The following is a 56,804-nucleotide window of genomic DNA, read 5'->3' as shown; positions in this document are numbered from 1 at the left end:
GCAGCAGCTAAAAATGTTGAAGGTAAAGCTCAAGAAGCATTAGGAAATGTCACTGGAGATCCAGAAGATAAAGCGAAAGGTAAAGCAAAGCAAGCTGAAAGCGAAGTCCGTCACGGGATTGAAGACGTGAAAGATGGCGTCAAGAAGAACATTGACTAAGTAATTCAGAATTTTTTTGCAGAAACTTTAGGGATATGAATGGGATGGATTCCCTTTTTGCAAAAAAATATGAAGTTTTGAAGGTTCAATGCCATACATCTTTCTTCTACTCTTAGCAAGCGTTGAAAGATAGAAGGCTCGCTTGATTGGTATAACTTTTGTAGAGACGTAATTTCTTACGTCTCTACATTAAAAAATGAATGGGTAAATATCGAGGAATAATCTCTGTAAATTCCGATTTAATAATTTAATAATAAATAAACGCAAGCAATTTAGTTTAAATATACAACTTATTTTATCTTGTTTTATTTATTGTTTAAAGTGCTTTTTTATGAGGTAAAAAAATGATTCTTCTTCAGCAAAGTCGCCAAATATTGGCGACTTTTGTCTTAATTGGAGTATTGATAATAACTATCGCCTGTGGTAGTGGTACGGTGTCATAAATTGACCGCTCAACTACCCCCTCAGCAATTGGCCGAAATGTAACTTATGCAGAGTTAGAGCGAGGCAATACCCCAGGAGGACAAACCTTTGGTAACTGGGTTGTGCAAACATCTCAAGGATTAGTTCAGGACGCTTATGTTCGTGATAATAATAAACTAGGTTTTGTTGTTTCCCCTAAAGTTCGTCCTAACGAAGTGCGACCATTAGCAAAATCTCTAGCTCAAGGTTTTCATAATAAGTTCCCCAATCAGAACTTAAAGGTTTTGATTTATGCGTCTGATAAGAAATTGATTTTGACTACTGAATATGACACTCAGACTAATCAAGTTAAATACAGCTAATTGTTGTATTTATAATGAAAACTTGATGAGAGTTTGATGAATGGGGATTTGAAATTATGGTTTGGAAATACTAGCAATAAAAAGAATTTGACGAAAAAAAGCTGATAATGTGAAGTGGCAAGCAGCGAAGAGTATAAACGTCAAATAATGAAAGATTTGGCTCAGAGGGATGTTGAATCTCTGGATGATACTAAAGCCGAATCAACGGCGGAATATCAGAATTTTGATGATTTCGCGCAACGGACAACACCAGGTCAACGTCGGCTGTTATTTGGTCGATCTTTACATCCAGATCGGATTCCTACCAGCCAAATGGAGCCAGAATTACAACAGGCGATCGCACAAATTAAACCTAATGAACGGGATGATGTAGCAAGGGCATTTTTTAAACACTTGAAGGAAAGAAAACTAGACGAGAAGCATCTAGAGCAACAGTTGGGGCTTTCTACACACAATCCCAACCGCATGACTGCTGATGATGTGAGCAAACTAGCGTCTTTCACCTATCATAACCACCCCGATATTTTCCACCAAGTGTTGGCAGAGCAACCAGGGATTATCAAGTTTCTCAGTAATCCTGTAGTGGCAGGTATTATCGGAGTTGCAGCGGCTAAGTGGTTGGGTAGTTGCAAGTAACTTCTGAATTTTAAGTTGGGAAAATTAAGTAATAAATTAGGCGGGTATTACCCACCTTTTTTTTGCATATCAGAGGAGATTACAGCAGTTTTCATGTATTAGGGACTGACAAAAAATAAATTATCCAAAATTATTTGCACATTTGTAGGGGCGCAAGGCCTTGCGCCCCTATGATGGGATGTTTTTTTAACTGGAAGTCTCTTAAACCACATCTGTCATAGGGGCACAGCATTGCTCATTAGTGTCAACTTAAACAAAAAGTCAGCATAAGATGTAATCTAAAAACATCTGGATTGATGTTCTTAGTGATAGATCATGAGTAGAAAACGTCCAGCGCAAAAAGGAAACACAACAGACGTAGCTGCGGCAACTTTGCTCAATCTCAAAATCACTCCAAATCTCAAAAAAATGTAGTAATATACCACAGGCATTAACTATCTTCAGCTACATCTGATTGTTAGCGCTCTTAAATTCACAATCCATGAGAATATACCGTGAGCCTAACTATTTATTTCCTCCGTCATGGACAGACAGAATGTAGTCGCAATAATTCCTTTTGCGGTTCCATAGACTCACAACTTACCCCAGAAGGCTTGGAGATGGCAAAGGCTTTTGCAGAGGCATATAGTTCTATGGATTGGACAGCAATATTTTGTAGTCCAATGCGGCGAACTGTATTGACAGCACGAGCCTTATCTGAAGCAATAGGGATGGAACCACAACTCAGAGATGGTTTGAAGGAAATTAATTATGGCAAGTGGGAAGGAAAAACGCCAGAAGTAATTAGCCGTGAATATCACGATGATTATATTCGCTGGTCAGCCGATCCAGCTTGGTATGCGCCAAATGGTGGAGAAATGGCAGTTACAATTGCTTCTCGCGCCATACAGGTAATTGAAGAAATCAAGAGTCTTTACAGTAGTGGGAATGTGTTAGTGGTTTCCCACAAGGCAACTATCAGAATTATTCTGTGTAGTTTATTGGGGATTGATGTGGGACGCTTCCGTTTTCGTTTGGGATGCCCTGTTGCTTCGGTCAGTATTGTAGAATTTACTTCACATGGGCCGCTGTTGAAGGCTTTGGCAGACCGGACTCATTTGGATGAGCGGTTGCGAAATTTACCGGGGACATGAGGGGAGACGCGATTAATCGCATCTGTACAGGAGTTAGGAGTTATTATTTTTACCTTGTTCTGCTTCGCTATCTGGCTCAGTGTATTTGCAGAAAACATTTATCCCGATTTTTAAAATATATAATACGGCAATTGTTGCGATCGCACCATCAATCGGTATTCCATGTGCTGCAGCAACAATCACCAGTGAACCAATAACACTATTAAACAAAGAAGCACTACCAGGGTTTTTGGTATATTCGGTGATTTTGCCCCTTAAACCATCATCACCGCAAATTTCAGCGCGGATTTCATCGAGAGTTAGCTGTAACAGAGATTTACCCTTGCCATAATCTGTTTTGCCGAACTTCTCTTGCCAAAGTGCATCAAAACTCGCTTCCAAATCACCGTTGTGTTGTTGCAGAGTAGTCAGTGCTGGTTGCGTTGCAGTATCGTATCGTCTTGGAGAAGTTGCTGAATTTCTTGGATTTCGGCTGGGGTTAATTGGGGATTCATGCTAGATTCTCATTACCGGATAATTGGGATGCTCAGGATTGGGTACAAGTCGCTGATTTTTACAATCCACTAATAAATCGAGGGTTTCCAGTACTGTTTGCCCAATCAGTAAAGTATTTCTTGTAACTAATGTAGCTTCAGTAGTTTCGCGCCCTTCTAATTCTATAATTACAGGTTCCGTCACACCGATAGATTCCTCCATACCGTTAGCATATTGAGCAATCCGCTGACCCCGAATCCTCAAACCCAACTGCTCTACAATTAATATTGGTAAAACTGTACGTACAACCCCAGTATCTACAAGTGCTTCTGTTTCACATACCCGAAGCATATTGGGATTAAGCATTCTTCGACTTATAAGCGCTTCGTCTATGGCATTTGTAAGTTTAACTTTGATGCGAACTGCACCTATAGAATCATTGCTAGTACGATTATAACGATTGAGATTTACCATAATTTCTATCTCCTGAAAAATTTCCTATGGAGAATTTGTTAATTCTTGAATCAACTGTTCAGGTGTCAGAATTCTGGGAGTAGCAACTGGAAAATCACTAGGGTTGCGAGTAATGATAGCATCTAAGTGATTGAGTACCGCAGTGCTGTATTGAATAGCGTCTTCAAAATCTCTAAAGTTAAGGTTTAGTGCCATGTTAATTGTGGTACTGTCTACGGTGGCAACACGGCAGAAGTTGACCAATTGCCTTAAATAAGTAAGTGTCCACTCTCGACCTCTTGCCCTCCGGATGATGTAATACAAATCGCTAAAAGTTGAGGCGGAAATATAACCTTCTACCTGTCCTTGCTCAACTAGCACCAACACTTGTTCGCTTGCTTCTAGGAAAGGTTCACGTTCAAGGGCATCATCTACAATGATGTTGCTGTCTAACAAGATTTTCACAGATTATGTTTCTCCTTTAAAGCTTCCCATCGGGCTTGGTCTGGGTCAAAATCTGGTGGTGTGGGTGGAGCATTTTCAAATAAACCTTCAAATGCTTTGACTTTAGACTTTCTTCTCGGCTTTTCTGGCTGTGACTCAGTGGTGGTTTCTGTAGCACTTTCCAAGGATGGAATTGCCTGCAAAATAATGACTTCCACTTTGCCAGGAGGAACATTCAGAGGTTCGTCAATGATTAAATGACCTGATTCATCAATTGTGGCATTGAGCTTGTAGGCTTGCATACTTCTGCTCCTTTTTGTTTCTAGGATAGAATACTGCTGCTGTAAATGTTGCGTAGGTTTAGCCCGTCGTAGACATCGCACTTCTGAATAACCACCTTGTCGTGACCCAAATGATCGTTTTGGTGATGAAAATGATCATTTTTGTGGCAAACGCTTATGCGATCGCTAACAATACTTAAACAAAACTTATTTGAAAAGCTGCGAGATCCCCGACTTCTTCAAAAAGTCAGGGTTCTGAATCAACCTAGTTCATCCCGCGCTGCCCAAATTGCCTCGCGTACCTCTCCCGCGCACTCTTCACCCGTCGCCTCGCGCCAAATAACTTGAAACTGTCTTTCGCCTACCTGCTGGAGCATCCGGGCTAACGCATTGATATAATAACCAATCGAATCTTGATAATGTTGTAAGCCAATGGCTAAACCACGAATGAAAATTGGCAAAGCCTGAGCGTAATTTTCTTGAGCTTCTAAAACCCTTCCCCACTTACCCAATGTTTGTGAAGCGTTAGACCAATCTTGAAAATTGCTATAAATTTCATAAGCTACTTGATAGCATTCAGCAGCATTTTGAAAGTCTTGCTTTGCTTGATATACATTACCTAAATTGTTATATGAATTGCCAGCCTGATGAGGATTATTCAAGCTACTATAAATATTGATAGCTTTTTCGTAATAAGCGATTTCATCGTCAAATTCTTGTTGCAAATATGAAACAATACCAATTTGGTTGCAACGCCGCCAGCAAAGGACGGGCAATGGTTTTAAAATTTACGTCTTGTTCGTCATAAGGGCGGGCAATGACTAATAGAATATTTAGTTGGTCATCGGGCATTGGTGGCAATGGTGCTTTTACCCCCTGAGTGCTGAGACTGCGATACATCCCCGCTAGTGAAGGTGCAAGAAATTGATAGTCGCGGGAATACAGCAATTCCCAAGGTAAATTCAGCACCTTGGCGTTATCGGAAATAATGCCCAGTTCACATTTATCGAGTCCGTCTCGTGTGGCTTCTTGAAAAAACTCTCTTCCTTTCTCTGTGCTGCGAAATACTAGCTCAAATAAATGTTGTCCCCACTGCTGTAATTTTTGTTCGATTTTTGCAGCGTTGTCGGGAAAAATACCGTAAGGAAACTTCAGATAATCTTCTAAATACCAGCGCAACTCAGCCGCGTTTTCCTGATCGAAGGGTTGCTGAAATGAAACTTCTGGCGCAAGGCGAGGACTCTCATATCCGCGTTGCCAGGAAAGTTGGATTGTTTCGTCGTGATGTGTTATTCGCAACCAATTTGTTACCATTGCTGCTGTGCTGGTTACTGGGTAATTTGATGTTAGCTTATTTGGGGAATTCACCCAGAAACGCCCAGAGGGAGATTGAGTTTTAATTCAGTACAGATACAGGGATAATGTACTCAAATTATCAGCGATTTATTTTATGCAGCCAGTTATAGAGACTATTTCTTTACGTCAAATGGCTTCGGGCGATCGCCTATACTTACAACTATACAAATTTATCGGCGCTCAACCTGGTAAAAAGGTATACATTCAATCTAATCTGCACGGTGCAGAAATTGCTGGTAATGCCGTTATTCACCAGCTAATTGAGTTTTTATTAACAATAAATGATCCAGATTTAGCTGGAGAAATTTGGCTGGTTCCCGTTTGTAATCCAATGGGGACAAATGAACGCGCTCACCATTTTTCTCCTGGACGATATTGCATTTACGAAGCCAAAGACTGGAATCGGATATTTTGGGACTACGAAAAAGAAGCTGATGATTTAGTAGCTTTTACTAAATCTCAACTTCATATTGATCTAGAGGTCGTTCGACAAAATTATCTAACTATAATTAAGCAACAATTTGCGAAAAATTTAGAAAAAATTAATTCTCCTAGTGGTGTGCCCTACACTGAGGTTTTTAGCTACAAACTACAAAATCTAAGTTTAGATGCAGACTACCTAATTGACTTACATAGTTCTACAGATCAAGCTTTAGAGTACCTTTATTACTTCCGAAATCGAGAAGACAGTGCGAAATACTTCGGGCTTGATTTCGGAATCTTACTTGATAAATACGATGGTGATGCTTTTGATGAAGCTTTTATCAAACCTTGGTTAGCATTGGAAGCTTGTTTTAAAGAGTTGGGTAGAGAAATTAAGTTTGATGTGGAAGCTTGGACACTTGAATTAGGAACAGGAATGCAAATGAACCCTGATTCAGTCGCCAAAGGTGTACGGGGTCTGAAAAACTATTTAGCACAAAAAGGTGTACTGCAAATTCCTGATTCATTGGATGACACAAAAACCCATGAAATGACTTTTGTATCTAGCAGCAACCGGAAAAAATATTATGCGATCGCAGGTGGCATGATTCAATCCAGAATAAAATTAGGTAGTTCAGTAAAAGCTGGGGAAAAACTGTATCAAATTCTCAGTTTTAATAAAGAAGGTAACTTACCCAGTGTAATTGATGTCTGCGCTCAACAGGATGGATTGGTTTATGATGTCGCAACTAATCAGGCTGTGAATGAAGGGGAATTTGTATTGGGAGTTATTAGTTAGGAGACGCGATTAATCGCGTCTGTACAAGAGTTAGGAGTAGAGACGCGATTAATCGCCTCTGTACAGGAGTTATGAATTATGAGTTTTTTAACTCCTCACTCTTCACTAAATTTAGTCGCCTAAATAAATACCCATACCACGAGCGGTTTTAACTAAAGTACCATTCGGATCGACGGCGCTATATTGAGCGATCGCTTCTGTAATTGGTACACTTAATACTTGGCGATTTTGCCATGTCACCATGCGATCGTATTTACCCTCGGCAATTAAATTAACCGCCGCAACGCCAAAAACAGTTGCAACTAATCTATCTAGTGGTGAAGCAGTTCCACCCCGTTGAATGTGTCCTAAAACTGTGACTCGCGTTTCTACACCAATGTGCTCAATAATTTTATCTGCTAAATATTCGCCGATTCCACCGTATCGAGATTCACCTAAACGATTTGTAATCGTTACATTTTCCCCATCGTGGGTACGAACTGCTTCCGAAACAATAATCAAACAATAGTTTTTGCCTTTATCTTGGCGTTCTTTAATTTTGTGGCAAATATGCTCAACTGTGTAAGGGATTTCGGGAATTAAAATTACATTTGCTCCCCCCGCAATTCCCGCAGCTATTGCTATGTGTCCGGCATCACGCCCCATTACTTCCAAAATCATGACTCGGCTATGACTTGCAGCAGTAAAATGTAATCGGTCTAGTGCTTCCGTGGCAATATTGACTGCTGTATCAAAACCGATGGCATGTTCAGTAACGCCAATGTCGTTATCAATTGTTTTAGGAATGCCAACTAAATTAATCCCGCCTTGTTGGGCAAGACGGCGGAGAATTGCCAAGCTACCATCGCCACCAATCCCAATCAAAGCGTCTAAACCTAGTTGATGATAACCTGCAATAATTTCTTCGGAGCGATCGCATAAACTTCCATCCGCCATTGGAAAAGCAAAAGGGTCACCTTTATTGGTTGTCCCCAACATTGTGCCACCCGCAGTTAATAGCGAGTCAACTTGATCAATTTCCAGCTTTGTGAATTGTGGTGGACGCGCCATTAATCCTAGAGTCGCTTGACGAATTCCCAAAACCTCCCAGCCGTAGGTATTCACAGCACAATTTACTACAGCCCTAATCACAGCATTTAAGCCAGAACAATCACCTCCACTGGTAAGAATTCCTATGCGTTTGCGTTCTCCGATATCTTTTATTGACATTTTGATTCAAATATATTGAGTAGTAGATGAAACTTAAGCCAAAGTTAGTAGCAGATTAAACCGTTTCAAAAATCTTCTCTGTAAATGCCAAAGTAATTTTATGTTTGTTTTGTATCTAAAAACAAAACAAAGTTATCTCAGCTGTAAAATATTAAGTGTAGAGCCAGTAGTAGATTAAACCTCGGCAAAAACAATCCCTAAAAATGCCAGGGTAATTTTATGCTTGTTTTGTGTCTAAGAAAAAATCAAGTTATCCCAGCTGTAAAATATGAGGGTGGAGCCAAAGGTGACTAGTATTGATAATTACAACTTCTCTTTTTCAGGAGAAGTAACAATTCCCCAGGCTCCTCCTGAATTTAAGTCAGGTTTTATCGGCATTGTTGGTCGTCCTAATGTCGGTAAATCTACTCTAATGAATCAATTGGTAGGACAAAAGATTGCCATTACATCACCAGTAGCACAAACAACACGTAACCGTTTGCGTGGTATTTTAACTACACCAGAGGCGCAGTTAATATTTGTAGATACGCCAGGAATTCATAAGCCCCATCATCAATTGGGGGAAGTGTTGGTGCAAAATGCCAAAATTGCGATTGAATCGGTAGATGTAGTGCTATTTGTGGTAGATGGAGCGGTGGCATGTGGTGCAGGCGATCGCTATATTGCCGATTTGCTCAGTCGCAGCAAAACACCGGTGATTGTGGGCGCGAACAAAATCGACCAACAACCCGCTGATTCTCAGTTTCTAGATGATAGTTACGCCCAGATGGCCAAGTCCCATGAATGGGAAATCGTGAAATTTTCTGCCAAAACTAGTGCAGGATTACCGCAACTTCAAGAATTATTAATTGAACATTTAGAAATTGGGCCATTATACTATCCTCCAGACTTGGTAACTGACCAGCCAGAGCGCTTTATTATGGGGGAATTGATCCGAGAACAAATTTTATTATTGACTCGTGAAGAAGTACCCCATTCAGTAGCGATCGCTATTGATCTAGTAGAAGAAACTCCCAGTATTACCCGTGTACTTGCTACCATCAACGTCGAGCGCGATTCCCAAAAAGGCATACTCATTGGCAAAGGCGGAGCGATGCTCAAAGCGATTGGTAGTGAAGCTCGTGAACAAATCCAAAAGTTAATCGCTGGTAAAGTTTACTTAGAATTGTTTGTCAAAGTCCAGCCAAAATGGCGACAGTCGCGGATTAGTTTAGCAGAGTTAGGCTATCGCGTGGAAGAATAGAAAAGTTAGAAGTTAGGAGTTAGGAGTTAAAGACTTATGAATAACTCCTGACTCCCTGCTTTATTTATGATTGGTAGATTTTTCAGATTAGACCAATTTCTTGAGTTTGAGAACCAACATAATTGTCGGAAACCCTAAATCTAAGTTTAATAATTGAGAACGTCCTCAATTATTTATTGGAAACCTAAATACAGACGCGATTAATCGCGTCTCTACTCCTAACTCCTGTACAGACGCGATTAATCGCGTCTCTTAATTAATAAAAATGTCTTTAGATACTCGCTATCCCTTAAATTTACCGATAAATGCTCCGCCGTTGCGCGTGTTAATTGTCGAAGATGATCCGATGATGCAACTGGGATTAGAGCAATCATTAATGGCTCATCCTCAGTTGGAGATTGTTGGACAAGCAGAAGATGGTTATTTGGGAGTCCAAGCAGCACTGCAACTGAAACCTGATTTGGTGGTTATGGATATTGGATTGCCGCGATTGGATGGCATTGCAGCGACACAGCAAATTAAGGCGGCGCTGCCAGCAACTCATGTAGTGATGCTGACATCTCATCAAACGGAAACAGAAATTATTGCTGCTTTGTCTAGCGGTGCAGATGCATATTGCATCAAAGGTGCAAGTGTGGAACGATTGTTGAGTGCGATCGCAGCCGCAGTTGATGGTGCAGCCTATCTCGATCCCCAAATTGCGCGGCGAGTTATTGATAATCTCAAACCGCCCTCACCCACCACTAATACCGCCAACTTATCTGGGCGCGAGTTAGAAGTGTTGAAACTCATGGTAGACGGGTTGAGTAACCCAGAGATTGCCGCAAAACTCTATCTCAGTCCCAACACCATCAAAACTCATGTCCGGGGGATTATGAATAAATTAGCAGTAGACGATCGCGTGCAAGCAGCAGTTGTGGCACTGCGTTCTGGTTTGGTTTGATTATCTGTAAATTACAGTTATCAAAATCCCTTAGCGCTGGTGAATACCCGCATTGCCTACGAAGCCAAAAATTACGGGATTTATTTTTTTGTTAACAATATCTTTGACGAGATATATCACTACAGCCTTGAGACCACCTGATACACTTGTATCTTATGGCGATCGCTGCACCTTTAGCTTTCAAGTTCGCACAAATTTTTAATCCCATTTACAAGTAGAGGCGTACATATATATGTACGCCTCTCTAGCCGATTCATTTGTTGCCAAGATTTTTGAAAAATAGTCTACCTCAATCCATTTTAGTTAAAAGAGTTTGAGAATTCATTCGGGTCTAGATCAGCAGGAAATAATAAAATTTCCTTGCCTTCTAGCTTTGCCTTCTGGTGAAGCACAATTGCCTTCTCCAAAAAACAATATTTAATTGGAACCCACCCATCATTATAAAAGTAGACAGTTACTCGGCTCATTGCATACTCTTTCAACGGCATTGGAAGATACCAGGACGAGTTCACAATTAGAACTTTACCTGTCGAGTCCATGCTTTGAACCTCAGTTAGTAAATATATTTACTCTCACTACTTTTACTCATCCGGGTGAGTTTTAGTAACTATCATAAGTAATAAGTTAATGAGCCTTTAAGTTAGATATTTAGGTGATAAGTTCAGAAGTCAACGAGTTTTTAGTTGGGATTAAGCCTTCGTAGTTGGTAAGGAATTTTCAGGCGAAGTTTGACAGGTTGTCTTTTGACGCAACTATTCTTTTAAAATTATCGTTCCTAAATACTGGTGGAAAAATAGCATCAAAAATCTTTGAATTTTCCTTTAATTGCCTTTCCCCAGTCAACCTGGTCTACTTCGCTTACTCTTTGAAACTCTATGTTCCACTTTACCCTAGAAAAGAATTTGGGATGGCTATTATTAATTTCGGTTCTGATTGCCACACCAGTTAATGCCCACACCGAAAAGGTGTCACAAGACGTAGGCGGGATGCTGCATATTGAACCCAATGACAATCCTCAAGCTGGCAAAACCGCTCATGCTTGGATTGTCCTCACCCGTAAAGGCGGGCGACTAATCCCCCTGACACAATGTAACTGTCAGTTGGCTGTCTACCCTCAACCTCACAGCGAAACTGATACCCCATTGCTGAAGCCCAGTTTACATAGTGTATCAACCAAGCAATATAAAAACATTCCCGGAGCCGAGATCGTCTTTCCCAAAGTAGGAGCTTATGAATTGGAGTTAAGCGGTACTCCCAAATCTGGAGCTAATTTCAAGCCCTTTGTGTTGTCTTACACCGTCACTGTCGGCTCATAAAAGCTGAACTGGTAAGATGTCATGCCGTAGCAAGATCCCGTAGGGTTCAGAAATCGCTGTGCGATCGCCTCCATTGCGGTAGCGATCGTATAACTTAGTTTTATCAAGAAATCTTTTGTGTCCTTGGAAACCGTCTGTAAAAGTTTGAATACTGTCGTCTCGCCTCTGTTCTTGAGATTCTGAATCATTGTTCACAAGTATCAAAGACTCGTTCACGGAGTTCAAAAACTCGTTCACGGAGTTCAAAGACTCGTTCACGGAGTTCAAAGACTCATTCACGGAGTTCAAAGACTGGTTCACGGAGTTCAAAGACTCATTCACGGAGTTCAAAGACTGGTTCACGGAGTTCAAAGACTCGTTCACGGAGTTCAAAGACTGGTTCACGGAGTTCAAAGACTCATTCACGAGTATCAAAGACTCATTCACGGAGTTCAAACACTCGTTAAAATTTACTTAGCGATCGCGCTTCTGATTCAGTTTGCATATAAACTACCATTGAATCTAATTGCCTTATCCCCCTATTCACAAGAATATATTCCACAGTTCGCCCCATACCCCCACTGCTAGACATAATCACCTCAACATCCGGAGAATAAATGGGCACAGGGGCAGAGGAGAATAATTAATAACCAATGCCCAATGCCCAACTCGCAACACTCATAAATTAAAATCCTGCCAAACGATCTGAAGGTATCAAACTCAGGGATGATGAGTAATTAGCAATTAAATTGACAAAATCACACTATAAAGAGTGATATTAAGCGATAGATAGCGCTTGTATAAGGACTAACGGTCATGATTAAATCTTGGATGGTGATTGGGGGTGTGGCTTTCTTGGTTGCCTTAGCAGCTAACGTGATTACGCCTAGCGATCGCCAATGGTTCAAGCGCTTACAACGACCGAGATGGCTAACTTTTGAGGGTGCAATTCCAATTATTTGGACTGTAATATTTATTTGCGGTGCTTGGTCAGCTTATATTATCTGGGAAAAAGACCCAGGAAGCACCTCAACCTGGTTAATCATGGGTTTATACTTGCTTTTAGAAATTGTGACCATTGCCTATACGCCCGTAATGTTTAAGCTTCGCAGTCTGAAAGTGGGTACAGTTCTTGGTGGCACAGGTTTTATCATTTGTGTTTTATTGATACTTGCAGCCTTAAGTATTTCTGGTTGGGCAGCACTATTACTAGTTCCTTATTTGCTCTGGAGTCCCATTGGTACTTATACTACTTGGCAGATGGTCAGTCTCAATCCTCAAGATGCCTAAGAATCGTACCAGCGAATGATTTAAGCTACGCCCTAAATTGTCAAACTTGCAGTGTATGACTTGACAAAATACACAAAACTTGAGTGCATTATGATTCCATCTTGGATAATAATTGGGGCTGTAACTTTTCTCGTTGGCCTTGGTAGTTTCTTAATCACGCCACGTGATGTCAAATGGTTTGCACAGTTACGTCGCCCTCGCTGGCTAGTTTTTGAGCCGCTGATTCCGTTTATCTGGACTGTGATTTTTGTTTGCGGTGCAGCTTCAGCTTATATTGTCTGGGAAAAAAGCCCAGGAAGCCTAATTACTTGGCTACTAATGGCTTTGTACGTCCTGGTGGAAATTATCACCGTCGCCTACATACCTGTAATGCTGAGGTTTCGCAGTCTCAAAATTGGGGAAATTCTTGGGCTAATAGGTTTAGTTTCAGCCGTTATCCTTGCAATCTGCGTTTTGCCAATTTCTGGACTAGCGGCGCTATTACTCCTTCCTTATCTAGTTTGGACTCCCATTGGTACTTACACCACCGACGAGTTAAAGGAGCAAAATCCTCAAGATGCATAGCAGTGGGGGAAGTTTGCCTAACTTTAACAAGGGGATTTTGCCCCAAGTTAAGTCCCAAGTTTTGTTAATTGAGATGGTAGGTGGATTTACACGCCTGCTGTACTAGCACGCCACGGCGTAAATAGAGCAACCATTTAAAATCCCTAAAAAGCCCATTCCATAATACTTTTGACTTTTGACTTTTGACTTTTGACTTCCGCCTTGCGGTACTAGCCTGCTGTGATTGCATTCGTTTCATTTTGAATGCGTGAAGCAATTCACACATCTATGCAAGCCGCCCATAACGTGCAGTAACAGGATTAACCGGATTGGATTGATTATTCAGCCAAGCCCACATTTGATCGCCAACAGAAAAATGCCACCACTCTCTAGGATTGCGTTGAAAGCCAGCTTTTAACATTACATCTTGCAACAACTGACGGTGAGCATGATACTGTTGTGCTTCTGAGTGGTCGCTATTGGCATAATAATCTGGATGCGATCGCTCGGACATTTCATCAATCGGCGAACCCATATTCACTATTTGCCCTGCATCATCTACTAGCGTCACATCCACCACCGCACCAGTACTGTGAGGAGGGGGAGTTTTTTCATCCAAACTCGGTACAGCCCAAATTTCATAAACCGCTTCCCAAATCTCTTGGCGTTGGTTTGGCGATAACTCCACCTCAGTCAGTCCCCTCTCCCTAACTGCTTGCGCGAAGCTGTAATCTACCATAAACTGCTGGACTGCGATCGGGCGATAGGCATCAAAGATTTGGATACGCCAGTTAGGATACAGCAGATTAAGATAATTTTGGGCTTGGATCAAATTTTCAATAACGCTTTGACGGAGATAATAGGGGGAGCGATCGCCATAAGGCGCACCTAACTTTTCATAAGGATGGGGAAATTCCACCGGAAACAATTCTAAAGGAATCGCCATTAGCGGTTCACCACACTCAAAAATCGGGATTTGATGATAGGGCCTCATCTAGTTAGCCACGCAGGACTTACGGATTTTAACGCAAGCATAGCATTCTTAAGACTTACGCAGAAGAGATCCCCCAACTGCCTTAAAAAGGTGGCTTTCAAGTTCCCCCCTTTTTAAGGGGAGCAAGTACAGTTTTGCGTAAAAGCGTAGCGTTTTTAATGCAGAGGAACGCATTGGCATTGTGAGGGGACGCATTAACATTGCAGCCGCCGCATTGACATTGTGAAGGGACGCATTGGCATTGTGAGAAGACACATTAACATTGTAAGGGGACGCATTAACATTGTGGCCGCCGTATTGGCATTGTGAGGTATTGCCAAATGCCAAATTTAATTCTCGCTACCTGTGGCATGGGCGATAAAATCATTCTGCCTTGCAATGTGCATTAAGCTAAACCACATCTAGTTTGCATAATCTGAAATTGTACATTTCTTGTGGCATGGGCGACACGAGCGTCCAATATATGCATTCTTAAATGTGGAACAGCTTAGTAAAAATTTAGGCAATTGCCAAATCATAATGTAAAACTAAGATTTCATCTGCTCTCAAAGTCGCCATTGCATATTCACAGCCTTGAGTATCAGCAAACTCGACTAAATAATGATATTCTTCTTGTTGCTCATAAACTTCTACAATTGTTCCAACTTGCCCACTGGGTAAGCTTTCGATAGAAGTATAAGGGACTTCCACTAGTTGTAATCTCTCAATGGGAATAGACTTGAGTGTAGCAATAGTATCCAAAAGTTTAACTTTTTTCATTTAACTTCAGAAATGCAGTAATCAAACGTGGATAGGGATTATTAGCGGTAGTTTCCCAGATTGTCCGCAGCCTGATTCCGTCTGTATCAGGTATTATCCAATCTACCTTAAACTGTTGACCAAATTGTGTAGTACTTTGCTGAACAACTTCACCTGCAACTGCTGCTATTTGAATAAGTTCTCGCAAAACATCGGCGTTTTCTAGCGTGATTCCTAGAATTGATGCGAAAACTCTGGCTTTATGTTTCCCACTCGGATGTTCTGAATTTAGACAATAACCTATGAGCTTTTGCATAGAAATCTCTGCTTGCTCACCGTTGGGTAATTTCATCGTCTATGAATATGCCCTAAAAGACTTCAAATTTAGGACTTACGCAAAATATCTCTCAAACTCTTATTTTTCCGTGTCCTCTGCGCCTCTGTGGTTCGTTATTCCGTAATTCTTGCGTAAGTCCTAAAATTTTATCATTGACAGTTCGTTTTTTCAAAAATGCTTAATCAAAACCAAACGCCCTTATTAGACGCCTTAAAAGCCAATGCAGCAAGACCTCATGCGCCTTTTTACACCCCAGGACATAAACAAGGTAAGGGAATTTCTCAACCCTTGGTTGATTTATTTGGCAAAGCTGTCTTTCGCGCCGATTTAACCGAATTAGCAGATTTAGATAATCTCTTTGCACCCCAAGGTGTTATTCAAGAAGCACAACAACTAGCGGCTGAGACATTTGGCGCTTCGCAAACATGGTTTCTTGTCAATGGTTCTACTTGTGGGATTGAAGCGGCAATTCTCGCTACCTGTGGCACAGGTGATAAAATCATTCTGCCTCGCAATGTACATTCTTCTGCGATCGCTGGTTTAATTCTCTCCGGTGCAATACCAATTTTTCTCAATCCTGAGTATGATCCAGTTTTAGATATTGCCCACAGCATCACGCCCAATGCTGTACAATTTGCACTCCAACAACATCCAGACGCCAAAGCAGTGTTGACAGTTTACCCAACATATTACGGCGTTTGCGGAGATTTGAATGCGATCGCCAATATTACCCATCAATACAATATCCCTCTACTTGTAGATGAAGCACACGGTGCCCACTTTGCCTTTCATCCAGAATTACCCACTCCAGCCTTAGCCGCAGGTGCCGATTTAACTGTACAATCCATCCACAAAGTACTCGGTGCGATGACACAGGCATCGATGCTGCACGTTCAAGGTAATAGGATAGATTGCGATCGTATCAGTAAAGCTTTGCAACTCCTCCAGTCTTCCAGTCCTAGTTATTTACTTTTAGCTTCTTTAGATGCAGCACGTCAGCAAATGGCACTCTACGGAAAAATGCTGATGTCTCGCACTTTGCAACTTGCTGATGAAGCTAGAACAAAAATCAGTCAAATTCCTGGATTATCTATCTTAGAGATTCCTAGCCCTGCTTATAAAGGGGGATTTGTGGCTTTAGATAAAACGCGACTAACTATCACTGTTTCTGGTTTAGGCTTAACCGGATTTGAGGCAGATGAAATTCTCGATGAAAAATTTGCTGTCACTGCTGAATTCGCCTCACTGCAACACCTTACTTTAATCATTAGTTTGGGCAACACCCCAGCCGATATTGAGCAATTAGTGCAAGGTTTTACCACTATTGCCAAAGAATATCGCCGAACCAACTTGACCCTTAAAAGCCATCTTTGGCAGGATTTTGTTAGTACACTAAGTCCGGCATTACATTTCTCTCCCCGTGAAGCTTTTTTTGCTGTCAGTGAAATACTACCTTTGATACAGACAAGCGATCGCATCTGTGCAGAAATCATCTGTCCCTATCCTCCAGGAATTCCTGTGTTAATGCCGGGAGAAATAATCACTAAACTTGTCCTTGATTACCTACAACAAATCCAGGCAATGGGGGGATTTATCAGTGGTTCTGCTGATACTAGCCTCAAAACTTTGAAAGTTGTGAAATAACGTCCTAACTCATAATTACTGAGTTGTTGTTGATAAAAAATTAATTGATATAGTCAACAGTAAATGTGCGGCTAAATGGCTAATTAAGGTAAAAATATACACTAATTACACTCAGGATAAAAATTCAATGAAAATAGCTAGCAGACTAATGCCATCTTTAATTTATACCCATAGGATGATGTTGATAAATCATAAATCAGAACATGAAATTAAAAACTTATTATATTTGGGGAGTAGTAGCAGCTCCAATTTTAGTCACACTAGCGCTGGGTTTCTCGGCAAGAGCGAATGCAGTTGAGTTAGGCGCTGCCTCTGATTACAATGTATTTGTCTTAGGAGATATCTCTCAACAATATACAGATATTGAAGGAAAACTTGCTGCTGGCGGTAACGTGAATTTTGTCGGCGGACTTGGAAGCAAACTTTCTGGCAATAGCGGCAACGTAGTAGTAGCTGGACAAAACTTAACTCTGAGCAACGGTCAAGTCTACCACGGTAATGCTGTCTACGGAGGTACCGCCAATGTGGCCAGTAATGTGGGATTTCCACAGGGAACTCTCAGCAAGGGTAAACCCATCGACTTCAATGAAGCAGGGAAAGAATTGCGAGGGCTATCTCAATATTTGGCAACCTTAACTCCTACTGGTAAAACAACAGTTCAATCTTGGGGTGGTATTAACCTTAGTGGCAGTGGTACTGCCTTCAATGTTTTTAATCTTGCAGGATCATCTGTCTCCAAGGCAAACTCTTTTGGAATCAGTGGGGATGCAAATTCGACTGTTGTAGTCAATATCAGCGGTAAGGATGTGTCGCTGCAAAACTTTGGGTTCAATATCGCTGGCACAGATAAACAAAAGGTAATCTACAACTTCTATGAAGCGACAAACATAACTGCTAGTGGGATTAGCATACTAGGTAGTATTCTTGCTCCTTTGGCTAATTTCAATTTCAATAATGGTCAAGTTAACGGCAACGTGGTGGTAGCTTCTTTGACAGGAAATGGGGAGTCTCACAACTATCTGTTTAATGGCGATCTGCCGGATGTCCCAACTAAGTACTACACTCCGCCTAAGCCTCCCACCTCTACTCAGGTTCCAGAGCCGGCAAATCTTCTAGGTTTAGGATTATTTGCTGTAGTATTTGGTTTATTTCGCCACAAACGCAATCAAGTAACTTGCCCAGAATAATCATAAATTTTTGGCAGCATGGCGCGAACTTGTTTACAGATTTTCGCTCATGCGCTCTTTCCTTGCTCCCTACCTTCTACAATAAAGATAGACTTTATTGAGATTTGTATAGTTGGGGAAAAGCTGTCATGGCTCCCGCCGTTTTAATTCAAAATCTGCAAAAACGTTACGGTACAGTGGTTGCCGTCCAAGATGTTTCCTTTCAGGTAGAATCAGGAGAAATCTTTGGTTTACTTGGCCCCAACGGTGCTGGGAAAACTACTACCTTGCGTGCTTTGTGTACACTCACCACACCGGATGCTGGTAAAATCGAAGTATCTGGCATCTCTGTGTTAGATAATCCAAGAGTGGCAAGACAACGACTAGGCTATGTTGCTCAGGAAGTTGCTATAGATAAGGTGCTGACTGGAAAAGAACTGCTGCAATTGCAAGCAGCACTTTATCACCTTCCAGGCGCGATCGCCAAACAGCGCATTGAGATGGTATTAGATTTACTCGGTTTGCAAGAATACGCTAATAAAAAAACAGGAACCTACTCTGGCGGTTTACGCAAGCGCCTAGACTTGGCTGCTGGATTGCTCCATGCACCCGATGTTTTGGTGTTGGATGAGCCAACTGTGGGACTTGACATAGAAACTCGTTTTGTGGTGTGGGATTTTCTCCGAAAATTACGCGCCTCTGGGACAACGGTAGTAATTACCAGCCATTATCTAGAAGAGATTGATGCCCTAGCCGATCGCGTAGCAATTATAGATCGGGGCGTTGTGATAGCCGGTGGGACACCTTCACAATTAAAAGATCAAGTCGGGGGCGATCGCATCACCTTGCGAATCCGCGAGTTTTCCCCCATTCAGGAAGCCGAAAAAGCTAAAAACCTGCTGCAACCTTTGCCATTTGTGCAAGAAGTGATCATCAACAGCGCTCAAGGTAATTCCCTCAACTTGGTGGTGACACCTCAGAATGATGTTCTGATTAACATCCAGCAAGCGCTGAATACCGCAGGCTTGCCCATATTTGGCATTGCCCAATCTCGCCCCAGCCTCGATGACGTTTACCTCGCCGCTACAGGACGCACACTGATGGATGCAGAACTCGCAGCAGTTGCCACCCGCGATCCCAAGGCCGAGAAAAAGCAGAATATGAGATAGGGCATGGGGAATGGGGGAGCCACTGCGGTCTTCTCCCAAGGGGAGACGCCAAGGGCGATAGCGAAGCGGTAGCGAGTCATCGAGCGTCTGGGGTCTCCCCAAGTTGAGCAAGTGGCGTCATTGGGCATTGGACAAAACAGTTCCTCTTTTCCGAGTAAAAAAGTGAGATTCCCCACTGGGCGCTCAAAACTCCCCATTCCCTAAAATCCAAAATCGTTCGACTGAGCGACTTGTACTGAGCAAAGTCGAAGTAAGCCGAAGTCCAAAATCCAAAATCCAAAATTGCTATGAGTGTTACTCCTAAATCTGATATAAATTGGCAGCCGCTAGCATCGCCGCAAGTTGACGCTAATGCTGCACCTAACTTTTTCGGTGAATTGGTACAAGAGACGTTGGCTTTAACTCGTCGCTTGTTTATTCAGTTGCAACGCCGTCCCTCCACATTGGTTGCCGGAATTATTCAGCCAATAATGTGGTTATTGCTATTTGGTGCTTTATTCCAAAATGCTCCCAAAGGTATATTTGGCAATACAACAAATTATGGTCAATTTTTGGCTGCCGGCATAATTGTGTTTACAGCCTTTGCTGGGGCGCTGAATGCTGGTTTACCCGTAATGTTTGACCGCGAGTTCGGCTTTTTGAATCGTTTACTGGTAGCACCATTAGCATCGCGGTTTTCCATTGTCTTTGCTTCGGCAATCTTTATCATCAGCCAAAGTTTGCTGCAAGCAGCGGTGATTGTAGCGGCGGCAGCGTTTTTGGGCGCTGGACTACCAGATATAACTGGTTTAAGTGCGATCGCTCTAATTGTTTTCCTCTTAGCTTTGGGCGTGACAGCCATTTCCCTCGGCTTGGCTTTCGCCCTACCCGGACACATTGAACTGATTGCAGTGATTTTTGTCACTAACCTACCATTATTGTTTGCTAGTACTGCTTTGGCTCCTCTATCCTTCATGCCTCAGTGGTTGCAGGTTGTGGCTACTCTCAATCCTCTAAGTTATGCGATCGAACCAATTCGCTATCTTTATCTCCACAGTAGTTGGGGACTAGGTAGTGTAGTCATGCAGGCTCCTTGGGGCGATGTTACCTTTGGGGGAGCGTTGCTGGTGTTGTTTGGCTTTGCCGTAGTCGCCTTAGTGAGTATTCAGCCCCAACTGCGTCGGACTCTTGCTTAAGATAAAATAGAGAAATTTTAGGGTAAAAACCCCATGAAAAAACCATTTTTACAAATTCCTAGACTGTTTGTGGCTACTGTGGCAGGGATTAGCTTTGCTTCCTTGCTGATGGCTCAACCAAGTTCGGCTCAAATCAGCAGCCCAACTGATGCTTTTCCCAGTACTACTACAACAGACCAAAATACCGATCCTTTCTCCCGTTCAAACTCAGACAATTTCAACATGTTTGACCTGATTCATCGGGCAAATTTTGGGACTCTCAATTGGGATTCTAACCAACAGAACGAACAACTAAACTCAGCCGCAGCAGCTTTCAAAGCAAGGCAACAAAGACTAATTCGAGGTCAACAACAGCAAGCAACTCCCACTGTGCCAGCGGTTACACAACCAGTGGTTATACCACGAACAATTACACCACCATCAGGTAACTGAATTCAAATAAAGAACCCCAAGCTTTTAAAGCTTGGGGATAAGACTATTTAAAAAATCCTTAGTTATCAGGTAAAAAACTACAGCCCAAGTGCAGCTAAAATATCGCTAGCATGGTTGGTGGTATTTACATTAGCGTCAACATGGGTAATTTTGCCGCTGGGGTCAATTACGTAAGTGACGCGCTTGGCATAACCGCCGCCATCCACATCAAAAGCTTTGATAAGGGATTTGTCGGTGTCAGCCAGTAAGGGAAAATTCAAATTATATTTTTGGGTGAATGCCTGATGGGAGACTTCATCATCAGCACTGACTCCCAAGATTACAACATCTTTGCCTTGATATTGAGACTGGGCATCCCGAAAACTACAGGCTTGTTTGGTGCAGCCTGGCGTGTCATCTTTGGGGTAAAAATATAAAACGACCGTCTTGCCGGCGAAATCAGATGACGAGACTGTGTTGCCGTTTGTATCTTTGGCGGTAAATGCAGGTGCATCCGTACCAACTGCTAGAGGCATAATTAACCTTTCCTGTTTCAGATTGTTGATGCACTTGAAATTTTACATTAATTTATAATGATTAAATATAATTACTAAAAAATAGCATAACTATACTTGAGGTAACTAATTTTGGTTAAATCAGGTAGCTGATACAAGAAAAAATATATTATGAAATTAATCTTTCTTAGAAGAAAAATTTCTCCCCATACACAATGCCTGCTGTTGATTCCCAAAACCCAAATATTTTTGTCTATCCTCGAAGCACAGTAGAAAGAGCCGAGCGATCGCTAGTCTGTTCACCCTTTAATCTATCTTTATTTGAAGTGATGGCACACCAGAGCGTGTCAGTAACTGCGATCGCTCTAGAAAATGGACTCAAGCAGGGTTATACTAAGCGCCCTTTGTCAGAATTAGCATGTGATAACGCCTTGGGCTGGCTGATCCAAGTGGGTGTATTGCGGCGAGAAGTCGATGGTCAGGGGATTACAGATAGTTTTCGCCTGACTCCTTTGGGTCGCCAGTTAGTAGAACAATACCAGGGAAAAAATTGGCGGACTCCTTCATGGGGCGATCGTTTATCCGATGCTGTGATTCGTTGGTTACGGATACCCTTTTAGAATAAAAAACCAAAGAGTTAGGATTAGGGAATCAAAGGGAACAATATATACGGAAACATCACACCGATTCATGAAGTCTTTACCATAATCATCTAATTGAAATTTGTGATCGGGCTGGTAGGGAGTAAAAAAGCGAGACAGGGAGAGGAAGAGACGCTCTGACGCCAAGAAATTATCAAATTCTCTCTCCGTGTCCGCATTTCCCCATGTCTTCTTCCCTCCTAAAATTTAGCCCTGTATCTTAAAAAACTAAGTGATAGCAATTATGAAATCAATTATGGTGGTGGGGACAACATCCCATGCAGGGAAATCACTTTTAACTACAGCTATTTGTCGCATTCTGTCGCGGCGTGGCTGGCGGGTGACTCCTTTTAAAGGTCAAAATATGGCTTTAAATGCTTATGTCACTGCTAGTGGTGGAGAAATTGGCTATGCCCAAGCAGTACAAGCTTGGGCGGCGGGAGTTGTGCCTTGGGTAGAAATGAACCCAATTTTACTCAAACCTCAAGGGGATATGACTTCCCAAGTAATTATCAAAGGTAGGTCTGTGGGTAAAGTGAATGCCTCAGATTACTACGAGCAATATTTTGACCTGGGGTGGCGGACAATTGAAGAATCGCTACAGCATTTAGGAACAGAATTTGACTTGGTGGTTTGTGAAGGTGCCGGTAGCCCAGCAGAGATTAACCTTAAGCACCGAGACTTAACTAATATGCGGGTAGCAAAATATTTGAATGCGCCAACCATGTTAGTAGTTGATATTGATCGAGGTGGTGCTTTTGCCCATGTAGTAGGAACCCTAGAGTTATTGGAACCGGATGAACGCGCCTTAATTAAGGGTGTAGTAATTAACAAGTTTCGAGGACAGCGATCGCTCCTAGATCCGGGGATAAAATGGTTAGAAGAACGTACAGGTATCCCCGTTATCGGTGTTATACCCTACTTACAAGAAGTGTTTCCAGCAGAAGACTCTCTTGATTTGCTAGAACGTGAATCGCATAAAACCCAAACTGACCTCAACATTGCCGTCATCCGCTTACCCAGAATTGCCAACTTCACCGACTTTGACCCCCTGGAATCAGAAAGCACAGTTTCAGTAAAATACCTCAGTCCTAAGCAAGATTTAGGACATCCTGATGCCGTAATTCTCCCAGGAACAAAGACCACAATTGCTGATTTGCTACTGCTGCAAAAAAGCGGTATGGCAGAGGCTATCCAACACTATGCCGCCTCTGGAGGAACGGTTTTAGGTATCTGCGGCGGCTATCAAATGCTCGGTCAAATCATTGCTGATCCAGAAGGGATAGAGGGACAAGCTGGGAGGTATCAGGGGTTAAATCTTTTACCAATCAGAACTGTAATTACAGGACAAAAAATCGCCCGCCAGCGCCAAGTTAGCTCGAATTATCCGCAACAGGGCTTGCCAGTCAATGGCTTTGAAATTCACCAAGGGCGATCGCGCATTGAACAGCAAGGGATAGATCCCCAATCCTACCATGCCCTATTTGACGATATTAATTTAGGGTTAGTGGATAGTTGTCAATCGGTGTGGGGAAGTTACCTCCACGGGCTTTTTGACAATGGCCCTTGGCGACGGGCTTGGTTAAATCGGCTGCGTCAACAACGGGGTTTAAAATCTTTGCCCACCGGTGTTGCTAACTATCGGGAACAGAGAGAGCAGATTTTGGATTCTTTAGCCACTGAAGTAGAAAGCCATTTAGACTTAAGTCTGTTTTTGTCTTAAGCTAAAGTGCATACAAATCGCACATTTTTTCGTTAAAACTGTCATTGGTCATTAGTCATTTGTCTTTACAAAGGACTAATGACCAATGACAACCTTTATGAGTCAATACTAAATTAAATGCGTAACATTGATGATTGTTTGTGTTCACTTTTTACCAGATGATGTCACAGTAGATGCTGAAGTGGGAGAAGCCCTCTTAGATGTAGCAGACCGGGCTGGGGTATTTATTCCCACCGGTTGTCTCATGGGGTCTTGTCACGCTTGTACCGTCGAATTGGAGGATGGAGAGATCATCCGCGCTTGTCTCACCGCAGTACCGCCACGCGAGGAATTGACGATTAATTTGTTTAGCGATCCAACTTGGTAATGTCGCCCCTGCTATTGAGAAGGACTAATATACTATGCGGATATTAATTGTGCTATCGTAAATAGAGTAAATTATGAGTTACGTAACGCATAATATCTACCATTAGTAATTTATGTCTCCGTCAGACAAATATCCCAAATTTAAAGATAAAAGGACGGAGCGGTTTGCTTTAGGTGAGAGGGTAAAAGAGTTTCAGGCTTTTATAGTTCAAGCATATAAACGACTTGATATATTAGAAGCCGCTACTAACAAAGAATCTCTTATGAAACTACCGAGCAACCATTTTGAATCTTTAGAGGGTGATCGAAAAGGTCAATATAGCATTCGGATAAATAAGCAATGGCGAATTTGTTTCAATTGGGCAGATGAAGAATCTACACCTTTTAACATTGAAATTACAGACTATCATCCTTAAAGGAGAACAAGATGGCACGACCACCCATACATCCTGGAAAAATTCTTGCTGATGAGCTTCATGAATTGCAAATGAGCGCAAGTGAGTTAGCACGTATCCTTCATGTACCAACAAACCGTATTACTGAAATAATTAATGGTGAACGGGCAATTACTGCCGACACAGCATTACGATTAGGGCAATGGTTTGGTACTGGTGCCGAGTTGTGGATGAATTTACAAAAAAATTATGAGCTTAGACTAGCTGAACAAAAAATGGGTGAAGAAATTCAGGCAACTATTTCTCCCCGGATATTACCTGAGTTAAAACAAGTCAAGGCATAAAAAAATCGGAGATTCGATTTTTTGGATAGATACCAAAAAACTTTGACACATTGTTTTTACAGTGCTAATCGCATTTTTTCAGAAAATTAATGCCAAAGAAAATCCGGGAACTGAAGCAAATGCTTTCCCAAGCAGGTTTTACAGAACTCCCAGGAAAAGGCAGTCACACTAACTGGGTGCATCCCTTCTATAGTGGAAAAATCACGGTTTCAGGCAAAGATGGAGCAGATGCTAAACGCTACCAAGAGAAAGAAGTAAAACAGGCAATTGAGGAAGTAGAAGGGAAAAAAGAAGATGAATAAACTTAAGTACCAAATGCTTATCCAATGGTCTGAGGAAGATGATTGCTTCTTAGTAGGATTCCCTGATTTTCCAGGACAACGCTGGCGGACTCATGGGGATACTTACGAGTTGGCTGTGGCAAATGGAATTGAAGCCTTAGAGTCTCTAATTATTGCTTACGAAGCTGTAGGTGATCCACTTCCAGAACCAACAGTAAGTAGGGTGCGTTAACGCAATTTACTAGGTGGTAACTAAATATTGCACAATTTGCGCGATCGCAGGTTTTTTTAGTCTAAATAGTATTTTTATGTATTATTACTGATTCTTTTTCCCTAAATAGGTTGTAAATTCACTTGTTAGTGTATGCCTGAACTATAAAATTGCGCGATCACACTTGCTAATTCTCACTAGCCTAATAAAATTGCCAAAACCATTGATTATCTTTGATGGTTAGGGGTAAGTGAAGAGCTACAGTACACCTATAAAATTATTTGGACAATTTATCATGAGTCAACAACAGAAATTACAGAGGTTGGATCATACAAAGAAGCTAGTGAATAATTATAGTTTCCAGGTTGGCGAAACTATCAAAGGAGAAATAGTGTTTATCGAGAGAATTCCTCCCGTGTCTCCAGGAATGCCTGATAAATTTGTACAAAGCAATCCTGAACTTCCGTTTGAGGGAAGAGTTCATAAAGTTAATGATAAAGGTGAGATTGTCTCAGCTACTTTGTTAACAGAAATTAATCCTCCTTCAAATGATCCGATGGCTTACAAAAAAGGTGATATCGTTAGCCTGCATAATATGAAATCTTACTCGGTTTACCTAGTGGAATAGTCAAATTTAAAAGTGAAGTAATTCTTAGCTATTAGAGGATGTTTGAAAAGTCCTGTTGTCGGTATCAAAAGTTCTAGATCCTCCTAAATCCCCCTTAAAAAGGGGGACTTTGATTCTGGTTTCCCCCTTTTTAAGGGGGGGGTAGGGGGGATCTAAAAGTGCCTAAAGTCACAGCGAAACACTTTTCAAACAACCTCTTAAGATTAATGTGCCAAACATTATTTTGTGTATGCTAATAAATTTCTAGATAGTGAACTCGCAATACACCTTCTCCAACCCTTAAAAATCCATATTTCATCTTCAGACAGCAAGAAACTTTTAAAGTTTGTTTCCTACTGCCTGATTTTGCCATATATATCAATTAGCTTTAACATTCAGCGCGTATTCTTTAAACCTTTCCAAATCAGCTTGAATCGTTGATTCAACTATCCGCCCCAAAAATAAGTTATCCATAATTTTGCCAATAAGTCCGGGGATAGCGTAGGAAATGGTCATTTTAACAATGCTACTATTCTGGCGATCGTAAAAGCGAATCGCTCCCTGATTGGGCAAACCATCAATCGATTCCCATTGGATAATTTGGTTGGGAATAACTTTGAGAATTCGGGATTTCCAAGTAAATTCTAAACTGCCCGTCTTTAATTTCCAAAGAGATATATCTGGATTATCTGGCGGAATTTTCACCGAATCAATCCACTTCATCCACCGGGGCATTTGCTCTAAATCAGACCAGAGGCTCCATACTAAATCTATAGGAACTTCTACTTCTACCTGTACAGTATGCTCTAACCAATCTGACATTTTCTCTTCTTCCTTTGCGTCTTTTGCGGTTAGTTATTTCTTCAAACTTTCCAAAATCACTTTTGCCGCCCGCCGTCCAGAAATAGTAGCACCTTCCATGCTGTCGATGTAATCTTGCTGAGTATAACTCCCTGCAAGGAAGAAATTATCTACTGGTGTTTTTTGGTTGGGACGGTACGCATCCATCCCTGGCGCTTCTCGGTAGAGAGACTGAGCAAGTTTTACCACGCTGTACCAAGTCATATTTAGGTCACGTGACGAGGGAAACAGTTCATGCACTTGCTTAAGGACATGCTGCGCGATCGCTTCATTACTTTGGGCAATAAACGGATCTCCGGGTGTCAGCACTAGCTGCAATAATGACCCCTGTCCTGGGCGATAATAATCAGCAGGGCTAGTCAACGCCAAATCGGCAAAACAAGAAAAGTCAGCATCGGCTGTGTACAGTAAATTATCGATTCCAGCCGCATGATTTAGCTGTTTACGTTGCTCTCCATCGTTCAGTTCAGTCACCCAACCATCAAAGCGTAACTGCACTGTAGCCACTGGCACGGCATCCAGTTTGTAAATATTGTCAAATTCTGACCACTTACGCCACTCGTGGGGTAGGATGCGTTGAATTCCTGGAACATCACAGGCAAAAACGTAAGCATCAGCAGTGATAGTTTCTACTGTATCACCTTGGGCAACTACTATACCAGTGACGCGGGTTTGTTCGTCTGATGTAAACTGAATTTCCCGCACTTGCCGACGCGTGTAAACTTTGGTGCCTCTAACTTCCAGATATTCCAGAATGGGCTTGTGCAAATACTCATGGGGAGAACCTTCCAGCATTCGCAGAACTGAGGCTTCAGTTCTGGCTGCAAATAACTGGAATATCGTTAACATACAACGGGCAGACATATTTTCGCAATCAATAAATCCCAATGCGTAAGCGATGGGGTTCCACATGCGCTTGATGCTGCCATTACTCCCACCGTGACTGCGAAACCAATCGGCAAAGCTGATTTTATCTAATTTGCGGATGGTTTTCATCGCCCCGTTAAAGTCTACCAATCCGCGAACTATGGGACTAGTACCCAAAGCGATCGCATTTTGCAATTTATCCTGCAACGATAGTTGAGAAGTAGTGAAAAATGCCTTTAAGCCATTGAAAGGCGCACCTGTAAGGAAACGAAAATCCAAAGCACCAGTGCGCCCCCCTTTGTTAATAAAAGTGTGGGTATGTTCCTTGAGGCGTAAGTTTTCTAACACTCCCACTTTCTTCATCAAGTCAAATAGTTGGTAGTAGCAGCCGAAAAATACATGCAACCCCATTTCTAGATGGTTGCCTTCTGCATCAACCCAACTACCAACTTTACCACCCACAAACGGACGAGACTCGAAAATCTCTACTTCACAACCAGCATCCGCTAGATCTACCGCGGTTGCTAGCCCAGCCAGTCCCGCACCTACGATTGCAACGCGCATTCCGTCGTTCCTTTTCAGTTTCTTTACAGATTGTAACTGGGTTGGTGTCGGAATTTGCTACTTAATATCAACTCCACCACCATATCAAGGCATGGCAATATCGATACTAAAACCTCTTTGATCACTTCTGTTTAATCCCCCTAAATGACCAGACGCGAGAAAAACCGCGTCTGTATCGGCTAGACAAACCTTGTCCATCATGGCAAACTCAAAAAAGTATCATAGCTATTTTTTTGTGGTAAAGCAGTTATCTGGTAAGTCGTAAAAGCATCTTCTTACCTGTTTACATCTTTGTTATCGTCGGAGATCGGCAAACTTCTAATCAGTTCGCGAATCACATCGGTTGCAGGTCTACCTGTTTGTTGACAATATTTATCTAGTTTTTCGGCTTCCTGTGTTGCGAGATTGACTGTAATGCGTTTTACGGCCCATTTTTTATTTGTCATTGTCATGCTGCTATCTGCTGTATCTATTTAGTATTTTTGAAAGAGTCCAAGTAATGAGGGAACCGATAACATTATCAGAGTTTGTCGCCGGAAACAAGTAAGACCATTAATATTAAAAATGTTCGTTTTGTCAAAGTATTCATCATTTTCTAAAAAAATCAAAAAACTACACTTTCTTTGTTACTATTTTGACAGGATAAACAGCATATAGCTGCTTTTGAAGCTGATAATTCCACTAACAGTACAAGTAAAGCCTGACAAAGAAATTTTATAAATGAATTTGAGACATCTACTTTTGACTCAATCAAGATTTACAAAATTATTCTTCATCGAAAGCATTTGACCTTCTTTGTTAACCAAGTTTGCCAAACCTGCTTTGAGAGAACATCTGGTATGACACCAGAAAATAAAGTTGTAGAATCACGATCATGCTGAAATGCTGGCTTACAGGCGGGTTTAAATGGTCTATAGAGGTCGCAAATAATCACTTAAAAGTAAGCAGATAAGCGATCGCTTTAGAACAAACACCCATCTGCACCCATTAATGTAACCAAGAAGTTCAGAGCCACGTGAACGGTTATAAATTTTGGCTCCCCTCGATCAAGCTGATTGCTTTTCCGTGCCAATATAGTAGGCACAAAACAGGGGACAAGACTCAGTTTTCTGAGTGTAAATAGCCAAGTTTTGTGGTAAAATTTGACAGCATTATCTGTAATTTTACACAGATAATAACCTCGAAATAAATATGATGTTATTTGAGTGTTGCTGATAAGAATATTTTAGTTTCATTTCATGCTTTTACACTAACTACCCGTAGATATGCGATAAAATTTTAGATGTTTTTCTCCTCCCTCTAGCTATATAGTTTGTCTTAAACCCAACGATTTTTTTCCAATTCATAGTATTCATCTATCGGCAGATTATACAAATCATTTATCACCGATTATTGCGCTAAAGATTCCATCTTGAGCAGGTTTTTAATATCTAAAAACAAGAAAAAACTACTATCAAAAAATTTCTAAAATTCCATTATTATTTATTAGTAATTATACTTGTAAGAATAATGATATATTTCAATCTTTTTGGGTAGTCTATTTATTATAGCTATGATTTATACGCTTTAAATAAACTTTATTTAGATACTAAATGAAATCAATTTTACACTTTATAAAAAAATTACAAATAAAAATCTATTACCTGAGCTTTTGCTTAATGATATTGATATATAACAAGATCCGAAGCTCAAAAACTTGTTAAAAAAAATATTCTGATATTGAAGTGCGTCGGTTAGGTTTGATTAAACCGGACTTTGTAAATAATTCTCTAGTAATTTGTACTGATTTATACTGGCAAATCTCAAATTAAATTACTGGAAAACTATGAGAATACAGATACTTCATGAAATTTAAGTAAAGTTAACTTTTAATCATTGGTCACCTATTGGCGTTGACATATACATGAATGTGGATAGCAAAGTGCTGCGCTTTGAGAGGTACGCGGATGAATAAGGATGAAAAGTGCTGAGTTGTGAGTAAAGCCGGAGACGTTTCCGTTAGCTCGAGTTAAAAGGCTGCTGTGCAGGGCATGTACTAAAACACTAATTCAGTAATCCTGGAAGAACCTCTCCCCCAACCCCTCGATCTTGGCGTCAGCCTGCCGTTAGGCAAGCAAAGAGAGGATGTTTGGCTCCCCCAACTCTACAAGGGGCTGGGGGGTTAGGTTTTTGATTACTAAATCGATGCTCTAGGTGCAACAGTACTAAGTATTCAGTTTACTGACGACACAGTAATGCCACTTGCTCCTCAGTACTGAGTTTGATCAATATGCAAATGAAATGCACATCAACTTAATTTTTCATAGCCACAATTTGAGATTGAGGATTGCGGCAATTCGTGCAACTATTCAAATTTAAGTTGGGGCATGAGTTGGAGAGTGCCAATACCTAAATCTTTAGGTGAAAGCGATCGCGCTTCAAACAAAGCCATCATATCTCGTAATTGAGGATTGCCACGGGAAGCTCCTGTTAGTCCTTTGGCAATGATTAAGCCACAGTAGCCCAAAGTATTTTTACACCGCTGATTCCATTTTTTCCGGGCTTCTACATGAATAGGATCTTCATCTAAAAATTCACCAAATAGGAATAATTCGCCATTTTGAGTTTGCAATAAACCGAGGTCGTAACGATCGCCATCGAAGGGGTCGGCACCTGGATTAAAGCAAATTGCTGTTAGTCCACCTATTGCTTCAATCCTTTCAATTACAATTTTAGCCTTGGGCCGAGAAGTTTGAATTAAAATCACCGGTAAACCATCACCCACTTGTTTGATTTCACCAGCCTTATGGTAGCTGACCCCCTTTCGCAGGTACTCCAACATTTCCCAGGACACTACACCTAAGCTGAGGAAAGAATCTTCCGGTATCAAGTCATCTTGCAATGATTGGAAAGTGGGGGAACCTTGGTTCCCAATCTCCTGTTCTTCGACATCAAAGCCAGCCATTTCCTCTAATTCTGCTGCTAACTGCGGCATGGTAGAGACTGTAACAGCCGCTGATTTAGTTGATTCTTCCGACTGCGGCAGAGAAATGCGATAGCGACGGCTGAGGGTAGGGAAGGTTTCTCCATGAAGCTGGCGACGGTGATCGCGAATAAAGCGGCTTAGGCTTTCGATCGCAACAAAGATTACAAGTGCTTCTTCCTCATACAAAACAGACCGTAGTCCTTCTAAGGGGTGGATATTACCAAAGGTGGGGTCAATTTCTGATAATGGCAGATCCGCCAAATCACTTTCTTCGTCTTCGTCTTCATCTTCATCGGTTTCGTCAGTACTCTCAAAGGTGAGAAACAGGCAATCTTGCTTGAGGAACGCTTCTTCTAGATGATCCGTTGATTCTTCATCTTTTAAAACTGCGGCGCGAAACTGTTTTAAAGACTCTTCTGAGCGATAAAACAAAATCCCATACTCCATTCCCAGCATTCCCATGACTGAGGCGTAGAGTGTACCAATATCCCACTTATTAATCTCAATTGATAAAATTTGCTGTTCTTCCAAAAATTCCCAAGGTGCTGCTTGCCAAATTGCAAATGCTTTCTCTCGCAAGATTTGTGCATACTGTGGGGGTAAGTCGGGGGTTTGACTATCGAGGATGTCGGCGAACCCGCGAAACAGTTCGTCAATTAAAGGCAGTTCTGGTGCGTAGTCAATGGCAATATCTAAATCTTGCAGCACCCCCCGCAGGTAAAATTGGATCTCGCGGTCTTTGACTACAATTCTTTGGGGTCTGGCAGGTCTTGCCGGACTGTGGGGATGCTCCATTGCTCGCATTAAGGTACGAACTATTGCTTCTGGTCCAACATCTGAAGCTACGACGTCCATTCCTCGAACCACACCTTGGGAGTAATCTACCCAAAGAATGCATTCTCCCTTTTCTTCTGAGTGTGAGTGCTGGTTTGGTGATGACAACGGACGGCGATCGCCCTCCCATACAGAAGGAATTTGAGTTAATTTCTTCAAGCGACGACTGGTAGAGCGATTAAAGCTGGTCATAGAATAAGTTAATCAAAAGAAGCAATTTGGAAGTAAACTTTGGGGGATAGCTAGCCTCGGATTAAATTTTTATGGCTGCACCTGAAAGATAGTTGCTTCTCAGGTTGCCGCAAAACTTGAACTTCAGAAATACCGAATGTATAAATACACTGAATCTCTCAATTCTAGAATAGAAATCTTTGGCTGCTTTTGACGGAGTGTTTACAATTTGGCATCTAACGACATCTAAGCCGCTAGAATGAATACAAAAACACCAAGGCCAACCCACAGGCATTAACAAGCCGATACGGGGTAACGCTTAGACTAATTAAGGAGTTAAAAAAGCAGATGACACAAGCAATTCAGGCTCAACAACGCGGAATTCTGTTGAGCGAAGCCGCATTGCACCAGGTAAAATCCCTCCGGGACAGGCAAGGCACAGACTTGTGCTTACGGGTAGGAGTCCGTCAGGGTGGCTGTTCTGGGATGTCTTACATGATGGACTTTGAAGACACTAGCAAGATCACCCCTCAGGATGAAGTCTTTGACTATGATGGCTTCAAAATTGTCAGCGATCGCAAGAGTCTATTATATCTCTACGGCTTAATGCTCGATTACAGTAATGCCATGATTGGCGGTGGCTTCCAATTTACTAACCCCAATGCCAACCAAACTTGCGGTTGCGGCAAGTCATTTGGGGTTTAGTTAAGACCGGAGCCTGAGACTCCGAAAGCTCCGGTCAATAAGTCCATAGTCAAGAGTAGAGGTTTTTTAACTATTGACTATTGAGCCATGACTAATGACTATTAACTAATGACTATTGATTAATTTACTATGACTCAAACAGTTGAATCCCTGTTTGATACAGGTTTAGAGCGCTATAAAGCAGGAGAAGCAGTAGATTCTTTAATCCCTGTATTTAAAGAAGTGTGCGATCGCGCTCCTAAAAATAGTTCTGCTTGGATTTGTTTAGCGTGGTTATATCTACTCGATAACAAACCCAATTTGGCTTACAAAGCTGCACAGAAGGGAGTCAAGTTAAATCCACAAGACCCACAAGCTAGAGTAAATATCGCCTTAGCAATGCTGGAAACAGGACAAAAAGGTTTACGAGAACACATTGACCTAGCACAACAGCTAATTTTTGTCAACCCAGAATGGCGTGATGAAATAAAAAGCAGTATTGAAGACGGTTTAAGTAGAAAACCAGATTGGCAGAGTTTGATAAAAGTCAAAAATTGGCTGTTGGAGGAATGAGGAATGAGGAGTAAAGACGCGATTAATCGCGTCTTTACAGGAGTTAGGAGTTAAATTCAAGTCGGTAATCCTTACTTGTAATTTACCCGTCACTTAGTTAACAGTCGTAAAATTTGGGGCAATTAGACAAAAGGATAGATGAAAGATAAATTGTTGAATTGGCTAAACATGGTTTTAGTCGCAGATGTTTATTTGGTTTTATTTGGCTTTGTCTGGTTAGCGATCGCCGCGATCGGTGATTCTGTAGGAGTAAACCTGGGTTTGGATTTGTGGCATAAACTGTGGCAACCCGTTTTTAATCCAGCGATCGGCATCCTTATGGGCGGTGCCATTCTCAGCGGTATTATCAGTTGGGTTTCAAGAAAATTTCTCTCTAGTCAATAGTTCAGGGATTGGCCAAACAGGGCATTGGGGAGCCACTGCTTTGCCGGGGTTCCCCCGGTTATTCGCGTTGGCAAAGCCTCCGGTAGAGAAGCGTCTTTGAACAGGAGAAGCAAGTGGCGTCATTGGGCATTGTTAGCTCCCTAACTTCCTTGCTTCTTCCCAGTCCCCAGTACCTAATACCTGATACCCAGTCTCTTTGAACTGTGACTTTTAACTCTATGTAAGAATTTGTGTCAATGCTGATTGTAAATTCGGGTATTTGTACTCAAAGCCTGTTTCTTCGGTGCGCTTGGGTAGAACTTGCTGACCTTCTAAAACTACTATAGCTCCGTCTCCTAAAAGAGCTTCGATCGCAAAAGCAGGAACAGGTAACCAAGAAGGGCGATTCATCACTCGTCCCAAAGTTTGGCTTAAATCTGCCATTCGGACTGGGTTAGGCGCAGTGGCATTATATACACCTTCTATTTCCGGTTTAGTTAAAGCTTGCAGAATCAGGTTAACTAAATCATCTACGTGAATCCAAGAGAACCACTGCCGACCACTGCCAATGGGGCCACCAGCGAAGAGTTTGAAAGGCGGAATCATTTTACCTAAAGCACCACCATTGCCCAGAACAATCCCAAGACGCAGAATTACCAACCGTACACCAGCATCTTTTACCTTTCTCGCTTCTGTTTCCCAGGCTTGGCAGACTTGGGCGAGAAAATCGTTACCAGATAGACTTGTTTCATCAAAGGTTGCGCTTTCACTAGTGCCGTAGTAGCCAATAGCCGAAGCGTTAACTAATACTGTTGGTTTGGGGTTAGCGTTGGCTATTGCTTCAACTAATTTTTGTGTACCTAACTTCCGGCTATTGAGAATTTCTTGTTTGCATTCTGCTGTCCAGCGTCCTTCAGCAATAGGTTCTCCTGCCAAATTAACTATGCCATCACAACTAGCAATGACACTTTGCCAAGAACCAGATGCATTTGGTGTATAGGCAACGATTTCTAGATTGGGGAAAGCCTCTGATGGAAAAACCTTTTCAGCAAAGGCGGTGTTCCGAGCTAATACTACTATTTTATCACCTTTTGCGTGCAGTCGTTGTACTAAACGACTACCAACAAATCCTGTTGCTCCAGTAATTGCGACTTTCATTTTCTACCTCAGCCAAACCTTTATTGTAAAGTTTTTGATCAAACTTTCAGCTTATGGCACTTTTCTTCTCGATAGAACAGATATGACTGTATATCTGGTAATGCCTGATCTCAAAAACTTTGCTTTTGAATGACTTTCCGTTTAGATGCTTCGGTATTATAGGATGGACGGAGTGTTGCAAGGCGTGGGGCTATTATGGCTCGCTATACCTGTTCATTTATTGTTTCTGTTCCTAGTGACCATCTCCAGGCGTTACTTGTAGAACTTCTACAGGACTGTCAGTTGGATATTCAATACCACATGGGCGATTACATTATCGCTCGGGAAGTTCCCGGCAATGTTCCTTTTCCTAAATTGGTCACAGTAGAAGTACTGATTGATAAATCAAAATCTACTGAAACAGAAACCCGGATGAGTATTGTGATTAAAAATGAAGAACTACCACTCCAACTAGATAATTACTGCCGACAAATGTTTGAATTCATCAAGCAGGCGATTGAAAGTAGCCGCCATTGGCATTTGATTGAAAGTCTTGCAGGATAGCTTTAGTGAGTGATTGAATTGACACTCCCACGACTTGAAGCCGTGAGAGTGTCAGACTGTGATTGGTAGTTTAGAATTCAATCTCCCACATCCTCTAAATCCTCGGCCATACCGGGGTTTATTAGTGTAATGTCGTACTCGCTCGAATCGGTTTGTCCCAAACGCTGAGTGTTTTTTAAAAGGTAATAAATGGCACGGACTTGAGGGCCAAAAACGATCTCGTCTTCATTTCTGAGATCGTGGGCTGGTATCTTACGTCCATTAATCATCAAACCGTTGGAACTAGGCTTACCTTTGGCATCGCCATCTACAATTCGGTAATAGTAGCTATGACTATTATGCTCTCGTGGCAATCTCACTAATGTGGCATGGCGGCGGGAGACAAACTGCGACATCAAACGGATATTACATTCGCGGTCTCTACCGATAGAGTAGACGGGTTGCTCCAGAGAAAATTCTTTGCGACCTTGATCGTCTTCAATAATCAGTAGATGGTTTTCATTAGTTTCTGCTGCCATTGACAAATCGGTGGAACTGTAATTAATCAAGATTTGTTTAGTATCGTATCCTGCGATTCTCGCGCACCATAAGTCTGTGGTGCTGATCTAAATAAGCTTTGAAATTGCATAATACCTTGAAAGAGTAGAACATGGCCGTTCTACTCCAGTAGCTATGATAGCTTTGGGAAGTGTCTCAAGAGGCTTTGTGGACTGCGTAAAATCCTGACAGGGCGACTCAGTTTAACTTGAGATGGGAATAACCTAGATTTGTGCTGGGAAATTTTACGTGCAAAAGAGTATTCTACGAGTGATGAGCTAATCGCCGTAATAATATTGAGTTTGTGACGACACTAACAGAGCTAAAAGCCATTAATGCAGCAGCACCAGATGGGTTAAGGACAAAACCCAAACTAGGGAACAAAACACCGGCTGCTAAAGGAATGCCAACTGTATTATATGCAAAAGCCCAGAATAAATTTTGGCGGATTTTGTTGAAAGTGGCACGACTAAGCTGAATAGATTCGACAACATCGTTTAAGCGATCGCGCATTAGGACAATTTCAGCAGTTTCCATCGCCACATCTGTCCCGGAGTGTAAAGCAATTCCTACATCTGCTTGGGATAAAGCTGGAGCATCGTTGATTCCATCTCCTACCATTGCGACAACGGATTTTGGATTTTGGATTTTAGATTTTGGATTTGGAATTCCCCCCCTCTCTCTCTCTTGTCCTTGAAGTGCTTGTATTGCAGCTGCTTTTTTAGCTGGAGGGACACCCGCTATTACATCAGCACTAGCTAATCCTAGTTGTTTGGCTATGGCGCTAGCTGCTTCTGGACGATCGCCACTGAGCAGCATTACCCGTAAGCCCATCTGACGCAACTTGTCTACGGTAGATTGGGCATCTGGTCTAAGGGTATCAGAAACAGCAATTAACCCGGCTAAAGTTCCCCCAACTGCTACGCAAACGACTGTTTTACCATCTGTTGCCAAATCCTGTGCTACCTGTTGTGCAGTTTCGCTAATCGCAATGCCGTGCCAACTCAACCAGTCCCAGTTACCCAATAGTACAACTGTGCCCTCTACCACAGCAGACACTCCCAATCCTGGTTCAGTATGAAAGTCCACAGCCTCTGGAATAGATAACTGTTGCCGCTGTGCTTCTTGCTGAATCGCTTTTGCTAGGGGGTGGTGAGTGCCGCTTTCTACGGCTGCTGCTATTTGGATCAGGGAGTAGGGATTCCCATTGCCCATTTCTGAAATTAACAGACAATCTGTAACGATGGGATTGCCCGTGGTCAGAGTGCCAGTTTTATCAAAGACTACGGTATTTAACTGGTGTACTCTTTCCAAAACATCGCCGCCTTTGATTAACAGACCCCGTTCTGCGCCCATAGCAGTCCCGACAAGAATGGCTGTTGGTGTGGCAAGTCCCAAAGCACAGGGACAGGCGACTACCATAACTGCGATCGCTAGTTTTAAGCTGATTAATAGGGGGGAGTGGGGAGTGGGTACAGACGCGATTAATCGCGTCTGTACGGAGTGGTCAGCGTGGCTGATCATTTCCATACCACCAGACATACTGACATCAGTCCAGATGTGAGTCCCGAAAAAGTACCAAAAGAAAAATGTTAATACAGATGCTGTCAGCACACCGTAGGTAAAATAACCAGCGACTGTATCTGCTAATTTCTGTACTGGAGCTTTCCGAGTTTGGGCGGTTTCTACTAAAGCGACAATTTGAGCTAAAGTTGTATCACTTCCAGTCCGGGTTGCTTGAATAGCGATCGCTCCTGACTGGTTTAGCGTCCCTCCTGTCACCATATCTCCTGGTTGCTTGATCGCTGGCACGGCTTCCCCAGTCAGCATTGACTCATCGACCGTTGTTTGACCAACCACCACTTCACCATCGACAGGGATTTTATCACCTGGCAGCACTTGTAACCATTCACCAACCCGCACCTGTTCAGCAGGAATCTCTACACTAGAAGATCCTCCTCCTTTCTCTGGGTTGGCAATCAATCGCGCTAAGAGTGGCTGGAGTGCTAATAATTTCCTAAATGCGGCAGCAGCGCGACCTCTAGCTTGTTGCTCTAATGTCCTTCCCAAAAGAATAAAGCCCAGCATCATTACTGGTTCGTCAAAGAAGCACTCCCAACCCATTTGGGGAAAGAGCAGCGCTACTAAACTAGCAATGTAGGCTGTCAGCGTTCCTAATCCCACCAAGGTGTTCATGTTAGGCGCATTTCGCCGCCAGCCTAGCCAGCCATCTACTAAAATCGAGCGACCAGGAATTAATAGCGCTACTGTCGCCAGTCCACAATGAAACCAGATGTTATTTAGCACTGGCAGCACTGAGCTACCAAGATTACCAAAATGTCCGCTTCCCGACAATAACAGCAACATCGCAGCGATCGCCAACTGCCTAACAGAAGAGCGCATTTCTCGGCGTTGTCGTTCTGCGGGGTCTGGTAAGGTAGATATCTCGCCTGCTACTGTGCCCCTAGCTTTTCGGGGTTGAGTCGGGAATCCAACGGCTGTTAATCGCTGTGCTAGTGCATCTGCATCTACCGCACCAGTTTCTGACTCTACAACTGCTACCTCTGTGGCCAGGTTCACACAGGCACTCTTGACTCCTGGATGTTGGGTTAGCTGTCGCTCTACTGCGTTCACACACCCAGCACACTTCATGCCCCCAACATCGAGAATAATTTTCTCTAGGATTGGGTCAAATTCTGGGGCTAGCTTAGTTTTCGGGACAAGTTGCATGGCAAGTGTTTAGATTCGCTACAGAAATTCAACGCCTGACTAAAAGCGTCTCTAATTTGAGCGTAGGCGAAATATGGAACTACGACTGTATGTCAACCCTATTAAATTTATTAATTTCTCGTATCTCGCTGAGGGTCAATAACGGCTCCAGCGGAGATAAGTCACATAGATAATAGCTACCATCTGCATTGGCATGAGGACAATCAGGCTTTTCCAAAAATTGTGAATTTCCAAATTAGACATGGCGCTGAAATAGCCAAAGCCCAACAAAAAGAAGAGTATCCAGATCAGCTGTTTACGTTTGACAGTTAGCATAGCAGTAGGATTCGGAATTTTTTAGCCAAAATATCTATTTATACCTATAAATCTGTACAGAATACACAATAACTTTAATTAATAGTTACTCAAGAAAGAAGTTTACCCAAGGGAGAGTTAATAAAATAAAGATACATTTCTCTAGTCTGTAATAGGTTATACAAACGGAGAATATAGTAGGTCGTGATGTAATGTCCGACTAATTAGTTGTCATTGCATTGGCGCAGCCTTCCGGTAGGGTATGAAGTGTTCGCGGTAGCGTCTTGTAGAGTTGCAATCTCCGAACCGCAAGCGAATTGCAACTCTACAAGACGGACTCGCGTTCGTTCCACTTCGTTACACTCGCAATGACATATCGTAAGTGATTAGGTGGACATGATATGAATACCTAAGGCTCCTAACAAGATAGTGCAGATGCCACTTCTCAACCATAAATGACAACCATAATTTAAGTGTATTTATTGTTACTTATATTTCGGGATATCTCATAGTAATAAATTGTCAAATTTTAGCTAATCCAGAATATAAATAAGCACTTTAGTGTTACGGTAGACAGAATTGTAAATGTAAGAAATAACAATTTTTTTCAAATATTCACTCAAAATATATAACTTTACAGAGTAACCCAAGTGTGAAATATAAGTTTTTAGAACCAGCCCTGCTTATTCACAAAGTAGGTATTTACAAATTCTTCAGGAGACTTATTCAAATAGATCATGCCTTCAATTAAACCTACAAGTAACATAATTAAAAAGGCAACACCGTAGCTGAAAGAACCCCCGACTACTGAAATCACCAACATGATAAAGCCTTGTGGAGCGTATCCTAGAATAAATTTATGAACCCCAAATGCTCCAAGAATAATGCCACAGTAACCAGCTAGAAGTTGTTTGGTAGGGTGACTGGGGTTGATATTTGCCATATGAGTGCTACTCCTTGATAAGTCAGGTATAAAAATAAAGTCTTTATTGTAATGAAAGCAAGTAACTGTATTTGCTGAATAAATAAATTTTTAATTTTTTCAGTATAAGTAAGCCTCAAGACAAATAACCAAAATCAGCGTGCTTCTATTCCAGAGGAGACGCTAAAACGTCTTGCGGCATAGCCTGAAAATCTGGCGCTCCTTAATAACTTTTGGTGGATTTGATGATCACAAACCCTGGTGCGGCAGTTTTGCAGATTTTCAGGTAAAACATTGATCTTGAGAAGAATGAACCTCAAGAATCAGCAAAAACTGCTACACCACTTCTTACAAGTCCATCAGTATTATTTCCGGATTTTTTTCCGTAGGCGTAGCCCGTCGTAGACATCGCTTCCAGTGGGCGTGAAACACAATCGCACCAATAACTAGACCAGTTATTGGCTAAAAATCACCCGGATGAAAATAAATGCTTAACTAGATAATTTGTTGTCTATGTTAACAGCATTCTGTGATTTGCTTTTGCCATTATCTTAATTGGATTTTCAGCTAGTATTTATGCTTATAACCAATTATCACTAGTAAATTGTTCTTACCTATGGAGATAAAAGCAGATATTTTTGTTTTAAACAACAGTAACAAAATAGTATTAATTACTACCTAAAACAAATAAACTTAATAATGTACCACTATTCCAGAGGCTGTGGAGGAGCATAGGAGCGAAGAGGTTGCGCGATCGCGTGTAGACTACCCCCAACACAATTCCCAATGCGGTCAGTGGCAGAATTTCCGACAAGCTGAGGTGAGCGATCGCAAACAACAAACTACTGATCAGAATCGATCCCCACACGGGTAAGTAACGAGTTAGAGAGGGTAACAAAAAGCCGCGAAATAGGATTTCTTCAAAAAATGGAGCTGCGATCGCTGCTGTGAAAAAAAATATACCAAGTGCTACACCATCTCGGCTTTCCAACGCTAGTTGCAGCAGGGGATTACTACCACCCTGTCCTTGCCATAGCTGTTGATTGATCAAAGATACGACCACAACTATAGGTAAAGCCGCGCAATAGCCTCCCAGTCCCCACAAAAACCAGTTATCTTGAAAACGGAAGCGAAACCAAAATTCTGGTAGTGGAAAAAAGCGCTTGAGAGAGAAATACAGCACTAACAGCGCACCTGATGCTACCAGTAAGTAACTAATTAAAACAGAAAAAGCCTGAAGTCGCACATCAGTGATGGGACGCGGGATAGGGAGCAGCGATAGCACTAAAGGTACAAAAATTTGCCCCATGAAGAAAAAGCCGATGACAAAAACCTGCAAAACCGTTTCACCATCCCAAGGTGTTGACCAAAGGACATCAGCATTTTGAGCTAGTAACGAGGCTTTTCCTTTCAACAAGCGTTGAGCAAATAATAAAATCAGCAGTATTAGACCAATTAAAGCTGCCAAGGTGGGAATAGTGCCAATAACCGCTAATTTCACCACTGCTTGAGCCGCAGATTCTTGTTGTGCAGCTTTAACTGCTGATAAAGCGTCTTGTCGTTGCTGGAGTTGGTATAGCTGAACCAAAGCAGTAGAGCGAAACCAACCTTCTAAATTCTTTTGAATTGGTTGTTGAGCATTTGGGAGGAGACGGGAAGGATTGCTCCACAGTCCACTCAATACAGCGGCGGTTTCCCCAAATTCTGGATTGATATTTGAGCGTTGTTCTAATTTGCTCCAAGTTTTGAGGGCTTTATCCGTCTGTCCTTGCTGTGCTTGTAAAATTCCCAGGCGCAGGTCTAATTCAGCCAGTAATTTTTGTAATTGCTTGAGGGACTGCTGTAACTGTTGCTGTCCCTGTTTAGAGGTTTGAGTAGTGGGAGGAACGTCAGGTAGAGGTTTCGGAGGTATGGGAGTTATTTCAGGTTGAGAGCGTAATTGTGCAAGTTTGTTATTAACTTTGTCCAAATTAGCTTGAACTGATTGACGCGCCTCCTCATACTGGTTTGTGGCGCTTTCCAGGGGTTGCTCACCAAGTATCGCTTCCCGAATCGCCTGGAGATTGTCATCGTTACTATCTTCTGATTGCCAAGCTTGGGCTTGGAGAGCAATATTGGTTTGGTACAGTTCCAGGCGACTTTGGAACTGAGGTTCTTGCCAACTACCGAATAAAGCCGAAACTGCCAACAGAACTGCTATCGGCGTCAGCACAAAAATTAAAACCAATCGCTTGAGTGTCATCTATCCCCCTTTAACTTACCAGTGGAGAGCGCGTCCCCCTTGGGAATTATCGCAAGAAAAAGTCAGAGGTGGATAGATATCATCAATATTATAAGTTTGCGATATCTACGACGGGCTACACCTACGCACTCACCATGTTAAATTACAACCCATTGCACTGCTTACCCTCCGCCGAGGATCTGCCCGACTCGGACTATATACCTGTGGACAATGAATTACAAGATTTAATTCCCGGTTTACTCAAAGCCATCCTTGCTTGGTTATGGACAAGCCGTATGGATTGGTTTTTTGGAGTTGATATGGGGATATATTACGATCCTGAACTACCGCCGATTGTGCCCGATGGGTTTTTAAGTTTAGGAGTCGAGCGAGTTTTTGATGAGAACTTGCGTTTAAGTTATGTTTTGTGGTAAGAAAAGGTGATGCCAAATTATGGCATTAGAAATTGTTTTTCACAGACGACGTGGGGAATACACCAGCAAAAAGAAACTTTATGCTGAGATGGAGATTTTATATTATATTGTCTACAATCCCCAACGCCGGAGAAAACCCCCTTTAGAAGTTTATCACTTTGTCAATGGGGAATATGTATTACAGCCAGGAAATATAATTTGGTTATCAGAGATAGGTTTAGCAATTGGTTATGAACGGGGAACCTATCAGGGAATCACGCGGGATTGGTTGTATTGGTATGACAAAGAAGGAATCAGATATCTAACACCAGAAGAACGGGCTATTGCTGCCGAACAACGCGCCGACAGATTGGCACAAGAATTGCGAAGGTTGGGGATAGATCCAGATTCTTTGAGTTGATTATGTGGGGAGCGATCATTTTGATCACGCCATTACTAATAACTTATTTTGTTCTCAATATATCTAAACAAACTACTGCAATTAATCAACTGAACTACCTACTTGAGCGCACAGCAATATCATTTTGAATTGCTTGTTCATCATAAATTGTTGGGTTACCAACTCTTAATTTTCCAAAATGCCATCTACCAACATTTAAAACAAATTTTTTTGCATTAATATCTTATGGATGAATTTCTAAAATTTCTAGTGTTTTGTTATAAGCTATTTGATGAATGTTATTTCTCGGAACTAAAATTTTATCTATGCCTGTAATGAATATTGAATGAGCTGAAGGGTCAGTTGGATTTTTTTCTAGATAACTAATAAGTATTTCAAAAATAAAGTCTGGCAAGAACTTAGATACAACTATACTTTTAAATAAAATTTCATATAATACATGATTATTTTTTAATTTTACTATCTGTTCAATTAGATATGTAAAAGCAGGAAAACTTATCTGGGTAGATATATCTAATATTTTAATAAATCTTTCATATCCAAATGTATCGGTAGGATACTTGCATGAATGTTGAACCAGTAAATTAAAAACAAACTCACCAGGGGAGTAAATGGGTGTACTATTTTTTTTCACCTGTTGATCTATTAATTTGATTTTATCAAAATAATCTTTATGTTTGGATTTTTCATTAGGGTTTTTATATAAAAATTCAAGGATAGGAAGTAATTCTTGATTTTTAATTTTTTTATTCTTAAGAATACTATCTATTATTCCTACAGTAATAATGACTAATACTGCCACAAAGCCGATTCCAAATAAATTCATAAAAATAATCCTTGAGCAATCCTCAAAACTTGGGATATGAGCTTGGTTTCACCTAGCTGTATTAAAAGTAAAATAATTACTATAGTTTAATTACCATCTAAATGTAATTAGAATATTTACTTAATTTGCTTCTTCAGTACATGCTATAGCAATCCTATTTTATTTGTGAGAATTGCAAGCCACAGCTCTCCGACTTCTCAAAGAAGTCGGGGATCTAACTTTTCACGAATGGACTGCTATAGTCTTATTTTTAGATTCTAAATGACTTATCTGATTCCCAAGAAAGTAAAGTATCAAGTTTGGCTGATTCAGTTGTGGACAAGATACACTAAATTATTTCTAAAAAATGTTGCATTGCCGACCCTATTATCCTATCTTTCCCCTCACCCAAGTCCGAAATGATTTCAGCAAAGCAATTTCACCCATACTTTTACTCTGCTCAATAAATCTGCTTATCTCATTCACTGAAACTATAGGAAAGGCAATACTAAACTTACACTCGACATATTGCCCCTCTACCAACTGATAAAATTTTAAATTTTGCCCATCATATCTCCAAAGTTCAGTTACACCCAACACTGAATAAATCCCCAATTTGTTAACTGAACTGCTGGTAATGTCAATCTCAATTGCTAAGTCAGGCGGCGGATCTGTTTCTAAATTTAGCTTTCCCTTACCTCTAATAGCGGATTCGTTCTGGATATAATAACAAGTATCTGGTTCTATTCCCTGCTTTGCAATTCTTCGTTTCAATGTTGTTGAACCAGCACTTATAATTTCAATTCCTAATTCTTCAGCCAAGACTAGAATAAATCGGTCAAACTGAATTTTAGGATTTTCGTGTTCAAAAAGTGGGGTCATAATTTCTAAAACACCGCAGTCATAAGCAAACCGAGAACCTCTATCTTCACCTGTATCTCTCAGCAAGGCTTCAAAGGTTTCCCAGCTAACGTTATGTAGCACTATTCTTTGTTCAGCAGGCGTTGACTTGACAAGCATATTAAAATACTTCTTCCGTTACAATAGTAGATAAAATCCCTAATTTATCAATGAGGTACACTTTACCCTATCTTCCCTTGCACCCAAGCGCGGAAGGATTGCACCAAATCAATTTCATCCATAATTTTACTTTGCTGGATAAATCTATTCATATCAGTAACAGAGATTAAAGAAAAAGCTATACTCAAGTTAATCTCAATATACTCGCTTTCTACTAGTTGATAAAATTTTAAAACTTTACCGTCATATCTCCATAATTCTGCTACACCTAAAGCAGCATAAATATTAAACTTATTAACAGAACTGCTAGTAATATCAATTTCAACTGCTAAATCTGGTGCTGGGTCTATTCTTAAATCTAATTCTTGTTTACCTCTAATTGCTGGCTCATTTTGAATATAATAGCAAGTATCAGGTTCTATTCCCTTTGTTATTGGTTGACGTTTTAATGTTGTAGAACCAGCACTTCTAATTTTAATTTTTAATTCTACTGCTAAAACGAATATCAATCGGTCAAACTGAATTTTGGGGTTTTCATGTTCAAAAAGTGGGGTCATAATTTCTAAAACACCGCAGTCATAAGCAAAGCGAGAACCTCTATCCTCACCTGTATCTCTCAGCAAGGCTTCAAAGGTTTCCCAGCTAACGTTATAAAGGACTGTTCTCTGTTCCGCAAGAGTTGACTTGATAAGCATATTACAATACTTTTTCCGTCAGGATGTTAGATAAAATCCCGATAATTTTACCTATGTCATTAATATAATACTCACTCAAGTCAATTTCAACTACTTGCCCAATGAGCTTCAAAAACTTCCAGTTAGTTCCCGTGGTGACAGTACCATAAATTGTCTGAATGTTATTGCCCTCACGTTCATTAAACAATTTAGTTTCTAACATCTCTGCGACACACTGACATAATTCTGCATTAATATTTTATTTTTTAGCTTTTACAATTGTCACCACTGGTGCGTTAAGAATTAGTAATTATGGTGAACGGCTAATAATAAAATCGCAATTTCCATTTAGTCCTTGTGCTGAATCAACAGTAAAATCAATACCAGAAAATAAATTTATTTGATTATTTAAATATTTCCTTACAGTAATTAAAATAGGCGCAATAATCATCTCTAAACGGGATTTTTAAGTATTACTAGCAAGAGCTAAAGGTACATTTTCCAGCAATACTTCTGCAAGTAATGGTGGACACTCTACTTCATGTACAGATGCAAATATATAAATTTTATCAGAAATAGTTAAACCAAAGGTTTTCCTAACTCTGTCTAAAGTAAAGTCACTGGATGACACTTTAGTTGCTCCTGTAAAGAATTAAGATAATTAAATTGTGCCAACTATTAGCAAGATATGTTGCTGATATTTGGCACAATCAGTGTCTGAATATTTTGTAACTTTAAGCAAGGAAACCTGCAAAAAAGTCCAGAGTTTCCTTCAGTGCTTTGATGAAAATATCAATTTCCTCGCGGGTATTGTAGAAAGATAGACTTGCTCGTGCGGTTGCAGCAAGACCTAAATAACGGTGTAATGGTTGAGTGCAGTGGTGTCCAGAACGAATGGCAACGCCTTCTTGATCTAATAATGTAGATAAGTCGTTAGCGTGGACTTCCCCGGCAGTGAATGACGCAAGTGCAGCCCTACCTTCACCTTTAGCATTTGGTTTAGGGCCATAAATTCTAATTTGGGGAAATTGCTCTAATTGTTGGAACAAATAAGCTGTTAATTCTGCTTCGTAGGCGTGGATTTTATCCATGCCGATACTGCTAAGATAATCTATCGCAGCCCCAAGTGCGATCGCTTCCCCAATTGCAGGTGTACCGGCTTCAAATTTATGCGGTAATTCTGCATAGGTGGAATGGTCTAAATATACCTCTGCAATCATCTCACCACCACCAAAAAATGGTGGCATTGATTCTAGCAATTCCAATTTCCCATACAGAAATCCTATCCCAGTTGGGGCGCACATTTTATGACCGGATGCTACCAACCAATCACAATCTATCTGCTGCACATCAACGGGGAAGTGGGGGACACTTTGGCAAGCATCAACTAAGAATTTAGCACCAGATTTGTGAGCGATCGCACCAATTTCTTCTACTGGGTTAATACAACCCAAAGCATTGGAAATATGCACCACCGACACCAATTTGGTTTTCTCGGAAATCAGCTTTTTAAACTGTTCCAAATCAAACGTTTCTTCTGGTGTCAGTTCCACAAATTTCAGGACTGCACCCGTTTTTTGCGCCACCAATTGCCAAGGCACAATATTACTGTGGTGTTCCATCACCGAGAGAATAATCTCATCTCCCGGCTGCAAATTGTTCATTCCCCAGCTGTAGGCTACTAGGTTAATCGCCTCACTTGCATTGCGGGTATAAACGATTTCCTGACGTGATGCAGCATTAATGAATTTAGCAACTTTGTCTCGCGCCCCTTCATAAGCATCGGTAGCTTTAGCACTCAGGGAATGGGCACCTCGATGCACGTTAGCATTATATTGCTCGTAATAATCCCGCAGGGTATTTAATACAAACAAAGGCTTTTGCGATGTCGCAGCATTATCGAGATAAACTAAAGGTTTCTGGTTAACTTCCTGATGCAAAATCGGGAAGTCAGCACGAACTTGATCAGCAAGGGTTTTGGTAGGAGTGAAAGTCATTGGTAGATTAATCAAACAATTTGGGATTTGGGACTTCGGCTTACTTCGACTTACTTCGACTTACTTCGACTTCGCTCAGTACAAGTCGCTCAGTCGAACAATTTTAGATTTTAGATTAACTCCACAGAATTTTGGATTTTGAATCTTCAATCCAAAATTTAAAATCTAAAATTTTCTCAAGAGTCAGGCGATATGGACTTAAGATTATTAACTATGTTTAAAAGGGTTTCTCGCAGAGAGGGAATCGGTATTTTATTGATGACTTCAGCAGCGAAGGCGTTAACTAACAACTTCCGAGCATCGTTTTCATCAATTCCCCGACTTTGCAGATAGAATATTTCGTCATCTTCTAATTGGCTAACGGTAGCACCGTGAGCGCATTTGACATTATCGGCAGTAATTTCCAATTGGGGTTTGGTATCAACCCTGGCTTTCGATGATAGCAGCAAATTGCGATTCAACTGGGCTGCATTTGTCAACTGTGCTGGTTTGGGTACAAAAACTTTACCATTGAATACCGCATGAGCGCGATCGCCTACAATACATTTATGCAATTGATCGGTTGTACCGTGAGGATAATTTAGTGCGATCGCACTATGAGTATCAGACAACTGCTTACCAGAAATCATCGTCAACCCATTGAGAGTAGTTTCTGTCTGCTCACCAGTTTGCAAAATTTCTAAATTGTGCCGCGACAACTTCGCACCTAAATTTATGGCATGACAAGTATATCGACTATCACGAGCTTGTGAGACAGATGTTTTACCAATATGAAAAGCCTCTGCACTATCACGTTGGATTCGAGTATGGTTAACCTGGGCATTCTCCTCAACCCAGATTTCTGTAACTGCGTTAGTAAAGTGAACTACTTCCCCAAGTTCTATTTGATCTGGATCTTCTATGTTTGTTGGTTGATACAGATAATCTTCAATGAGCGTAACACTACTACCAGATTCAGCCACTACTAAAGAACGAGGTTGTGATAGTATCGGTGAATTACCAGGAATAGACAGAAATAGTAGATGAATTGGCGTTTCTACTACAACATTTTTTCCCACCCATACCACAGATGCATTTGTGAAAGCAGCCGTATTCAACGCAGTGAAAACTTCTTGCGTACCCTCTTCTTCGACTGAATAATAATTCTGTAGGCGAGAGCGATATTCTAAAGGAAATCCAGCTAAATCTTCCACCCATATACCTTCTGGCAAATCTGCAACAGATGACAGATCCGGCGAAAAAACTCCGTTGACAAATACCAACCTACTATCAACAGCTTCTGGTAAAGTCAGTTGTGTGATATCAAATTTTATAGACCAAAACCCTCGTGTCTCTACATTGAATTTTACTTGCCGTAGAGACGACAGATCAGTAAATCGCCATTCTTCCTCACGGGTAGTGGGGATAGTTGAGTGACGGACGAAATTAGCAGCGCGATCGCACACTTGTTGTAACCAAGCAAATGTTTCCGGCTGAGGAACTTCCTCGAAAATCAATCCCTGAAATTGATTTAACAACTCACTCAGGTAAGGATCTGCATTTACCAAGGTGTTGGAAGCCTGATTTTGAGATACTTGAATACTCATTACACACCCACCTCAGCAGCTGCAAATTCTGCTAGCACCCAATCATAACCGCCAGACTCCAATTTTAATGCCAGTTCCTTACCACCACTGGTGATAATCTGCCCTTGTGCCATCACATGCACAAAATCAGGCACAATATAATCGAGTAATCGCTGATAGTGGGTAATCAAAATTGTGGCATTTTCTGGACTTGCCAGTTGATTTACCCCATTGGCCACAATTCTGAGCGCGTCAATATCCAAACCCGAATCAGTCTCATCCAAAATTCCCAACTTTGGTTCCAGTAGCGCCATTTGCAGAATTTCATTCCGCTTCTTCTCGCCACCAGAAAACCCTTCATTCAAACTCCGACTGAGAAAACTGGGATTCATTTTCACCACATCCAGCTTTTCCTCAATCAAATCGTCAAAATCAAAAGCGTCTATTTCCTCTAAACCTTGCGCCTTGCGACGAGAATTGTACGCCACCCGCAAGAAATCCAAATTGCTCACACCCGGAATTTCTAACGGATACTGAAACGCTAAAAACACACCACTTCTGGCCCGTTCTTCCGGTTCCAATTCCAGGAGATTTTGCCCCTGAAAAATTACCTCACCGCCAGTCACCTCATAGGCTGGATGCCCAGCCAACACCTTAGAAAAGGTACTCTTCCCAGAACCATTCGGCCCCATAATCGCATGAATTTCACCCGATCGCACCTCAAGATTCACACCTTTCAAAATCGGTGTCCCATCAACATTAGCCGTCAGATCCCTTACTGACAGCACAATTTCACTATTTTCAATAATCATGTTGTCTCTCTTCTTTTTTGGTTCGTAGTCGGCGCTTTAGCGCTATATAAAATCGTTAAAGCGCCGACTACAAGCGTTAATCTTTTCAGTTCGTAGCGATTTTCCAGCACTAAAGTGCTGACTAGAAACCCTATCCAACACTGCCTTCTAACTTCAAACTCAACAACTTATCAGCTTCCACAGCAAACTCCATCGGTAGCTGATTAAAAACATCCTTACAGAAGCCGCTAATCATCATCGAAATTGCATCTTCTGAGGAAATACCCCGTTGAGCGAAGTAGAATAACTGATCTTCCCCAATCTTGGAAGTAGAAGCTTCATGCTCCACCTTCGCAGCGTTATTTTGCACCTGAATGTAGGGGAAAGTGTTCGCATGGGCATTATCCCCAATCAGCATCGAGTCGCACTGGGAATAATTTCTCGCTCCAATCGCCGTCGGGTTGACTTTCACCAAACCCCGGTAGCTATTGCTGGATTTACCTGCAGAGATTCCTTTAGAAATAATTGTACTGCGAGTATTCTTACCTACGTGAATCATCTTACTGCCAGTATCGGCTTGCTGCATATGATTTGTCAGCGCCACCGAGTAGAATTCACCTACAGAGTTATCACCCACCAACACACAGCTGGGATATTTCCAAGTAATTGCCGAACCTGTTTCTACTTGAGTCCAGGAAATCTTGGAATTTACGCCCTGACACAAACCGCGTTTGGTGACAAAGTTGTAAATACCGCCTTTACCGTTAGCATCCCCAGCGTACCAGTTTTGCACGGTGGAGTATTTAATTTCGGCGTTGTCGAGGGCGACGAGTTCCACAACGGCGGCGTGCAGCTGGTTGCTGTCATACATCGGTGCGGTGCAACCTTCGAGGTAAGAAACATAACTACCTTCTTCGGCGACAATCAAAGTCCGCTCAAATTGTCCCGTATCACCAGAGTTGATGCGGAAGTAGGTAGACAGTTCCATTGGGCATTTAACGCCTTTAGGAATGTAGACAAAGGAACCATCGCTAAATACGGCGGCGTTCAAGGCGGCAAAGTAGTTGTCAGCGATAGGAACAACGCTACCCAGATATTTTTTGATCAGTTCTGGGTGTTCTTGCAACGCTTCCGAAAACGAGCAGAAAATAACACCGTCTTCCGCTAGCTTTTCTTTAAATGTAGTGGCGACAGAAACGCTATCGAAAATTGCATCGACGGCGACATTTGCCAGTCGTTTCTGTTCAGATAGGGAAATGCCTAACTTCTCGAAGGTTTCTAAAAGAGTTGGATCAACTTCATCCAAACTGTTTAGTTTTTCTTTCTTGCGTTTCGGCGCTGAGTAGTAAATGATATCCTGATAATTAATTGGCGGATACTTGACATTTGGCCAAGTTGGTTCCGTCATTTTTTGCCACTGGCGATAAGCCCGGAGGCGAAAGTCCAGCATGAACTGCGGCTCGTTCTTCTTAGAGGAGATCAAGCGAACAACGTCCTCGTCTAGTCCACGCGGAATAGTGTCGGCTTCAATATCAGTGACAAAGCCGTACTTGTAGGGTTGGTTGACTAAGGTTTTGACAGTGGCACTCATCAGTAATAATCTCTCGTGTTCAGAACTCTTTTAAGATGGGAGACAGACTTTATCTTTAGTCGATTCCCATATCAGGTTACGGAATGGTTACACGGCTGCTAGAATAGTTGTGGACGACTAAAACAACAGCTATGTTGTTTAATGTATCTTCATTTTACGCTAAATTAACAACAACAATGTTGTCAAAGTCAAATTTTCCAAGAAATTTTTGGGACGTTAGCTGAACGTCTCGCACCAGAAGATGGCGACTACCCACCAGTCCTCAACCAAGCAAGATATCCTAGAGTATCTGCACAAACACGAAAAAGCAACGGCTTTGGAGCTAGCTGAAGTTTTAGACGTTACCCCTCAAGCGGTTCGTCGGCATCTCAAAGATTTGGAGACGGACGAGCTAGTTTTGTATTCGACGACAGTGCAGGCGGCAGGGATGGGGCGTCCGCAGCACGTTTATCAACTGAGTCATCAAGGACGCGATCGCTTGCACCGAACAATGAGCGATCGCTTTGGTGATGGCCACGGTCATTTTGCGGTTTCGCTGCTAGACACCTTAGCCGAAACGATGGGACACGACCAATTCAAATCGATTTTACAGAAACAGTGGGAGCGCAAAGCATTAGAATACCGCGATCGCGTCGGTAGCGGTTCACTACGAGAACGTGTAGCTAACTTAGTAGAGTTCAGAAAAGCAGAAGGCTTCATGGCGGAGTATCACCCTGTTGATGTGAATGACTGCTTTGAGAGCGATCGCTTTATCTTAATGGAGCATAACTGCGCTATTTCCAACGTTGCCGAGTCTTTCCCCAGCATCTGTGGTCACGAATTAGAAATGTTTGCTGCCGTCTTACCTGATTGTACCGTAGAACGCACCCACTGGATTATCAACGGCGAACATCGTTGTGGCTATTTGGTACAAGCTCGCCAGCTAAATTCTGATAAATAAACTCGCTTTTACATCTAGCTTCGGTAATGGATAATAGCTAAATAGCAACTACCCATTATCAATAATCAACTTAGTTTGAGATAGCGTTTATGGACGTATTACCACAGCAACCATCAGCACAATTTTTAACCCTGGAAGAGTCAGCAAAAGTAGACGCAGCTTTGTTGTCTTCCCCAGAAAAGTTTTTAACAAGATTGACAATTTCATCACTTAAGCTTTTGAAGTATATCGCTCAAGAGTACGGCGTTGCTATTGAAGATTTGACAGCACAGCAACTAATTTCCTGGTTTGAAAAAGATGGCAAAATTCGACGTGAGCAGGGAATTGAAGCTTCATACCTGAAATGGTGAACTGTAGTAGTGAAGTTTTCGTTTCATTGACTTTGAAAAAATAGCCAAGCAAAATATCCCGCTTCTAAGAAACATTTCTGTTGCTTAGAAGCAGGATATTATTTATTCATTGGGTTGTTTACGATATTCCAGCTACAGTTCGCCAATTACCAGAACATATAGCAGCTGTAAAAACTCTACCCAATGGCGAAGTACAGGGCAAAAACGATTTTGGCAAGTTTGGTTACGGTGGTCCGTGTCCTCCCAGTGGCATCCATCGCTACTTTTTTAAACTTTATGCCATAGATAAAAAGTTAGGTTTGGCAGCAGGTGCTAACAAAAGCCAAATTTTAGCAGCAATTGATAGTCATGTTTTAGCAACGGCAGAATTAATTGGACGCTACAAACGCCAGCCTTAAATAATAAACAAAAAGCACCTTGAAAAAGGTGCTTTTAAAGTTGATAACATTTTGTTTGTCAAACAATTCTTTAAGGATTGTAATTGTTAGCCCGAGGACTACGCGATCCAGTTACGGCTCCAATCATTGAGGCTATTAAACCCAACAAAGAACCAAACACAAACCACCACAATCCCGAACGTAAATTACCTGCCGCTTCACGAGCTTGTTGGGCACTTATGTTTGTTTGTGGTACATTAACACCACCTTGCTGTTGTACCTGGTTTATGACTGCCCCAGCGTTGGAAGCAGCAACACCAAAAGCACCAGATACTCCACTTGCTAACAGCCACGAGCTAACTGCCAAAGTTGTTGCCCAAAGAATTGCGCCGTTAAGAAGAGCTGTATTGCGGTTCATCGGTCCACAAGCACGGGCTGTAACCCAACCACCAGTAAATAAGGAAATTAGTAAAGCAATGGTTGACCCAAGCCCCGCATTACCCGCAGCGTTAGGGGCAAGTGATCTGGGTGCACCTGAACCTTCAACTGTGCCTGCCGCAACTGCACCAATTATAGCGAGTAAAATTAATTGGGTAGCTAAGGAAACCAACAATCCAGAAATAATCGGCCCCCAGCGAACAAGATCATGATATTCACTTACTCGACCTGCTACCACAGATCCAGTAGGAATAGTGTCATCACCTGTCCGATTTACGTATGACATAGCTTATGTTCTCCAGTGCTGTTTCAGCAAAGTTGCTGCTCAGGTATATTCATGTTTATGCTTAAGATTAAATAGCTAAATCATCTGTTTTTATATCTATCAATAGAAATATTTAATAAATCTATCTTTAGTGATAAAAAACAGACTGACCTCCTTAACAAATTTTAATAAAATTTCGGATTTATTTTTTATATATTAATTAATCGTTTTTTAAAGATTCCCCATATAAAATAAATAAAAAATTTTAATTTACAATACAGTTATTAGCTGCTATCGTAACCCAGCTTTTATTTTGTAGGCAATTTAACTTCATACAAAAGTTTGTAAACCTGATTAAAAGATACGAAAAAAAATAATTAGACAACCAATAAAATATTAACGCATCTTGACTGCGGTGCCTGTGGCAGTAATCAGCAATAGGACTCCTGACTGGTCAATATTGATTGTGCCAGTATCAATTTCAATCCCAATCACAGCATTTGCTCCTAAACGTTGTGCTCGTTGTTCTAATTCTTCTAGTGCCTTGCGTTGACCCTGCTCAAATAAACGCTCATAGCTACCAGTGCGTCCACCAATAATATCTCGAATACCAGCCAAAAAATCCCGCAAGAAATTGCTGCCGTAAACTACTTCTGCTGTCACAATGCCTAAATATGACTCAATAACGGCTCCTTGAATCACATCAGTGGTAGTTATAATCATAAATTAGCCTCCCAGATAGCATATAGGTTAATATTTATTATTAAAATCCTCTAATCAGTGTAAATTTATTTACACATTCATAATTAGCCTGCGTTGAGATAGGTTTGATAAACATACTCTCACACAATTTTAGACTGCGATCGCTTTCAGCAGGTACGAAGTGCCATTGCAACTGCGCTTTCACTTGTAGTATTGTCCTAAAAATGAATCAAGATTTAAAGGAGCGTTTTGCTTTTTGAATTTATCTTATCGTGTAATGACCAAAAAAGGATGTAGACAATTGATGGAGAACGACTGTTCGCAAGCAAGGTGTGCGGCTTCGCTAAAGGTAGTATAAAGAAGGAAAAATTGGATATACAGTTAGCAAGTTGTTAAGTTAAATACTCAATAGGAATTAATATTCAATAATTTATCGGATTGGCGTATCACCTATTGGCTTTTGAGAATTTACACGTATAACTACTGATAAGAAAGAGTGTAATTTTGATGTTGTCCTGAATTTATATGTAAAGTAACATCATTTCAGCATTTATACTTCGCATTTCATCTTTCAGTAAAAACTCTGTGATATAGCACTGATTATAGTGAATGAACTATGAATATCTTAATTCATACGAATAAATACAGTTTTCAAAAGTCCATATTTTTGTTTTAATGTACAAGAAAAAAAGTCCTCTAAAATTTCAGGAATTTTACTGTGTACAAGCCAACATCATTTGTGTTTAGTGTGGTGTTACTAGGATGTTTTGCCTTCAGCATACCTTCAGTGGCTCAGGCTCAGGTATTAGTGGCGCAAGGCAAAAACCCCCAATTAAAGCAACTACTAGAAGACGGACGGAGGTTAGTGGATACCGGCGATTATGGTGGTGCGATCGCTGTTTATCAGCAAGCAGCTAGCCTAGATCCCAAGAATGCTAAAATTCATTCAGGTATTGGCTACTTGTACGCTCAACAGGGAAATTACCAGGCGGCATTAACAGCTTATCGTCGGGCGATCGCCATCAACCCTAACAATAGTGATTTTTACTACGCTGTGGGTTACATCAAAGCGAATTTGGGCGATACGCCTGGGGCAAAGGAAGGCTATCGTCGGGCCATACAGCTGAACCGTAACAATGTTAACGCCTATTTAGGATTGGCTGTGACGCAATCTCGTATGGGAGACTATGGTGCAGCTACCTGGGCATACGAGCAAGCAATCGGCTTGGATAAAAACAATGCCCAGACTTATGAGTTGATGGGTTCAATGTATAAACAGCGACGACAAACCAAACAAGCGAACAGCTTGCTTCAGAAAGCCCGTGACTTGTACAAGCGACGCAATGACTCAGATGGCGTCAACAGGGTAGAAGCCATGCTGCGACAGTTAGGAGGATGAAGTTAATCTAACTGGCGTCCCGTTAATTCCACAAAGATATCTTCCAGGTTAGAGGGACGCACCATCATTCCGGTTTTATCGGGCTATTCATTCAAGTAGACATTTGCTGCTTTCAGGGATGGGAAAAACAAATATTCCCAGCGACGAGCGTCATGACTTTTCACTTCAGACACACCCAATTCCTTGATCACCAAACCTTCACTGTGAATTGATTAATCAGTAGTTGTCGCTGCGGGTTGCTAATATGATGTAGCCTCCCGTGCAGTTGCATTTTTTCAACTCAGATGATGTCGTTGTCAGTCTAATCCCTGATGAAATTAAGATTTTGCAGTGCGGATACTCAGGTATTTAGTTTTTAAGTTTTTAAGTAGACAAGTTTTCAGCTAAATTCAATAATTTGATATTAACTGATACCGATTACCTGTGAGGTTGATCCAAAACTTGGGGCTTAAGCCCCAAGTCTGACCAAGGTTGATTTTATGCAGTTTTACATAAGAACTCTTGCAAAAGTTTTTTATGATATAATAAAAAGTTTGCTTTCTTTGTGATTAGGACTTGAATTAGCAGTGAAATTTTGGAGAGCCAA

Annotated in this window: 63 protein-coding genes and 4 pseudogenes (1 of these 67 running past the window's edge); 32 read left to right on the top strand and 35 right to left on the bottom strand. The window is 41.4% G+C overall.

Annotation, left to right across the window (positions count from 1 at the left end):
• From V7K49_RS14315 to V7K49_RS14300, 4 genes and pseudogenes are all read left to right on the top strand, one after another.
• Positions 1–159: the 3' portion of a CsbD family protein gene (locus V7K49_RS14315; protein WP_334871846.1), read on the top strand. 24 nt of this gene lie to the left of the window's left edge; the window shows 159 of its 183 coding nt (coding positions 25–183); its start codon lies beyond the left edge, outside the window; its stop codon occupies positions 157–159.
• A gap of 344 nt (positions 160–503) precedes the next feature.
• Positions 504–944 (top strand): annotated as a pseudogene (locus V7K49_RS14310) (hypothetical protein).
• 114 nt (positions 945–1,058) lie between these two features.
• On the top strand, positions 1,059–1,580 hold the full coding sequence (locus V7K49_RS14305; protein WP_334871847.1) for a hypothetical protein: 522 nt from the start codon (positions 1,059–1,061) through the stop codon (positions 1,578–1,580).
• Between the two features lie 494 nt (positions 1,581–2,074).
• Positions 2,075–2,713: a histidine phosphatase family protein gene (locus tag V7K49_RS14300; protein ID WP_334871848.1), complete on the top strand. Its 639-nt coding sequence runs from the start codon at positions 2,075–2,077 to the stop codon at positions 2,711–2,713.
• A 33-nt stretch (positions 2,714–2,746) separates the two neighbouring features.
• Here V7K49_RS14300 and V7K49_RS14295 read toward each other — a convergent pair whose 3' ends face one another.
• The 6 genes from V7K49_RS14295 to V7K49_RS14270 form a co-directional block, all read right to left on the bottom strand.
• The gene (locus V7K49_RS14295) at positions 2,747–3,094 is read right to left on the bottom strand and encodes a hypothetical protein (protein ID WP_335206109.1); all 348 of its coding nucleotides are present in this window, start codon (positions 3,092–3,094) and stop codon (positions 2,747–2,749) included.
• Positions 3,095–3,208: 114 nt separating this feature from the next.
• Entirely contained in the window at positions 3,209–3,661 is a 453-nt protein-coding gene (locus V7K49_RS14290; protein WP_334871850.1) for a clan AA aspartic protease, read from the bottom strand.
• 24 nt (positions 3,662–3,685) lie between these two features.
• On the bottom strand, positions 3,686–4,105 hold the full coding sequence (locus tag V7K49_RS14285; protein WP_334871851.1) for a type II toxin-antitoxin system VapC family toxin: 420 nt from the start codon (positions 4,103–4,105) through the stop codon (positions 3,686–3,688).
• Entirely contained in the window at positions 4,102–4,386 is a 285-nt protein-coding gene (locus V7K49_RS14280) for a hypothetical protein (protein ID WP_334871852.1), read from the bottom strand. The genes V7K49_RS14285 and V7K49_RS14280 overlap by 4 nt, the downstream gene beginning before the upstream one ends.
• Positions 4,387–4,625: 239 nt before the next feature.
• Positions 4,626–5,090, bottom strand: a complete 465-nt coding sequence (locus tag V7K49_RS14275) for a tetratricopeptide repeat protein (RefSeq protein WP_335206108.1) — start codon at positions 5,088–5,090, stop codon at positions 4,626–4,628.
• Complete coding sequence (locus V7K49_RS14270) at positions 5,074–5,679, bottom strand: hypothetical protein (protein WP_335206106.1); 606 nt, start codon at positions 5,677–5,679, stop codon at positions 5,074–5,076. The genes V7K49_RS14275 and V7K49_RS14270 overlap by 17 nt, the downstream gene beginning before the upstream one ends.
• 136 nt (positions 5,680–5,815) lie before the next feature.
• Between V7K49_RS14270 and V7K49_RS14265 the strand changes: the two genes are divergently transcribed.
• A complete protein-coding gene (locus V7K49_RS14265) occupies positions 5,816–6,943 on the top strand; it encodes a succinylglutamate desuccinylase/aspartoacylase family protein (protein WP_335206104.1) in 1,128 nt (375 codons plus the stop codon).
• Positions 6,944–7,054: 111 nt separating this feature from the next.
• Here the strand turns inward: V7K49_RS14265 and V7K49_RS14260 are convergent, their stop codons facing one another.
• The gene (locus V7K49_RS14260; protein ID WP_335206145.1) at positions 7,055–8,137 is read right to left on the bottom strand and encodes an ATP-dependent 6-phosphofructokinase; all 1,083 of its coding nucleotides are present in this window, start codon (positions 8,135–8,137) and stop codon (positions 7,055–7,057) included.
• Between the two features lie 283 nt (positions 8,138–8,420).
• On the opposite strand from V7K49_RS14260, the gene era reads away from it, so the two are divergent.
• The 3 genes from era (at position 8,421) to V7K49_RS14245 (ending at position 11,654) form a co-directional block, all read left to right on the top strand.
• Positions 8,421–9,395, top strand: a complete 975-nt coding sequence (era, locus tag V7K49_RS14255; RefSeq protein ID WP_273768277.1) for a GTPase Era — start codon at positions 8,421–8,423, stop codon at positions 9,393–9,395.
• Between the two features lie 265 nt (positions 9,396–9,660).
• Complete coding sequence (locus tag V7K49_RS14250) at positions 9,661–10,338, top strand: response regulator (protein WP_298908390.1); 678 nt, start codon at positions 9,661–9,663, stop codon at positions 10,336–10,338.
• Positions 10,339–11,213: 875 nt separating this feature from the next.
• A complete protein-coding gene (locus tag V7K49_RS14245) occupies positions 11,214–11,654 on the top strand; it encodes a hypothetical protein (protein WP_298908401.1) in 441 nt (146 codons plus the stop codon).
• Here V7K49_RS14245 and V7K49_RS14240 read toward each other — a convergent pair.
• Entirely contained in the window at positions 11,649–11,849 is a 201-nt protein-coding gene (locus V7K49_RS14240; protein ID WP_335206102.1) for a hypothetical protein, read from the bottom strand. The two genes, V7K49_RS14245 and V7K49_RS14240, sit on opposite strands and share 6 nt — an antisense overlap.
• 247 nt (positions 11,850–12,096) lie before the next feature.
• Positions 12,097–12,225 (bottom strand): hypothetical protein, encoded by a 129-nt coding sequence (locus V7K49_RS14235; protein WP_335206100.1) that lies wholly within the window; start codon positions 12,223–12,225, stop codon positions 12,097–12,099.
• A gap of 224 nt (positions 12,226–12,449) precedes the next feature.
• Here V7K49_RS14235 and V7K49_RS14230 point away from each other — a divergent pair, with 224 nt between their 5' ends.
• Positions 12,450–12,923 (top strand): TspO/MBR family protein, encoded by a 474-nt coding sequence (locus tag V7K49_RS14230; RefSeq protein WP_335206098.1) that lies wholly within the window; start codon positions 12,450–12,452, stop codon positions 12,921–12,923.
• Between the two features lie 90 nt (positions 12,924–13,013).
• Positions 13,014–13,487, top strand: coding sequence for a TspO/MBR family protein (locus tag V7K49_RS14225; protein WP_335206096.1), 474 nt, complete (start codon positions 13,014–13,016; stop codon positions 13,485–13,487).
• Between the two features lie 265 nt (positions 13,488–13,752).
• Here the strand turns inward: V7K49_RS14225 and V7K49_RS14220 are convergent, their stop codons facing one another.
• The 3 genes from V7K49_RS14220 to V7K49_RS14210 all read right to left on the bottom strand — a co-directional run bounded on the left by V7K49_RS14220 (position 13,753) and on the right by V7K49_RS14210 (position 15,550).
• The gene (locus tag V7K49_RS14220; protein ID WP_335206094.1) at positions 13,753–14,460 is read right to left on the bottom strand and encodes a M15 family metallopeptidase; all 708 of its coding nucleotides are present in this window, start codon (positions 14,458–14,460) and stop codon (positions 13,753–13,755) included.
• Positions 14,461–14,958: 498 nt separating this feature from the next.
• Complete coding sequence (locus V7K49_RS14215) at positions 14,959–15,219, bottom strand: DUF4926 domain-containing protein (protein ID WP_335206093.1); 261 nt, start codon at positions 15,217–15,219, stop codon at positions 14,959–14,961.
• Positions 15,206–15,550 carry a DUF6883 domain-containing protein gene (locus V7K49_RS14210; protein WP_335206092.1) on the bottom strand — a complete coding sequence of 115 codons (345 nt, stop codon included), beginning with the start codon at positions 15,548–15,550 and terminating at the stop codon, positions 15,206–15,208. Before V7K49_RS14210 ends, V7K49_RS14215 begins: the two co-directional genes overlap by 14 nt.
• Positions 15,551–15,709: 159 nt before the next feature.
• Between V7K49_RS14210 and V7K49_RS14205 the strand changes: the two genes are divergently transcribed.
• The 5 genes from V7K49_RS14205 (at position 15,710) to V7K49_RS14185 (ending at position 21,121) form a co-directional block, all read left to right on the top strand.
• The gene (locus V7K49_RS14205) at positions 15,710–17,179 is read left to right on the top strand and encodes an aminotransferase class I/II-fold pyridoxal phosphate-dependent enzyme (RefSeq protein ID WP_335206091.1); all 1,470 of its coding nucleotides are present in this window, start codon (positions 15,710–15,712) and stop codon (positions 17,177–17,179) included.
• A gap of 203 nt (positions 17,180–17,382) precedes the next feature.
• The gene (locus V7K49_RS14200; RefSeq protein WP_335206090.1) at positions 17,383–18,366 is read left to right on the top strand and encodes a choice-of-anchor A family protein; all 984 of its coding nucleotides are present in this window, start codon (positions 17,383–17,385) and stop codon (positions 18,364–18,366) included.
• A 128-nt stretch (positions 18,367–18,494) separates the two neighbouring features.
• Entirely contained in the window at positions 18,495–19,514 is a 1,020-nt protein-coding gene (locus V7K49_RS14195; protein WP_335206089.1) for an ABC transporter ATP-binding protein, read from the top strand.
• 287 nt (positions 19,515–19,801) lie between these two features.
• Positions 19,802–20,689 carry an ABC transporter permease gene (locus tag V7K49_RS14190; RefSeq protein WP_335206088.1) on the top strand — a complete coding sequence of 296 codons (888 nt, stop codon included), beginning with the start codon at positions 19,802–19,804 and terminating at the stop codon, positions 20,687–20,689.
• A 33-nt stretch (positions 20,690–20,722) separates the two neighbouring features.
• Positions 20,723–21,121 carry a hypothetical protein gene (locus tag V7K49_RS14185; protein WP_334871868.1) on the top strand — a complete coding sequence of 133 codons (399 nt, stop codon included), beginning with the start codon at positions 20,723–20,725 and terminating at the stop codon, positions 21,119–21,121.
• A gap of 77 nt (positions 21,122–21,198) precedes the next feature.
• Here V7K49_RS14185 and V7K49_RS14180 read toward each other — a convergent pair whose 3' ends face one another.
• Positions 21,199–21,636, bottom strand: a complete 438-nt coding sequence (locus V7K49_RS14180; RefSeq protein ID WP_334871869.1) for a peroxiredoxin — start codon at positions 21,634–21,636, stop codon at positions 21,199–21,201.
• A gap of 194 nt (positions 21,637–21,830) precedes the next feature.
• On the opposite strand from V7K49_RS14180, the gene V7K49_RS14175 reads away from it, so the two are divergent.
• The 8 genes from V7K49_RS14175 (at position 21,831) to V7K49_RS14140 (ending at position 26,204) form a co-directional block, all read left to right on the top strand.
• Positions 21,831–22,235: an Npun_F0494 family protein gene (locus tag V7K49_RS14175; protein WP_334871871.1), complete on the top strand. Its 405-nt coding sequence runs from the start codon at positions 21,831–21,833 to the stop codon at positions 22,233–22,235.
• Positions 22,236–22,500: 265 nt separating this feature from the next.
• Positions 22,501–23,979, top strand: a complete 1,479-nt coding sequence (gene cobQ / locus V7K49_RS14170; protein WP_334871872.1) for a cobyric acid synthase CobQ — start codon at positions 22,501–22,503, stop codon at positions 23,977–23,979.
• Between the two features lie 130 nt (positions 23,980–24,109).
• Positions 24,110–24,346 carry a 2Fe-2S iron-sulfur cluster-binding protein gene (locus V7K49_RS14165; protein ID WP_335206087.1) on the top strand — a complete coding sequence of 79 codons (237 nt, stop codon included), beginning with the start codon at positions 24,110–24,112 and terminating at the stop codon, positions 24,344–24,346.
• A gap of 112 nt (positions 24,347–24,458) precedes the next feature.
• Positions 24,459–24,761 (top strand): type II toxin-antitoxin system RelE/ParE family toxin, encoded by a 303-nt coding sequence (locus tag V7K49_RS14160; protein ID WP_335206086.1) that lies wholly within the window; start codon positions 24,459–24,461, stop codon positions 24,759–24,761.
• Positions 24,762–24,772: 11 nt separating this feature from the next.
• A complete protein-coding gene (locus V7K49_RS14155; protein ID WP_335206085.1) occupies positions 24,773–25,084 on the top strand; it encodes a HigA family addiction module antitoxin in 312 nt (103 codons plus the stop codon).
• Between the two features lie 89 nt (positions 25,085–25,173).
• Complete coding sequence (locus V7K49_RS14150; protein ID WP_334971950.1) at positions 25,174–25,386, top strand: type II toxin-antitoxin system HicA family toxin; 213 nt, start codon at positions 25,174–25,176, stop codon at positions 25,384–25,386.
• On the top strand, positions 25,379–25,597 hold the full coding sequence (locus tag V7K49_RS14145; RefSeq protein WP_335206084.1) for a type II toxin-antitoxin system HicB family antitoxin: 219 nt from the start codon (positions 25,379–25,381) through the stop codon (positions 25,595–25,597). Before V7K49_RS14150 ends, V7K49_RS14145 begins: the two co-directional genes overlap by 8 nt.
• Positions 25,598–25,871: 274 nt before the next feature.
• Positions 25,872–26,204 carry a hypothetical protein gene (locus V7K49_RS14140; protein WP_335206083.1) on the top strand — a complete coding sequence of 111 codons (333 nt, stop codon included), beginning with the start codon at positions 25,872–25,874 and terminating at the stop codon, positions 26,202–26,204.
• A gap of 357 nt (positions 26,205–26,561) precedes the next feature.
• Here the strand turns inward: V7K49_RS14140 and V7K49_RS14135 are convergent, their stop codons facing one another.
• The 4 genes from V7K49_RS14135 to V7K49_RS14120 all read right to left on the bottom strand — a co-directional run bounded on the left by V7K49_RS14135 (position 26,562) and on the right by V7K49_RS14120 (position 32,466).
• Entirely contained in the window at positions 26,562–27,005 is a 444-nt protein-coding gene (locus tag V7K49_RS14135; protein WP_273768257.1) for an SRPBCC family protein, read from the bottom strand.
• A 33-nt stretch (positions 27,006–27,038) separates the two neighbouring features.
• On the bottom strand, positions 27,039–28,475 hold the full coding sequence (gene zds / locus V7K49_RS14130) for a 9,9'-di-cis-zeta-carotene desaturase (protein ID WP_335206081.1): 1,437 nt from the start codon (positions 28,473–28,475) through the stop codon (positions 27,039–27,041).
• Between the two features lie 275 nt (positions 28,476–28,750).
• Complete coding sequence (locus V7K49_RS14125; RefSeq protein WP_273768255.1) at positions 28,751–28,927, bottom strand: CopG family transcriptional regulator; 177 nt, start codon at positions 28,925–28,927, stop codon at positions 28,751–28,753.
• Positions 28,928–30,819: 1,892 nt separating this feature from the next.
• Positions 30,820–32,466, bottom strand: coding sequence for a DUF6930 domain-containing protein (locus V7K49_RS14120; protein ID WP_335206080.1), 1,647 nt, complete (start codon positions 32,464–32,466; stop codon positions 30,820–30,822).
• Between the two features lie 327 nt (positions 32,467–32,793).
• Between V7K49_RS14120 and V7K49_RS14115 the strand changes: the two genes are divergently transcribed.
• The 3 genes from V7K49_RS14115 (at position 32,794) to V7K49_RS14105 (ending at position 34,086) form a co-directional block, all read left to right on the top strand.
• Positions 32,794–33,150 carry an iron-sulfur cluster assembly accessory protein gene (locus V7K49_RS14115; protein WP_334871879.1) on the top strand — a complete coding sequence of 119 codons (357 nt, stop codon included), beginning with the start codon at positions 32,794–32,796 and terminating at the stop codon, positions 33,148–33,150.
• 129 nt (positions 33,151–33,279) lie between these two features.
• A complete protein-coding gene (locus V7K49_RS14110; protein ID WP_335206079.1) occupies positions 33,280–33,702 on the top strand; it encodes a tetratricopeptide repeat protein in 423 nt (140 codons plus the stop codon).
• Positions 33,703–33,840: 138 nt separating this feature from the next.
• A complete protein-coding gene (locus V7K49_RS14105; protein ID WP_335206077.1) occupies positions 33,841–34,086 on the top strand; it encodes a hypothetical protein in 246 nt (81 codons plus the stop codon).
• Positions 34,087–34,302: 216 nt separating this feature from the next.
• Here V7K49_RS14105 and thyD read toward each other — a convergent pair whose 3' ends face one another.
• Positions 34,303–35,223: a thylakoid membrane protein ThyD gene (gene thyD / locus V7K49_RS14100; RefSeq protein ID WP_335206076.1), complete on the bottom strand. Its 921-nt coding sequence runs from the start codon at positions 35,221–35,223 to the stop codon at positions 34,303–34,305.
• Positions 35,224–35,418: 195 nt separating this feature from the next.
• Between thyD and V7K49_RS14095 the strand changes: the two genes are divergently transcribed.
• Positions 35,419–35,766 (top strand): hypothetical protein, encoded by a 348-nt coding sequence (locus V7K49_RS14095; RefSeq protein WP_335068841.1) that lies wholly within the window; start codon positions 35,419–35,421, stop codon positions 35,764–35,766.
• 77 nt (positions 35,767–35,843) lie between these two features.
• On the opposite strand, the gene V7K49_RS14090 is transcribed toward V7K49_RS14095, so the two are convergent.
• From V7K49_RS14090 to V7K49_RS14070, 5 genes are all read right to left on the bottom strand, one after another.
• Positions 35,844–36,341: an FHA domain-containing protein gene (locus tag V7K49_RS14090; protein WP_298921362.1), complete on the bottom strand. Its 498-nt coding sequence runs from the start codon at positions 36,339–36,341 to the stop codon at positions 35,844–35,846.
• 226 nt (positions 36,342–36,567) lie between these two features.
• The gene (locus V7K49_RS14085) at positions 36,568–39,033 is read right to left on the bottom strand and encodes a heavy metal translocating P-type ATPase (RefSeq protein WP_335206075.1); all 2,466 of its coding nucleotides are present in this window, start codon (positions 39,031–39,033) and stop codon (positions 36,568–36,570) included.
• A 135-nt stretch (positions 39,034–39,168) separates the two neighbouring features.
• Positions 39,169–39,348 carry a hypothetical protein gene (locus V7K49_RS14080; protein ID WP_335068845.1) on the bottom strand — a complete coding sequence of 60 codons (180 nt, stop codon included), beginning with the start codon at positions 39,346–39,348 and terminating at the stop codon, positions 39,169–39,171.
• 646 nt (positions 39,349–39,994) lie between these two features.
• Complete coding sequence (locus V7K49_RS14075) at positions 39,995–40,270, bottom strand: TM2 domain-containing protein (protein WP_273768245.1); 276 nt, start codon at positions 40,268–40,270, stop codon at positions 39,995–39,997.
• A gap of 646 nt (positions 40,271–40,916) precedes the next feature.
• Positions 40,917–42,491, bottom strand: a complete 1,575-nt coding sequence (locus V7K49_RS14070; protein ID WP_335206074.1) for a CPBP family intramembrane glutamic endopeptidase — start codon at positions 42,489–42,491, stop codon at positions 40,917–40,919.
• A gap of 134 nt (positions 42,492–42,625) precedes the next feature.
• Between V7K49_RS14070 and V7K49_RS14065 the strand changes: the two are divergent.
• Positions 42,626–43,304, top strand: a pseudogene (locus V7K49_RS14065) (Uma2 family endonuclease).
• A gap of 223 nt (positions 43,305–43,527) precedes the next feature.
• On the opposite strand, the gene V7K49_RS14060 reads toward V7K49_RS14065, so the two are convergent.
• The 9 genes from V7K49_RS14060 to sufB all read right to left on the bottom strand — a co-directional run bounded on the left by V7K49_RS14060 (position 43,528) and on the right by sufB (position 51,747).
• The gene (locus V7K49_RS14060) at positions 43,528–44,130 is read right to left on the bottom strand and encodes a hypothetical protein (RefSeq protein WP_335206072.1); all 603 of its coding nucleotides are present in this window, start codon (positions 44,128–44,130) and stop codon (positions 43,528–43,530) included.
• 366 nt (positions 44,131–44,496) lie between these two features.
• The gene (locus tag V7K49_RS14055; RefSeq protein WP_335206070.1) at positions 44,497–45,129 is read right to left on the bottom strand and encodes a Uma2 family endonuclease; all 633 of its coding nucleotides are present in this window, start codon (positions 45,127–45,129) and stop codon (positions 44,497–44,499) included.
• Between the two features lie 62 nt (positions 45,130–45,191).
• Positions 45,192–45,824: a Uma2 family endonuclease gene (locus V7K49_RS14050; protein WP_335206068.1), complete on the bottom strand. Its 633-nt coding sequence runs from the start codon at positions 45,822–45,824 to the stop codon at positions 45,192–45,194.
• A gap of 1 nt (position 45,825) precedes the next feature.
• Positions 45,826–46,026, bottom strand: a complete 201-nt coding sequence (locus tag V7K49_RS14045) for a hypothetical protein (protein WP_335206066.1) — start codon at positions 46,024–46,026, stop codon at positions 45,826–45,828.
• Positions 46,027–46,269: 243 nt separating this feature from the next.
• The gene (locus tag V7K49_RS14040) at positions 46,270–46,434 is read right to left on the bottom strand and encodes a hypothetical protein (protein WP_335206064.1); all 165 of its coding nucleotides are present in this window, start codon (positions 46,432–46,434) and stop codon (positions 46,270–46,272) included.
• A 103-nt stretch (positions 46,435–46,537) separates the two neighbouring features.
• A complete protein-coding gene (locus tag V7K49_RS14035; protein WP_335206063.1) occupies positions 46,538–47,800 on the bottom strand; it encodes a cysteine desulfurase in 1,263 nt (420 codons plus the stop codon).
• A 176-nt stretch (positions 47,801–47,976) separates the two neighbouring features.
• Complete coding sequence (gene sufD, locus V7K49_RS14030; protein ID WP_335206061.1) at positions 47,977–49,386, bottom strand: Fe-S cluster assembly protein SufD; 1,410 nt, start codon at positions 49,384–49,386, stop codon at positions 47,977–47,979.
• Positions 49,386–50,177, bottom strand: a complete 792-nt coding sequence (sufC, locus tag V7K49_RS14025; protein WP_273768239.1) for a Fe-S cluster assembly ATPase SufC — start codon at positions 50,175–50,177, stop codon at positions 49,386–49,388. Before sufC ends, sufD begins: the two co-directional genes overlap by 1 nt.
• 130 nt (positions 50,178–50,307) lie before the next feature.
• A complete protein-coding gene (sufB, locus tag V7K49_RS14020) occupies positions 50,308–51,747 on the bottom strand; it encodes a Fe-S cluster assembly protein SufB (RefSeq protein ID WP_334724531.1) in 1,440 nt (479 codons plus the stop codon).
• A 241-nt stretch (positions 51,748–51,988) separates the two neighbouring features.
• On the opposite strand from sufB, the gene sufR reads away from it, so the two are divergent.
• From sufR to V7K49_RS14005, 3 genes and pseudogenes are all read left to right on the top strand, one after another.
• Positions 51,989–52,687 (top strand): iron-sulfur cluster biosynthesis transcriptional regulator SufR, encoded by a 699-nt coding sequence (sufR, locus tag V7K49_RS14015; RefSeq protein ID WP_335206059.1) that lies wholly within the window; start codon positions 51,989–51,991, stop codon positions 52,685–52,687.
• 89 nt (positions 52,688–52,776) lie between these two features.
• Positions 52,777–53,037, top strand: a complete 261-nt coding sequence (locus tag V7K49_RS14010; protein ID WP_334724529.1) for a hypothetical protein — start codon at positions 52,777–52,779, stop codon at positions 53,035–53,037.
• Between the two features lie 101 nt (positions 53,038–53,138).
• Positions 53,139–53,435: pseudogene (locus V7K49_RS14005) on the top strand (YbhB/YbcL family Raf kinase inhibitor-like protein); the annotation flags it as partial.
• A 70-nt stretch (positions 53,436–53,505) separates the two neighbouring features.
• Here the strand turns inward: V7K49_RS14005 and V7K49_RS14000 are convergent.
• Positions 53,506–54,138: a hypothetical protein gene (locus V7K49_RS14000; RefSeq protein WP_334871782.1), complete on the bottom strand. Its 633-nt coding sequence runs from the start codon at positions 54,136–54,138 to the stop codon at positions 53,506–53,508.
• Between the two features lie 375 nt (positions 54,139–54,513).
• Entirely contained in the window at positions 54,514–54,840 is a 327-nt protein-coding gene (locus V7K49_RS13995; RefSeq protein WP_109009512.1) for a YbjQ family protein, read from the bottom strand.
• A 697-nt stretch (positions 54,841–55,537) separates the two neighbouring features.
• Between V7K49_RS13995 and V7K49_RS13990 the strand changes: the two genes are divergently transcribed.
• Positions 55,538–56,218, top strand: coding sequence for a tetratricopeptide repeat protein (locus V7K49_RS13990; RefSeq protein WP_334970899.1), 681 nt, complete (start codon positions 55,538–55,540; stop codon positions 56,216–56,218).
• Positions 56,219–56,220: 2 nt separating this feature from the next.
• Here V7K49_RS13990 and V7K49_RS13985 read toward each other — a convergent pair.
• Positions 56,221–56,430: pseudogene (locus V7K49_RS13985) on the bottom strand (ABC transporter ATP-binding protein); the annotation flags it as partial.
• Positions 56,431–56,804 lie beyond the last annotated feature (374 nt).

It is taken from the genome of Nostoc sp., assembly GCF_036919675.1.
Classification (GTDB): Bacteria; Cyanobacteriota; Cyanobacteriia; order Cyanobacteriales; family Nostocaceae; genus Nostoc.
The sequence above is the reverse complement of the archived record's forward strand: the minus strand, read 5'-3'. Positions and strand labels throughout refer to the sequence as shown.

Bases quoted from the DNA above. Each gene is read 5' to 3' on its own strand.
- V7K49_RS14200 (WP_335206090.1), top strand. From the start codon at position 17,383: ATGAAATTAAAAACTTATTATATTTGGGGAGTAGTAGCAGCTCCAATT.
- era (WP_273768277.1), top strand. From the start codon at position 8,421: ATGAGGGTGGAGCCAAAGGTGACTAGTATTGATAATTACAACTTCTCT.
- V7K49_RS14210 (WP_335206092.1), bottom strand. From the start codon at position 15,550: ATGAAATTACCCAACGGTGAGCAAGCAGAGATTTCTATGCAAAAGCTC.
- V7K49_RS14055 (WP_335206070.1), bottom strand. From the start codon at position 45,129: ATGCTTGTCAAGTCAACGCCTGCTGAACAAAGAATAGTGCTACATAAC.
- V7K49_RS14235 (WP_335206100.1), bottom strand. From the start codon at position 12,225: ATGTCTAGCAGTGGGGGTATGGGGCGAACTGTGGAATATATTCTTGTG.
- V7K49_RS14195 (WP_335206089.1), top strand. From the start codon at position 18,495: ATGGCTCCCGCCGTTTTAATTCAAAATCTGCAAAAACGTTACGGTACA.
- sufB (WP_334724531.1), bottom strand. From the start codon at position 51,747: ATGAGTGCCACTGTCAAAACCTTAGTCAACCAACCCTACAAGTACGGC.
- V7K49_RS14035 (WP_335206063.1), bottom strand. From the start codon at position 47,800: ATGACTTTCACTCCTACCAAAACCCTTGCTGATCAAGTTCGTGCTGAC.
- thyD (WP_335206076.1), bottom strand. From the start codon at position 35,223: ATGAAAGTCGCAATTACTGGAGCAACAGGATTTGTTGGTAGTCGTTTA.
- V7K49_RS14080 (WP_335068845.1), bottom strand. From the start codon at position 39,348: ATGCTAACTGTCAAACGTAAACAGCTGATCTGGATACTCTTCTTTTTG.
- V7K49_RS14010 (WP_334724529.1), top strand. From the start codon at position 52,777: ATGGACGTATTACCACAGCAACCATCAGCACAATTTTTAACCCTGGAA.
- V7K49_RS14145 (WP_335206084.1), top strand. From the start codon at position 25,379: ATGAATAAACTTAAGTACCAAATGCTTATCCAATGGTCTGAGGAAGAT.
- zds (WP_335206081.1), bottom strand. From the start codon at position 28,475: ATGCGCGTTGCAATCGTAGGTGCGGGACTGGCTGGGCTAGCAACCGCG.
- V7K49_RS14265 (WP_335206104.1), top strand. From the start codon at position 5,816: ATGCAGCCAGTTATAGAGACTATTTCTTTACGTCAAATGGCTTCGGGC.
- V7K49_RS14230 (WP_335206098.1), top strand. From the start codon at position 12,450: ATGATTAAATCTTGGATGGTGATTGGGGGTGTGGCTTTCTTGGTTGCC.
- V7K49_RS14160 (WP_335206086.1), top strand. From the start codon at position 24,459: ATGTCTCCGTCAGACAAATATCCCAAATTTAAAGATAAAAGGACGGAG.
- V7K49_RS14120 (WP_335206080.1), bottom strand. From the start codon at position 32,466: ATGACCAGCTTTAATCGCTCTACCAGTCGTCGCTTGAAGAAATTAACT.
- V7K49_RS14115 (WP_334871879.1), top strand. From the start codon at position 32,794: ATGACACAAGCAATTCAGGCTCAACAACGCGGAATTCTGTTGAGCGAA.
- V7K49_RS14095 (WP_335068841.1), top strand. From the start codon at position 35,419: ATGGCTCGCTATACCTGTTCATTTATTGTTTCTGTTCCTAGTGACCAT.
- V7K49_RS14105 (WP_335206077.1), top strand. From the start codon at position 33,841: ATGAAAGATAAATTGTTGAATTGGCTAAACATGGTTTTAGTCGCAGAT.
- V7K49_RS14190 (WP_335206088.1), top strand. From the start codon at position 19,802: ATGAGTGTTACTCCTAAATCTGATATAAATTGGCAGCCGCTAGCATCG.
- V7K49_RS14290 (WP_334871850.1), bottom strand. From the start codon at position 3,661: ATGGTAAATCTCAATCGTTATAATCGTACTAGCAATGATTCTATAGGT.
- V7K49_RS14060 (WP_335206072.1), bottom strand. From the start codon at position 44,130: ATGAATTTATTTGGAATCGGCTTTGTGGCAGTATTAGTCATTATTACT.
- V7K49_RS14075 (WP_273768245.1), bottom strand. From the start codon at position 40,270: ATGGCAAATATCAACCCCAGTCACCCTACCAAACAACTTCTAGCTGGT.
- V7K49_RS14085 (WP_335206075.1), bottom strand. From the start codon at position 39,033: ATGCAACTTGTCCCGAAAACTAAGCTAGCCCCAGAATTTGACCCAATC.
- V7K49_RS14150 (WP_334971950.1), top strand. From the start codon at position 25,174: ATGCCAAAGAAAATCCGGGAACTGAAGCAAATGCTTTCCCAAGCAGGT.
- sufR (WP_335206059.1), top strand. From the start codon at position 51,989: ATGGCGACTACCCACCAGTCCTCAACCAAGCAAGATATCCTAGAGTAT.
- V7K49_RS14070 (WP_335206074.1), bottom strand. From the start codon at position 42,491: ATGACACTCAAGCGATTGGTTTTAATTTTTGTGCTGACGCCGATAGCA.
- V7K49_RS14045 (WP_335206066.1), bottom strand. From the start codon at position 46,026: ATGTTAGAAACTAAATTGTTTAATGAACGTGAGGGCAATAACATTCAG.
- sufC (WP_273768239.1), bottom strand. From the start codon at position 50,177: ATGATTATTGAAAATAGTGAAATTGTGCTGTCAGTAAGGGATCTGACG.
- sufD (WP_335206061.1), bottom strand. From the start codon at position 49,386: ATGAGTATTCAAGTATCTCAAAATCAGGCTTCCAACACCTTGGTAAAT.
- V7K49_RS14270 (WP_335206106.1), bottom strand. From the start codon at position 5,679: ATGGTAACAAATTGGTTGCGAATAACACATCACGACGAAACAATCCAA.
- V7K49_RS14155 (WP_335206085.1), top strand. From the start codon at position 24,773: ATGGCACGACCACCCATACATCCTGGAAAAATTCTTGCTGATGAGCTT.
- V7K49_RS14135 (WP_273768257.1), bottom strand. From the start codon at position 27,005: ATGTCAGATTGGTTAGAGCATACTGTACAGGTAGAAGTAGAAGTTCCT.
- V7K49_RS14180 (WP_334871869.1), bottom strand. From the start codon at position 21,636: ATGCCTCTAGCAGTTGGTACGGATGCACCTGCATTTACCGCCAAAGAT.
- V7K49_RS14125 (WP_273768255.1), bottom strand. From the start codon at position 28,927: ATGACAATGACAAATAAAAAATGGGCCGTAAAACGCATTACAGTCAAT.
- V7K49_RS14220 (WP_335206094.1), bottom strand. From the start codon at position 14,460: ATGAGGCCCTATCATCAAATCCCGATTTTTGAGTGTGGTGAACCGCTA.
- V7K49_RS14225 (WP_335206096.1), top strand. From the start codon at position 13,014: ATGATTCCATCTTGGATAATAATTGGGGCTGTAACTTTTCTCGTTGGC.
- V7K49_RS14110 (WP_335206079.1), top strand. From the start codon at position 33,280: ATGACTCAAACAGTTGAATCCCTGTTTGATACAGGTTTAGAGCGCTAT.
- V7K49_RS13995 (WP_109009512.1), bottom strand. From the start codon at position 54,840: ATGATTATAACTACCACTGATGTGATTCAAGGAGCCGTTATTGAGTCA.
- V7K49_RS14000 (WP_334871782.1), bottom strand. From the start codon at position 54,138: ATGTCATACGTAAATCGGACAGGTGATGACACTATTCCTACTGGATCT.
- V7K49_RS14280 (WP_334871852.1), bottom strand. From the start codon at position 4,386: ATGCAAGCCTACAAGCTCAATGCCACAATTGATGAATCAGGTCATTTA.
- V7K49_RS14165 (WP_335206087.1), top strand. From the start codon at position 24,110: ATGATTGTTTGTGTTCACTTTTTACCAGATGATGTCACAGTAGATGCT.
- V7K49_RS14205 (WP_335206091.1), top strand. From the start codon at position 15,710: ATGCTTAATCAAAACCAAACGCCCTTATTAGACGCCTTAAAAGCCAAT.
- V7K49_RS14245 (WP_298908401.1), top strand. From the start codon at position 11,214: ATGTTCCACTTTACCCTAGAAAAGAATTTGGGATGGCTATTATTAATT.
- V7K49_RS14185 (WP_334871868.1), top strand. From the start codon at position 20,723: ATGAAAAAACCATTTTTACAAATTCCTAGACTGTTTGTGGCTACTGTG.
- V7K49_RS14140 (WP_335206083.1), top strand. From the start codon at position 25,872: ATGAGTCAACAACAGAAATTACAGAGGTTGGATCATACAAAGAAGCTA.
- V7K49_RS14050 (WP_335206068.1), bottom strand. From the start codon at position 45,824: ATGCTTATCAAGTCAACTCTTGCGGAACAGAGAACAGTCCTTTATAAC.
- cobQ (WP_334871872.1), top strand. From the start codon at position 22,501: ATGAAATCAATTATGGTGGTGGGGACAACATCCCATGCAGGGAAATCA.
- V7K49_RS14175 (WP_334871871.1), top strand. From the start codon at position 21,831: ATGCCTGCTGTTGATTCCCAAAACCCAAATATTTTTGTCTATCCTCGA.
- V7K49_RS14215 (WP_335206093.1), bottom strand. From the start codon at position 15,219: ATGAAAAAAGTTAAACTTTTGGATACTATTGCTACACTCAAGTCTATT.
- V7K49_RS14250 (WP_298908390.1), top strand. From the start codon at position 9,661: ATGTCTTTAGATACTCGCTATCCCTTAAATTTACCGATAAATGCTCCG.